This window comes from Bosea beijingensis (genome assembly GCF_030758975.1).
GTDB classification, from domain to species: domain Bacteria; phylum Pseudomonadota; class Alphaproteobacteria; order Rhizobiales; family Beijerinckiaceae; genus Allobosea; species Allobosea beijingensis.
The window spans coordinates 1,907,360-1,963,767 of sequence record NZ_CP132359.1 but is presented as its reverse complement, the minus strand read 5'-3'; the positions used below and the strand labels follow the sequence as shown (position 1 = coordinate 1,963,767).

Sequence of the window (56,408 nt, the reverse complement as noted above, 5' to 3'; positions counted from 1 at the left end):
AGCGAGACACGCACCGCGCCGCGATTGGCGACCGAGAACAGCACGATCACCAGCGCGATGGGCACAAGCACCAGTGCCTTGAAGAAGGCCTTCATCACAATCTCCGTGTGGCTGCGGCGCCTGCGGTCAATCCTTGCCGTTGAGGCGCAGCCGCAGCTCCTTGCCCGTCTTGAAGACGGGGACGAACTTCTCCTCGACCTCTACCGCATCGCCGGTGCGGGGGTTGCGGCCGATGCGGGCCGAGCGGCCCTTGCGCGAGAAGGCGCCGAAGCCGCGCAATTCCACCCGGTCGCCCCGCGCCAGAGCTTTCACGACCTCGTCCAGAATGGCCGAGACGATGTTCTCGATGTCGCGCTGGTAGAGGTGGGTATTGCGGTCGGCGATCCGCTGAACGAGTTCGGATTTAATCATCGCTGGAGTATAACCATTTGTATCAACATCACTTTTCAGCGGCAGGCTGCCAGAGCGCCAAGGGCGCGTCAAGCCGCAAGCCGACCGGCTGGTCCGCCGCCCGCGCGATCGTCGCGGCGAGCGCGTCGAGACCGGCGCCACGCGCCATCGCCTCGGCGAAGCTCCACAAGCCGTAGGACGAGGATTCGCTGCGACGGCGCCAGTCGCGGACCTTCAAGTCCTTGGCAACGCTCTTCTCGCGCTCCATCCAGGCGATCGCCTCCGGCTCGCCGCCGATCTGGTCGACGAGCTTCAGGCCCACCGCCTGGCGGCCGGAATGGACGCGGCCGTCCGAAACCGTCGCGACATCGCCCTCGGCGAGGTGACGGCGATCGCGGACCATGTCCTTGAACCAGGTATAGTTGTCGTTGACGACGCGCTGCAGCGCCTCGCGCGCCTCCGGCGAGGTCGGCTCGAAGCCGCTCGGCGCCGCCTTGAGCGGGCTCGACTTGATCGACTCGACCTTGACGCCGACCGTGTCGAGCAGGGTCGAGACGTTGGGGAACTGGAAGAGCACGCCGATCGAGCCGACCAGCGAGGTCTGGCGGGCGACGATGCGGTCGGCCCCCATCGCAGCGATATAACCGCCCGACGCCGCGACGCCGTCGACGACCGCGACCATCGGCTTCTTGGCGGCGAGCTGGCGCAGAGCCGTGTGCAGCGCCTCGGAGCCGGAGGTCGTGCCGCCGGGGCTGTCAACGCGCAGCACCACGGCGGAGACCGCCTTGCTGTCCTCGACCGACTTGATCAGGTCGAGCGTGCGGCGATCGCCGGAGATGAAGCCGGAAATGGTGATGCGGGCGATATGGGCGCTCGACAGGCTGGCCGTGCCATCGCCCTTCCAGGCGAAGCCCCCGATCACGGCCGCGACGATGACGCCGAGCATGGCGAGCACGCGCCAGAGCGTCAGCTTGCGGCGCAGGCTGCGGCGGTCTGCAAGCAGATCGGCATCGGACGACATCGGGAGGCTCCTGAGACTGGGTCCGTGATGTAGACCCGCCGGGCCGGCCCGGCAAGGCGCCAGGCGCCGCCTCAGGCCGCGACCGAGGCGCGCGCCCGGTCGAGCGCGAGCAGCGCGAGGCCGCTGGCGACCGAGCGGAAGGCGTCGCCGATATGCACCTTGCCGGCGCCGAAGCGGCGGTCGAACAGGCTGCGCACGGCCGGGACATAGGAGGTACCGCCGGTCATGAAGACCGCCTCGATGCGGTCGCCCCCGAGCCCGGCCTCGGCCAGGGCGCGGTCCAGCGCGCTCTCGATCGCGCCGACGTCATCGGTGATCCAGCGCTCGAAATCGGCACGGCGGATCGGCTTCTCGATGGTGACGCCCATCTGGCTGAAGCTCAGCGTCGTCGCCTCCTTGTCGGAGAGCGCGACCTTGGTCGCGGAGACCGCGCGGTAGAGCTCGTAGCCGAGATCGTATTCGATCACCGTCAGCAGGTCCTCGAGCTTGCCGGGCTCGACGGCCTCGCGGATCAGGGCGTTGAGCTCGGCCATGGTCTCGCGGCTCTTCATCAGCGAGAGCTTGTGCCATTGCGCGAAGGCGGCGTGGTAATGGGCGGGCACCGGCAAAAGCTTGCCGAAGGAGCGGTAATCCGTGCCCTTGCCGAGCGCCGGCGAGACCGCATGCTCGATGATGCGGTAGTCGAAGGTGTCGCCGGCGACGCCGACACCGGCATGGGAAAGCGGAATCGCCTCCAGCCCGCCATTGCGGCCGGGCTCGAAGCGCATCACCGAGAAGTCGCTGGTGCCGCCGCCGAAATCCGCGACCAGCATGGTCTGCGGCGTCTTGAGATCACGGGCGTACCAATAGGCAGCGCCGAGCGGCTCATAGGCGAAGTCGACCTGTTTCATCCCGACCTTGCCGTAGGAACCCTTCAGGCGACCGACCGCCAGCTCCTCGTCCGGACGTTCGCCGGCGAAGACCACCGGGCGGCCGGAGACCAGCGGCAGCGCGTCATGGCCGGGCAGATCCGCCGTGAGATCCGAGAGGAAGACGCCGATCAGATCCTCCAGCTTGAAGAGCTTGCCGAAGAGACGGGTCTCCTGGAAGGCACGGCTGGAGAGATGAGTCTTGAGCGATTGCAGGAAGCGATGCTCGGTCGTCATCCCCAAGGCCATGTCGAGCGCATCGGGGCCGCTGACATGCGTGATGCGGGTCTCAGGGGGACGCCCCTCGCGCCAGAACATCAGCGCCGAGCGATAGGCATCGACCGCGCCCTGCTTGGTGGCGAAGGAGCGCGTCATGACCGATCCGTCCGATCCCGCCAGCGCGACGACGCTGTTGGTGGTGCCGAAGTCGATGCCGATGGCGGCGGGGGTCATGGCGGGCTCCTTTTTTTGCAGTGAGCACGTTGTCATTCCGGGGCTTCGCGCCAGCGAAGAACCCGGAACCCACGACTGGGCGAGTGTTCCCGCCGCTGCGGTCAGGGCTCGCCCAGTCGTGGGTTCCGGGTTCGGTCCTGCGGACCTCCCCGGAATGACAACGTGGTTTCGAAACAAAAGCCCGCGCGGATCGCTCCGCGCGGGCCGAATTCAAAGGCCGGCCGCTTTCGCGGCCGAAACCTCACTTCTTGTCGGTGGCCTTCTTGAGCGCTGCGCCCAGGATGTCGCCGAGCGAGGCACCAGAATCGGCGGAGCCGTACTGGGCCATCGCTTCCTTCTCCTCAGCCATCTCCAGCGCCTTGATCGAGACCTGGATCTTGCGGGCCTTCTTGTCGAAGAGCACGACGCGGGCGTCGATGCGCTCGCCGGCCGCGAAGCGCTCGGGGCGCTGCTCGGAGCGATCGCGAGCCAGCTCGGCGCGCTTGATGAAGGTCATCATGTCGGTATCGGCGATCTTCACGTCGAGACCCGACTCCTTCACCTCGACCACCTCACAGGTGACGATCTGGCCCTTCTTGAACTCGCCGGCATCCACGAAGGGGTCGCCGCCGAGCTGCTTCAGGCCGAGCGAGATACGCTCCTTCTCGACGTCCACATCGAGAACGACGGCCTGCAGGACGTCGCCCTTCTTGTATTCCTCGATGACCTGCTCGCCCGGACGGTTCCAGTCGAGATCCGAGAGATGGATCATGCCGTCGATATCGCCTTCGAGACCCAGGAACAGGCCGAACTCGGTCTTGTTCTTGACCTCGCCCTCGACCGTCGAGCCCGACGGGTGCTGCTCCGCGAAGAGCTCCCACGGGTTGCGCAGGGTCTGCTTGAGGCCGAGCGAGATGCGGCGCTTGACCGGATCGACCTCGAGGATCGCGACGTCGACTTCCTGCGAGGTCGAGACGATCTTGCCGGGGTGGACGTTCTTCTTGGTCCAGGACATCTCGGAGACGTGGATCAGGCCTTCGATGCCCGGCTCCACTTCGACGAACGCGCCGTAGTCCGTGATGTTGGTCACGCGGCCCTTGAGACGGGTGCCGACCGGGTAACGCTCGGCGATGCCATCCCACGGATCGGCCAAGAGCTGCTTGATGCCGAGCGAGATGCGGTGCGTGTCCTGGTTGATCTTGATGATCTTGACCTTGACCGTCTGGCCGATGGTCACGACCTCCGACGGGTGGTTCACGCGGCGCCACGCCATGTCGGTGACGTGCAGCAGGCCGTCGATGCCGCCGAGGTCAACGAACGCACCGTATTCGGTGATGTTCTTGACGACGCCGTCGATGACCTGGCCCTCTTCGAGCGAAGCCACGAGCTCGGAACGAGCCTCGGCGCGGGTCTCTTCGAGGACGGTGCGGCGCGACACGACGATATTGCCGCGGCGGCGATCCATCTTGAGGATCTCGAAGGGCTGCGGCTGGCCCATCAGCGGGCCGACGTCGCGGATCGGGCGGATGTCGACCTGCGAGCGCGGCAGGAAGGCCACGGCGCCGTCGAGGTCGACGGTGTAGCCGCCCTTGACAGTGTTGAAGATCATGCCGGTGACCTTCTCGCGGGCCTCGAAGGCCTTCTCGAGCTTGACCCAGCTCTCTTCGCGGCGAGCCTTGTCGCGCGAGATGACGGCTTCGCCGAGCGCGTTCTCGATCCGGTCCAGATAGACCTCGACCTCGTCGCCGACGTTCAGTTCCTGCTCACGGCCGGGGCCGGTGAATTCCTTGAGCGCGACGCGACCTTCGGTCTTCAGACCGACGTCGATGATCGCCATATCCTTCTCGATGGCGACGACCTTGCCCTTGATGACGGAGCCTTCGAGGGCCTCGTTCCGGGTGAAGGACTCTTCGAGCAGGGCGGCGAAATCCTCGCGACCCGCGCTGTAGCTTTCAACTGCAGACATGTAATCTCCTGGGAGCCGGCCGCGTATCCCGCGGATGTCCGGCATGGGCGCCGTGGTTGGTGCTGCGATCCGGATCGTGGCCGTCGGCACCTCCTCTCGGAGGTTTCCGCCTCCCCGTCGGGCGGGGCAGCGGAGGCGCCAGGACCAGCGGCTCGATCCGCATCCGGACAACGCGCCTCAAACACGAAACGGGAGCAGGTCCTGAAGACCGCCCCCGGCGCATGATCGATCACGGCCATTCGGACAGGGGCGATGTAATGCAAGCGGGGCCTCGGGGCAAGGTAAAACCCGGCCCCGAAGCGCGATTTCGTTCAGGAACGCAGCAATTTGTAGCGCTTGTGCGTCAGGCAGCTATCGACGACCAGCGCGTAGTCGGCCGAGGCCCTCTCCACCGCGGCCGCGCCGCTTTCCGCCGTCGCCCCGCCGACCGACTGCACCGCGTTGGCGGCGCCCGCCAGCACCTGGGCCTGTCGGAACCCCGGCACCGGGATATAGCTCGCCAGCGTTCCGGCGACCGCGATGGCGGTGCCGGTCTGCTGCTGCTGCGTCGCGCGCTTGATCGCCGCGAGCTGCGGGGACGCCTGCTGGCGGCAGGCGATGAGATCGCGCTGGTAGCGATCGGGATTGACGCGATGCATGTCGACGAGCGGCTCGTAGACGGAGGCGCCGGGGTCGTCCGCGGGCAAGGCCGGCACGGTCGCGCTGGAAGCCAACCGAGGCCCAGCCCCTTGCGGCGGCAGTGCCGGCACCGCCGGCAAGGCGGCGGCCACCGGTTCTGGCCCCTCGGATTGTGCCGTCTGATTGCAGGCGCCCAGCGTCAGCGCCAACAGCGCCGTCACGACAAGTCTCATCGCATCCCCCCTCGCGCGGCCGCACGATCCTTATGTCGCGCCTGTACCGCTCCCCGCACCGAACCAAGCATGACGCAGCGTCATGCGCTATCCCCTATTCGAGGGAGCCGGAGCCGCCGGAGATCGCGTAGCTTTCCCGGACTCACGCTTCGTGCGAGGCTGCGGGCAGGTTTCGTCCGCATATTGGGAGGGGTGCCATGGGCTGGGCCATTCTGGGGCTGATCGTCGTCCTCGTCGTCTACCTGATCATGACCTATAACGGGCTCGTCGCGATGCGGCAGCGCGTCAACCAGGCCTTCGCCGATATCGACGTCCAGCTCAAGCAGCGCCACGACCTGATCCCGAACCTCGTCGAGACGGTGAAAGGTTATGCGACCCACGAGAAATCGACGCTCGACGCGGTGATCGCCGCCCGCAACGCCGCGCAGGGCGCGAGCACCGTCCATGACAAGGCCGCGGCCGAGCAGCAACTCTCCGGCGCGGTCGGCCGGCTGCTTGCGCTGGGCGAGGCCTATCCCGACCTCAAGGCATCAGCCAATTTCCAGCAGCTCCAGGTCGATCTCGGCAATGTCGAGGACAAGCTCGCGGCGGCGCGGCGCTTCTTCAACAATGCGGTCGGCGAGTTCAACGCCGCGATCCAGGCCTTCCCGGCCGTGCTGTTCGCACCGCAGATGGGCTTCACCCAGCGCGAATTCTTCGATGTCGGCGAGCAGACGCGCGCCCAGATCGAGGTCGCGCCCAGCGTGAAGTTCTGACGACAAGACGATCTCGGCAGCGGGAGCGGCTGCAATGGCCGAGGCCTTCGGACTCTATACCCATCAGCGCAACAACCGGATCAGGTCCAACCTCCTGATCGTCGGGCTGTTCGTGCTGGTTTATGCCACCGCCTGGGGCCTGCTGCTGGTCGCCTTCGGCTATGGCGGCGTGCCGCGCGGGCGCACCGCCTTCGGCGAGGCTGGCCGCGTCTTCCGCTCGTGGTTTCCGTTCATCACCGCGACGGCGATGCTCTGGGTCTTCATCGGCTTCCGCATGAATGTCGCGATGATCAATGCAGTGACCGGATCGAAGGGGCTCGCACGCGAGGACAATCCCAAGCTCTACCGGATGCTGGAAAATCTCTGCATCTCGCGCGGGCTGCCGATGCCGAAGCTCGCCATCGTCGAGAGCGATGCGCTCAACGCCTTTGCCAGCGGCGTCAATGACAGCCAGTTCACCGTCAGCGTCACGACCGGCCTGCTCGCCCAGCTCAACGACGCCGAGGTCGAGGCGGTGCTGGCGCATGAGCTCACCCATATCCGCAACGGCGATGTCCGCCTGATGGTGATCGCGGTGGTGATCGCAGGCGTAATCTCCTTCATCGGCGAGATCGTGTTCCGCGGCTTCGGCCGCAGCCGGATCAGGGTTTCGTCAGACGATGCCAAGAAGGGCAACGGGCTCGCGATCGTCGTCGGCATCGCCGTGATCGCGATCTCCTGGTTTCTGGCTGTGCTGATCCGGCTCTCGCTGTCGCGGTCGCGCGAATATCTCGCCGATGCGGGCGCGGTCGAACTGACCAAGAACCCGGATGCGATGATCTCCGCCCTGCTCAAGATCTCCGGCCGCGCCGATATCGAGGGCGTTCCCTCCGGCGTGATGGACATGTGTTTCGAGAACGACCCCGACGATTTCGCGGACCTGTTCTCGACCCACCCTTCCGTCACCAAGCGCGTGCAGGCGCTGATCGAAACGGCCGGCGGGCGGATGCCGGCCATGCCGCCTCACCCGCCGAAGGTCGGCGAGCGGCCGGACCTGCCGACCATGGTCGAGGCCTCGGCCCAGCACGAAATCGGCGCGGGCCGCGGCCCCTGGCAGAGGCCTCCGGCCGGGTAGCCCATCTGCATCGCGCCGATCATGGACGATCGCAGCGTCATCACTCTATGTTACCATAGGTCAACATGGAGGACAGCCATGAAAGTGGTGCTCGCGATCGCGCTCGGCCTTGCTGCCCTGGCAGGGGGATATCAGACTGTTGGCGCGCAGGAAGCCTGCCAGGCCGCGCGCAGTTCATGTTCGCAAATGAACGCCTCCTGCGAACAGAAATGCCAGGCGGGGAACAACCCGAGCGTCTGCGTCGCGCGCCTCTGCTCGGTTCCCTTCAGCGGATGCAAGGCCAACGGCATCTGGAAGTCAGCCTCCAGCCCGACCTGCCTGAAGACGAACAACAGGAGCTGATGCAGGTACGCGGCAAAGTTCAGGCCGCAAGCTTCGCAGGGTCGATCTCGAAGACCAGCGGATAGAAGGTGCTCCAGCGGTTCCAGCGCTGCGTGCCAGCTTCGCCGACGGCCCAGAGCTTACCATCCGGCGCGAGCCCAAGATCCTCGATCCCGCCGGGCGCCGGATAGCGTGCAAGGGTGGCGCCGTTCGCGGGATCGAGCTGCGAGAGGAATGCCGGCCGGTTGCCGGAACTCTGCGCGATCCAGATTTTCCCTGCCTTGTCGAAAGTGGCGCCCTGCGCGAAGAGCGGCAGCGACAGGACGGCCCGACTATCGCCCGAACCGATCGGAGCCTCACCGCCAGCGAGGATGCGATCGATGGCAACCGCGTGGAGATTCGGCGCCCCCTCGCGGCGATAGGGGCCGAACCAGAGCGCGTCACCAGAAGCGGCCAGGAAGGACGGCCCCATCGCCTTGTCGACACGCACCTCCTTGAGCGGCGCACATTCGCCGGTGCGGCAGGATTCCTTGAAATCGAGCGCCAGGAGCCGGCCGGAATTGGCGACGAACAGCGTGTCGCGCGCCGTCGCGAGGCCGCCGGGATGGCCATAGGTCGCCGGCAGCGCGAAGCTGCCGAGCAGGCGCCCGTCCAGACGCGCAAGCCGGAACACCCGCGCCGGACCATTGTCCTGGTCGCGCTCGGTGCTGCGATAGGCGGCGATCAGGATCTCGTCGCCGAAGACGGTGAGGCCCTGCGGAACATAACCCTCGTTGAGCCCGGGGGACCAGTAGCGCCGGCCGATGGCCGCAGCATTGGGTACCGTCGTCAGGTCGCGGGTGTCATAGGTCGGGGCCTCACCGGGCAAGGCGGGGCGCGCCCGCGCTGCCGAGGCCAGGCAAAAGCCCGCTCCCGCCAGCAGCATGCGACGACGGTCGATGATCACCGCCCGTCCTGCGCCCATTCCAGGGCTTCCTCCAGGCGGTCGTCGCCCCAGAAGAGTTCGCCGTCGCCGGCCACGAAGAACGGGGCGCCGAAAATGCCGATCGACTTGGCGTATTCGATCTCGGCCCGCAGCCGGCCCTTGACCTCCTCGCTGCGCGAGAGCGGCATGGCTACGTTAGGGTCGCTGCCGGCCTCCTTGAGCGCCGCGCTCAGCACGGCCTCCTCGGCGATGTTGCGCCCCTCGCAGAAATGCGCCCGGAACAGAGCCTTCGAGAAGGCCGGCGTCCAGCCGCCGTCACGACCGGCCAGAGCCAGCCGGGCCGCCGTCAGCGAATTCTGGGGAAAATTCTCGGGCTTCACGATGGCGACTCCCTGCCGCCGGCCGCGCCGCGCGGTATCCCGCCACATATAGCGGCCCTTGCTGGGATAGAGCGCGAAGGGCGAGGTGTTCCAGCCCTGCGCCGCGAAGATCGGCCCGAGCAGGAAGGGGCGCCAGCGCAAGGTGACGCCGGCCTCCTCGGCCAGATCTTCGATTCTGAGGGCACTCAGGCAGGAATAGGGCGACGCGAACTCATACCAGAAGTCCAGAACGGGACGATTCGGCATTCAGCCTCCGAACAGGTCGTCATGTCGTGTCGCGCCCGATCGAGCCTGCGCCCTTCGCAACGCGACCGCAAGCGCCGCGAATGGGGCGCCTGTGGAATGAAGGGACGACGCGCTCGCCCGCCTCGATCCATCAGCGGACGACGCGGGATCGATCAGAAGGTTCCGATTGCTTCGCCCCGAGTGCTGCGATAGTGCGCCATTGCGTCCGAAACGCGGCCCATGGGGGCTGTTGACGCATCTTCGCGTTCCCAGGACCGCGGAGATGCTCTAGGTCGTTGTTTTGTCGCATTTTCTTCATGCGAACCGGTATCCACTTCGCTTGAAAATGCTCTAGCAGGAAATTGAACAGATGGCTGACAGCAGCGTGAAAAAGGTCGTCCTCGCCTATTCCGGCGGTCTCGACACCTCGATCATCCTCAAATGGCTGCAGACCACCTATCGATGCGAGGTCGTGACCTTCACCGCCGATCTCGGCCAGGGCGAGGAACTCGGCCCGGCGCGCGACAAGGCGCTGCTGCTCGGCATCAAGCCGGAGAACATCTATATCGAGGATCTGCGCGAGGAATTCGTGCGCGACTACGTCTTCCCGATGTTCCGGGCGAATGCCGCCTATGAAGGCGTCTATCTGCTCGGCACCTCGATCGCGCGGCCGCTGATCGCCAAGAAGCTGATCGAGATCGCCGAGAAGACCGGCGCCGACGCCGTCTCCCACGGCGCGACCGGCAAAGGCAACGACCAGGTCCGCTTCGAGCTGACCGCTTATGCGCTCAAGCCCGATGTCGTCGTGATCGCGCCCTGGCGCGAATGGGACCTGCGCTCGCGCGAGCAGCTCATCGCCTTCGCCGAGCAGCATCAAATTCCGATCGCCAAGAACAAGCGCGGCGAAGCGCCGTTCTCGGTCGACGCCAACCTGCTGCACGCCTCGTCGGAAGGCCGCGTGCTGGAGGATCCGGCGGTCGAAGTGCCCGATTACGTCTACTCGCGCACGATCTCGCCGGAAGACGCGCCGGACAAGCCGACGATCGTCACCATCTCGTTCGAGAAGGGCGACGCGGTCGCGATCGACGGCGAGAAGCTCTCGCCGGCGACGCTGCTCGCCAAGCTCAACGATCTCGGCCGCGACAACGGCATCGGCCGGCTCGACCTGGTCGAGAACCGCTTCGTCGGGATGAAGTCGCGCGGCATGTACGAGACGCCCGGCGGCACGATCCTGCATGCGGCCCATCGCGCGATCGAATCGATCACGCTCGACCGCGGCGCGGCGCATCTCAAGGACCAGATCATGCCGCAATATGCCGAGCTGATCTATAACGGCTTCTGGTTCTCGCCGGAGCGCGAGATGCTGCAGGCGCTGATCGACAAGAGCCAGGAGTTCGTCACCGGCGACGTGCGCCTCAAGCTCTACAAGGGCGGCGTGCATGTCATCGGCCGTTCCAGCGACTATTCGCTCTACGACCAGGACCTCGTCACCTTCGAGGAAGGCGCGGTGGCCTATGACCACCGCGACGCGGCCGGCTTCATCAAGCTCAACGCGCTGCGCCTGCGCACGCTGGGGCAGCGGAAGAAGAAGCTGGGGCTCTGAGAGCGCCGTTATCGCAGGGCGCCTCCCAGGTGTCATCCCGTGCGCGCTGCGGCATGTGAATGCCGCTGTGCAGACACGGGACCGCATGACGATAAAAGCTCCGATCACCCGGCGAGGTCAGACCACGCCGGGTTTTCCTTTTCGATGAGCGCGATTTTCCAGGCGCGGCGCCATGTTTTGAGGAGTTTCTCGCGTTCGATCGCCTGATTGGGGTCCTCGAAGATTTCGACATAGACGAGGCGATCAATGTTGTACTTGGCCGCGTGCCCTTTGATCGCGTGGCACTTGTGTTCGGCGATCCGGCGTTCAAGGTCGTTCGTGATGCCGATATAGAGCGGCCCGTCCTTGCGCGTCGCGAGAATGTAGACGGCGTAGATGCGAGCGGTCATCCGAACCTTGCGTCGAGAACGAGACGATACCCTATCCTGCGCACGGTCCCGTGTCTGCGCAGCGGCACTGCGTGCCGCAGCGCGCACGCGATGACACCCTTCAGAAGCGCCGATGATGAACCGCCGGCCTGCTCGCGCGTTCAGCACTCACCGATCAACCCGAGTGCTCCCGGCATGCTCCGTTTCCTCGCCCCTGCCCTGATCTCCGCCGCCCTCTGCGCGCCCGTCGCGGCTCTCGCCCAGGAAGTCCCGCCGAAAAGCGAGAAGCCGGCGACGCCGGAGATCGCGACCTGCAAGACCGCCGCGCTGCAGGCGCTCCATGCCAAGGAACCGGAGATCAAGGACATCTATATCGACGAGGACGCTGCCACCGTCGCTGTCTCGGAATCGAAGATCGAGGATATCCCGGTCACGCGCATCGTCATGGCCGAAGCCTATCTGCGGACCGACCGCTCGGACAAACCGCGCCGCTTCCTCTGCCTGCTCGGCGAGAAGAACAAGGTGCTGTTGACCTTCTTCACCGCGCGCTGAAACCTGCCGGCAGGCCAAGCGAAAGGGCCGCCATGCGGCCCTGTTGCCAGTCGCGACCGCGAACCGCTGCTCAGCCTCCGTCGACCACGCGCGTCGCGGGCCGGTCATGGCCGTCCGCCAGCTCCTCGTGCCAGCGGCCGTTCTGGTCCTGGTAGACGATACCGTCGGTGGTCCCGGCCACCGTCTGGCGCGCGGCGGCGCGGGTCGCCGCCTTCAGCGCCGCGTCATGCGTCGGGAAGGTTTCCGACAAGGCTCCGCCAGCTCTGTAGGCCCAGCCGCCGTCGTGCTCCACTATCTCGTATTTCACCATGACCATCGCGCACCCTCCTTTCGATCAAAGGAAAACCGCGCCCCGGCCACAGGGTTCCGACTAGTCGCCGTTGCCGTTATCGGCCGCGCGCAGCGAATCTAGCGCCGGCATCGAGGTGATGTGATAGCCGGCATCGACATGATGGACGTCGCCGGTGACACCTCCGGAGAGATCCGAGAGGTAATAGAGCGCCGAGCCGCCGATCTCTTCAAGCGAAACCGACTTGCGCAGCGGCGAATTCGCGCGCTGCCAGGACAGCATGGCCCGCGCATCGGAGATGCCGGCGCCGGCCAGCGTCCGCACCGGTCCGGGCGAGAGCGCGTTCACGCGGATGCCGCGCGGGCCGTAATCGCCGGCGAGATAGCGCACGCTCGCCTCCAGCGCCGCCTTGGCGACACCCATGACGTTGTAGTTCGGCATGATCCGGGTCGAGCCGCCATAGGTCAGCGTGATCATGCTGCCGCCCTTGGGCATGCGCTCCGCCGCGCGCTTGGCGACCTCGGTGAAGGAGAAGCAGGAGATCACCATGGTCCGCGAGAAATTCTCACGGCTGGTGTCGGCATAGAGGCCCTTGAGCTCGTTCTTGTCGGAGAAACCGATGGCATGAACGATAAAATCGAGCGTGTTGCGCTCGGGGTCGCCGCCCCAGGCCTCGTCCAGCGTGGCGAAGGCGGCATTGACCGAGGCGGTGTCCTCGACATCGCAAGGCACGACCAGCTTCGAGCCGATGCTCTCCGCCAGCGGCCGGACGCGCTTGCCGAGCGCATCGCCCTGATAGGTGAAGGCGATCTCGGCGCCATGGGCGTGAAGGGTGCGGGCAATGCCCCAGGCAATCGAATTCTGATTGGCGACGCCCATGATGAGGCCGCGCTTGTTGTGCATCAGCGGGAGCATGGCAAACTCGGAAGGGTCTTCAGGAACAGGTCCGAAGGCGGGAGAACGGAGGGGAGTCGGCGGGTCGGGTCGGTCGAACTCTGAACGGCATATCAGCATTGCCCGGCCGTTGCCGGCGCGGAAACGGCTAGTCAGTCTTGGTGATCGCGGCGGCGGCAGCCTTCGAGGTCGAGACCGGCACGATCTCGAAACGCACGAGGTCGTTCCACTGCAGGACCCATTCCTGCAGCAGGGCGATATCGTCGCATTCCATGATCTGGAAGCAGCGGCCGAGATCGGCCGAGACCCAGCTTTCGACATAGCGCACGCCGGCCGGTGCCATCCGCCCGCTATGCTGGAAGCGGGCGTAGACATCCTTCACGCGGGCCTGATCGAAATGCTCGATCACCATGAAGAGCATGGCGCTCTCAGACCTCCAGCCGCTTCATCACGATGGTGGCATTGGTGCCGCCGAAACCGAAGGAGTTCGAGAGCACGGTGCCGAGGCCGGCATTGTCGATGCGCTTGCGCACGATCGGCATGTCGGCGAAGGCCGGGTCGAGCTCGTCGATATGGGCGCTCTCGCAGATGAAGTCGTTGTTGAGCATCAAGAGCGAGTAGATCGCCTCCTGCACGCCGGTGGCGCCGAGCGAATGGCCGGTCAGGGACTTCGTCGCCGAGATCGGCGGCGCCTTGTCGCCGGCGCCGAAGACCTCGCGGATCGCCTCGATCTCCTTGCCGTCGCCGACGGGGGTCGAGGTGCCGTGCGGATTGATGTAGTCGACCTTCGACTTCACGCCTTCGAGTGCCATGCGCATGCAGCGCACCGCGCCCTCGCCCGACGGGGCGACCATGTCGTAACCGTCGGAAGTCGCGCCATAGCCGACGATCTCGCCATAAATCTTGGCGCCGCGGGCCTTGGCATGCTCCAGCTCTTCCAGCACGACGACGCCGGCGCCGCCGGCGATGACGAAGCCGTCGCGGGCGACGTCATAGGCGCGCGAGGCGCGGGCCGGCGTGCCGTTGAAGTCCGAGGACATCGCGCCCATCGCGTCGAAGAGGACGGAGAGCGTCCAGTCCAGTTCCTCGCAGCCGCCGGCGAAGATGACGTCCTGCTTGCCCCACTGGATCAGTTCGTAGGCATTGCCGATGCAGTGGTTCGAGGTCGCGCAGGCCGAGGAGATCGAATAATTGACGCCCTTGATCTTGAACCAGGTCGCCAGCGTCGCCGAAGCGGTCGAGGACATGCCCTTGGGCACGGCGAAGGGGCCGACCTTCTTCGAGGAGCCGCTCTCGCGCGCCTTGTCATAGGCGTCGATCAGGGCGCGGGTCGAGGGACCGCCGGAGCCCATGATGATGCCGGTGCGCTCGCTGCTGATCTCGGCCTGCTCCAGGCCGGCATCAGCGATCGCCTGCTCCATCGCGACCTGGTTCCAGGCGGAGCCGCCGCCATGGAAACGCATGGCGCGCCGGTCGAGCACCGTCGCGGGGTCGAGCGAGGGCACGCCCGCAACCTGGCTGCGGAAGCCGTGCTCGGCGAAATCCGGGACGAAGGAGATGCCCGACTTCGCAGATTGCAGCGAGGCCAGGACCTCCTGCGTGTTGTTGCCGATGGACGAGACGATGCCCATCCCGGTGACCACGACGCGTCTCATGCTCGCTTACTCCAGCTATCCGCCTGCGGCGGGCTGGGCCCGTCGCTCTGGATTCATACCGCGCAAATGGACCGAGCGGCAGCGGCGCGCAAGGTCGCGGTGCGTTTTTCCTCAGGCCGCTTCCGGCTTGAACAGCCCGACGCGCATGTCGCTGACCGTGTAGATGCGCTTGCCGTCGGCCTCCAGCCAGCCATCGGCGATGCCGAGAACGAGCTTCGACTTGAAGACGCGCTTGAAGTCGACGCCGTAGACGACCTTCTTGACCGAAGGCAGGACCTGATCGGCAAACTTGACCTCGCCGACGCCGAGCGCGCGGCCGCGGCCGGGCAGGCCGAGCCAGCCGAGGAAGAAGCCGGTGAGCTGCCAGAGCGCATCCAGGCCGAGGCAGCCCGGCATCACCGGATCGCCCTTGAAATGACAGTCGAAAAACCAGAGGTCGGGCTTGATGTCGAACTCGGCGCGGACGAGGCCCTTGCCGTGCTCGCCGCCCTCTTCGGCAATCTCGACGATCCGGTCGAACATCAGCATCGGCGGCAGCGGCAACTGCGCATTGCCCGGCCCGAACAGTTCCCCACGACCGCAGGCGAGGATCTCCTCGTAGCTGAAAGACGACTGACGCTGCATTCCCGTACCGCTCCCTGGCACCGGCCGGATTCGGCCGATGTCTCATCCGCCGTGCCTAACACAGCGGAAGGCGAACACGAAAGGGCGCAGGCGCTCTTCAGTCCGGTCGACGCCTCATAATCCACGCCATCCCTGCGAGAGCGTCCAGGCTGCGACGACGATCAGGAGCGCGCCGACGCCGCGCCCGATCCGGCCGACAGCGGCATCCCTTCCCGTCCACACGCTGCGCGCCTGCGCGACCGCCAGCGCCAACCCGCCATAGACCAGGATCTGCGTGGCCGCGATGACCAGCCCGAGCGCGAGCGCCTGAACCCCGATCCAGCCGCGTTCGGGCCGCAGGAACTGGGGAAAGACCGCGAGCATGAACAGATAGGCCTTGGGGTTGAGCAGGTTGGTGAGGGCGCCGCTGCGAAAGGCCGCCCAGGCGCTGGCCGGCCGCCGCTCGCGGATCGCCTGCATCGCGGCGCCGCCGCGCAGCAGCCCGAAGCCGAGCCAGGCGACATAGAGCGCACCGGCCAGCAGCATGAGGCGGAAGGCCGCGGGCCAGATCTGCAGCACGATGCCGACGCCCAGCGCCCCGACGATCACATGGCAGACCCCGCCAGCAACGACGCCGAATGTCGCCAGCAGGCCGTCGCGCCGGCCGCCGCCGAGCGCATTGGCGAGCACGACGGTCATGTCCATTCCGGGGACTATGACGATCCCGAAGACGAACAGGAAGAACAGCCAGAGATGCGCCGCCTCGATCATGACCGCCCTCGCCTACGACAGGTTCCGGCTTATGCGGACGAGGCCGGACAAGGGCCGTCAGGAGCCCGGTCAAGGCTTGCGAACTTGCGACGCGTCAACCGAGACCTTACATTTGTCGAAGTAAGATCAACTCGACTGGCGGAGCGTCCGGACGTTCGTTGCGCATGAGGGATAAGAATAAGGCATGAGCGACCTGACCTCCCAGGACCAGGGCTACGGGACGCCGGTGCGGCAGGGCTGCCCCTTCAACGATATACGCCAGAAGCTGCGCCGCGTCGGGTTGCGCCCGACCCGCCAGCGCGTCTCGCTCGGCTGGGTGCTGTTCGCCAAGGGGCAGCGCCATGTCAGCGCCGAGATGCTGTTCGAAGAGGCGATGAAGGAACGCATCCCGGTCTCGCTCGCGACGATCTACAACACGCTGCGTCAGTTCACCGAGGCCGGCCTTCTGCGCGAGCTGACGCTCGACGGCGCCAAGGCCTATTTCGACACGGCCGACCACGACCATCACCATTTCGTCGTCGACGGCGAGAACCGGGTGATCGACATTCCCGCCGACGAGATCGATGTCGCGAGCCTGCCGGTGCCGCCCGCAGGCTACGAGATCGCGCGGGTCGACGTCGTGGTGCGGCTGCGCAAGATCGATAGCTGATCGCCGCTCCGCCGGGTGCGATCGTCGAGCTCAAGCTGCTCGACGTCTCGCTCGCCGATGCGCCGTCCCGCACCGTCGCCGAGACCCACGTCTCCGGCCGGCGTATCCCGGCGCGCCGGATGTGATGGCGCAGGAGCGCGGCTTCCTCGACGGGCTCGGCCGGGTGGTGATGACGCTGGCGCGGCCGTAACCGCCGCTCAGTCGACCTTCTCGTTGGGATAGACGCCCCAGAGGCGCTCCTGACGGATGAAGCCACGAATATCGGCGACGCTGATGCGACACCATGCGTCTACGCAGGACGAGACGCTGGCGACGACGCCGGGCTGCAGCTTCGCGACAACCACAGCCTCTTCCTTCGCGGCATTGCGCATCGGGATCGTCTCGTCCTTCTTCTTCGACCAAGGCGTGACGAGTGCCGTCCTGCGCCCGGACAGCAGGCTGTTCAGCACCCAGCCCTCGGTGCCGTCTGCATCGCGAACCCGGCGCCAGATCTCGAATTCCGCGGTGACCTCCATCGGCAGGCCGGCCCGCTGATAGACCCAGCGCGTGCGGTGTTCCTTCGAAGGGCCTTCGCGCAGGTTCACGCGGTCCGTCTTCAGGCTGACATAGCGCGGCACCGGCAACCCGGTGACCGACCCGGTCTGCATGTCCTGTGCGGACGCCATCGCGGGCAAGCCGATGAGGGCCAGCGCCGCCAGGGCCGGGCAGCACATAGACGAGACCTTCATGGCGTCACTCTCCTTCGTATCCGCTCACCCCCGGCAAACGGGCAAGTTGTCATCTGCCGCGCCGCCGCCTAGACACGCATATGGTGCCGCGCAACAATTCCCATTCTTGGACCGCCAGGGTTAATGGCGGGTTGAGGATATCAGGCCGATGCGGCCAATGACGGAGGGGTGACCACCATGTCGAAGAAGAAGCCCTTGGTGGTTGTGACGCGCAAACTGCCCGCCGTGGTCGAAACCCGGATGCGCGAATTGTTCGACGCCCAGCTCAATATCGACGACAAGCCGATGTCGCAGGCCGCGCTGGTCGAGGCGGTGAAGACCGCCGACGTGCTGGTCCCCACCGTGACCGACAAGATCGACGCCGCCGTGATCGCGCAGGCCGGCGACCAGTTGCGGCTGATCGCCAATTTCGGCAACGGCGTCGACAATATCGACGTCGCCAGCGCGGTGCAGCGCGGCATCACCGTGACCAACACGCCGGGCGTGCTCACCGACGATACCGCCGACATGACGATCGCACTGATCCTCGCCGTCGCCCGCCGCATTGCCGAGGGCGCCCGCGTCATCCCCGACGACGACTGGGCCGGCTGGTCGCCGACCTGGATGCTCGGCCGCCGCATCACCGGCAAGCGCCTCGGCATCGTCGGCATGGGCCGCATCGGCCAGGCGCTTGCGAAGCGCGCCGCCGCCTTCGGCCTGTCGATCCACTACCATAACCGGCGCCGGGTCGATCCACGCGTCGAGGAACAGCTCGACGCGACCTATTGGGATTCGCTCGACCAGATGCTGGCGCGGATGGACATCGTCTCGATCAACTGCCCGCATACCCCGGCGACCTATCACCTGCTCTCGGCGCGCCGGCTCAAGCTGATGAAGCCGGACGCGATCCTGGTGAACACCGCGCGTGGCGAGGTCGTTGACGAGACGGCGCTGGCCCGCATGCTGGAAGCCGGCGAGCTCGCCGGGGCCGGCCTCGACGTGTTCGAGAGCGAGCCGGCGGTCAATCCGCGCCTGCTCAAGCTCGCCCGCCAGCACAAGGTCGTGGTGCTCCCGCATATGGGCTCGGCCACGCATGAAGGCCGCGCCGACATGGGCGAGAAGGTAATCGTCAACATCAAGACCTTCATGGACGGCCACAAGCCGCCGGACCGCGTGCTGCCGAGCATGCTCTGAGAGCAGGTTTCAGGCGGCGCGCAGACCCGCAAGGCGCGCCGCTTCAGCCGGCCATTCCCTGAAATCGTCGATAACGCCCGCCGCGCCGGCCGCCAGCAGGCGCTCGCGCATGCGCGCCTTGTCATGGGCGACGCCGGTGAATCCGACGACCTGCATGCCTGCCGCTTTCGCTGCCAGCACGCCCGGCACCGAATCCTCCAGCACGAGGCAGCGCCCGGCCTCGGCCCCCATCTGCGCCGCCGCGAACAGGAAGACGTCCGGCGACGGCTTGCCCCGTGCGACCTGGGAGGCCGAGAAGACATGCGGATCGAACAGGTCGATCAGGCCGGCAAGGCCCAGATTCCGGCGCAAAGGCTCGAGCACGGTCGAGGAGGCGACGCAGCGACGCCCCGCCATCGCCAGCAAAGCCTCCCGGACACCCGGAAGCGCGCGTAATTCGGTCTCCAGCCGCAAGGCTACGGCATCCTCGATGCGCGTTTCGAAATCGACGGGGAGAGGCTTACCCAGTGCCGACTCGATGATCTTGATGCCATCGGCCCAGGGAATGCCGACGAGCTGCTCGACATAATGATCGAGCGTCCAGTGGCCGAGCCCGACCTCATGGCACATGGCGAGGCTGACCTCGCCATAGAGCGTCTCGGTATCGATCAGCGTGCCGTCGCAATCGTAGATGACGAGGTCGAACGACATGCCGGCGCTCCGTCGGCCGCTCAGCGGGCCTGGAGCGTGTCGAACTGGCCGGTCTTGCGGAAACGCCAGAGATAGGAGGAGATCACCGCCTCGGACGAGGTCGGCGCCAGCCCGAGCCCGGCGAAATCGCGGCCCTCGGCCTTGGCCTCCGGCGAGACGACGTTGTCGCTTTCGAGCAGCGTGACCTGATCGCGCGTCATGACCAGTTCGTCCGGGATCAGGCCCAGCGTCAGGGAATCGACGACCTGAAGCACGCTGCCCATGATCCGCGCCAGCGCGAACGGCAGCGGCGCGAGCAGGCGCTTGCGGCCGGTCACCTTGCAGACTTCCTCGACGATCTCGCGCAGGCTCTGTACTTCCGGCCCGCCAAGCTCGTAGACGCGACCGCCCTGAACCGTGCCCTCCACGGCGCGGGCGACGATCTCGGCGACATCGCCGACAAAGGCCGGCTGGAACTTGGTCGCGCCATCGCCAACCAGCGGCACCACCGGCAACATCCGGGCCAGCGAAGCGAAACGGTTGAAGAAGGTGTCCTCAGGCCCGAACATCACGGACGGCTGCAGCACGACCGCGCCCGGCACGGAAGCGAACATCGCGGCCTCGCCCTCGGCCTTGGACCGGGCATAGGTCGAAGCCGATTCGGCGGAGGCGCCGAGCGCTGAAACATGGACCAGCCGTGCGATGCCGGCCGCGGCGCATGCCTGGGCGATGGCGCGCGCGCCGTTCGCCTGCACGGCGGCGAAGCTCTGGCGGCCCTGCTCCTGCATGATGCCGACGAGATTGACCACGGCGTCAGCGCCCTTCACGGCAGCGGCGACCGAAGCGGGGTAACGCAGATTGGCCTGCACCGCATGGATCTGGCCGACGGTGCCGATCGGCTGCAGGAAATTGGCGAGATCCGGCCGGCGCACGGCGACGCGCACCCGATAGCCGCGCTTGACGAGCGCACGCACGACATGGCGGCCGACGAAACCGGAGCCGCCGAAGACCGTGACGAGTTGCTGGGCCGGGGCCTGGGAAGCCATCGCGAAAGCTCCGTTTAGAATGCTTCTGCCCTCCTAGATCATGTTCCGCCAAAGTGGAAATGCCTTTTGCGGCCGGCCGCTCCGATATCCCGACGCTGCGGCGTTCCGCCCTATCGGCGACACGGCATTCAGCCCCGTTCGACGCGATCAGCCGCTTTTGAGCCGAAACGACCCGAAATCCGCCAAGCCCGCAAAAGCGCTTTCCACAGGGCTGCGAAAACAAATTCATTTCGCCGCGACAGGGCCGTTGACAGGACGACTCGGCCCCCGTAAACGAACCGCCGTTGCCCAGGTGGCGGAATTGGTAGACGCACCAGCTTCAGGTGCTGGCGCCTGCAAGGGCGTGGAGGTTCGAGTCCTCTCCTGGGCACCACTCTTTTTCCTCAACAGGAGAAAGAGTTAAACGTTGATAAGGGTTTGGCTGATATCCGCTTTCACACTGCGGTTTCACACCATGGCTCTTTCAATGCCTCGTCCCTTCGCTACCAAGTCGGGATCGTTCTATCTCAACGTGAAGGTGCCAAAGGCGCTCCGCGCCACCGCGCGGGGCCGTTCGGTCACCCTCCCCGTCGCCGACCGGCATGCAACCGTGACGATCACGGACAAGGTGTTCCTGTCGCTACGGACGAAGGATCCCGAGACAGCCAAGGCGCGGTTTCGGAGTGCAGCTTTCGCGCTGAACCACTTCTTCGATGCTCTGGCGCGAGGCCCCGCGCCATTGACGCGCACCCAGCGGACGGCACTCGCCGCAGACATCTATCGCCAAGCTGCACGGGATCTCGATACCGACGACACCTTCCTCGACGCCATCGAGACCACGACAACTGAATTCGACGCTGGTGTCGCGCATTACCTCGCCCGGAAGCCGAACGACGCAGCTACTGACGACGAGACGAGCTACGACGAGAAACCCTTCGACGAGAAAACGGCAGAGCTTTTGGCGGCGATCGACATGTACGATCCGAAAGCGCTCGCTGCCTGGGCTGTGAAATACGAGACCGATCCGGCCAAGCGCGCGGCCGCTCTCGAGCAGCTCTACGGCGCGCTCGTCGACGACGAGATTGCCCGCAAGCAGGTTCTTGTCGACGATGCGTCCCGCAGCATGACCCTTGAGGTGATGGATCAGGTCGCGGACGCCTTCGGCGAGATGGCCGTTCGCCGGCTGACGAGCCTCGATTTCACCGATCCCTTCGGAGCCGGGCTGCCGACCTGGAACGGGCCGAAGCAGCCAGCGCAACTTTCGCCGACGAATTCGCGTGGCGTGCTGACCGTGCTGAGTCTGTTCGAAAAATGGAAGGAAGCCCACGCGAAGACGAGATCCGCATCGACGCTACGTCGGTACGGCTCCTCTATCGATGCGCTGTCCGCCTTCTGGGGTCAGAAAGATGTGCGGCTGCTAGCGCACGAAGATGTCTGGGCCTGGGCTATCGAGCGTCAAAAAACGATCCCCGCCGCGACGATCAACAAGAACGATCTGGTCGCGGTCTCGTCGTTGCTGGGTTGGGCGACGACCTACCCGGCGGGCCGTCTCCTAGCTTCCAATCCCGCCAAGGGCGTCAAGCTCGAAGAAGAAAAGCGGACTACCAAGCGGGAAAAAGCCTTCCGGGATAGCGAAATCGCGGCGATCCTGCTTGCGGCACGCCATGCGCGACCCAATCCAAAGATGCCCCGTGCCGCGGCATCCCGACGCTGGGGCGCCTGGCTCTGCGCCTACACCGGCTGCCGGATTCAGGAGGTCTGCTGGGTCAAAAAGGAGGATATCCAGCAGGAGGGAGGCATCTGGCTGATCAACTTCCCGCGGACCAAGGTCGACATCGCGCGGCGCGTGCCGCTGCACGCGGCCCTCATCGACGAGGGAATTCTCGACTTCCATGCCAAGGCCCCGTCGGGCTTCCTATTCTGCGGCGACGTTGAGCAAAAGGCCGGGGCAACGCGAACACAGCAGGAGCAACGCGCGAGCGAGCTGTCCGAATGGATTCGAGAACAGGTTCCCCTCGATCCGGACCTCAGCCCTAACCACGGCTGGCGGCATACCTTCGTCACGCGCGCCGACGAGGCCGGCATCGCGAAACGCTCCAGCACCGCGATCACAGGTCACAACACGAAGAAGGATGCCAGCGACGGCTATTATGCACCGAGCCCGAAGGCCCTGAAAAAGGTGATCGACCGCTATCCCCGTTACGATCTTACGGTGAAGCCGCACGCGGCAGCCGTGCCCGCGCCTGACAAGATCGATAACGGAGAAGCCTAGTGCCACCCAGGCCCCGCAGAGTGCAGGCGGACCTGCGATGATGCCTCGATGCTCGCGGGGACGCCGATGATCGGGTGCGCTTACACGGGCGGCTGCATCCGCCCCCCATACCCTTGCCCCCTGGACTTCCAGCTGGCTGTAATCCGGCTCTTCCGGTTCAGGACGTGGTTGTGGACGATGATCTCGGCGATCCGGACGAGCCGGTCGGCATCGAGGCTCTTCGGACGGAAGAAGTAGAACTCCTGCGCCTCGCTGGCACGCACCATCTCGCCGAATCCGTACGCGGTTGCGCGCATCATCTCCTGAGGCGCGATCCCGAGCAGGTCGCAGTGTGCTCGACCGGCCTCGCTCTTGAGCCAGGGATTGAGCGCGGCGTTGCGCATGCGATGGTGCAGGCGCTTGTCGAACTCACGAACCGCGAGATCGGCGGGCAACCGGACCGCCAGGCAGCGCTCGGCGAGCATGACGGGCGAGCCGGCGAGCGGCTTGCCCTTCGGCAGGATGTGCTGCGCCATCCAATTGTCATAGCCCAGATCGCAGCACGGATAGCCGTCGGCGCTGGCGGTGAGCGCGCCATAGCGGTCGGCGTTGAGCTCGCGGAAGCGATCGCGCAGGTTGACCTGTGCGGTGACAGAGACCTTGTGCACCGCCATCTTCAGTCGGCGAGCAAGGCCGAGCAGCCCGGTCGCGATGATCGGCATCCTGTGGTCTTCACCGCAGCCGGCGGCGTAGATGAACACGAGCTTGCCCGGCTGGTAGGCCGTGCGAAAGCGCTCATTGGTGAAGGCGGCGTCGGCCAGAGGCAGCAGAGCCTTGCCGCCGACCCGCGGCCAGCGCGTCGGATACCAGTGCGTCACGGCTCCGGCCGAGCCGTCAGGGAGGAGCGCGCTGCCGATCGGGCGGCCTGAGCGGGTGATGCATGTGGCGTTGGTCGTCATGGTCTTGCTCTCTTTCGTGTCGGGTTCCCCGGGGGCATTCCCGTTCCTAACCCTCACTCCAGATGCTCCTTCCGCTTCACCGTCCATTGGAGGAACCCGATCGACCTCCTCGCGCCTTCCATCCCGGCCAGTCGAAGCGGCGCGGACCTGCGGGCGTCGCCCGCGACGAGAAGCCGATGCCAAGCCTCCGCCAGCGAATCCCGTCGCAATAGACTGCGTTGAAGGGTAGCTTTGTACCGCGATTCAGGCGGCCTTTCGGTCCGAAAGGCGGACGAACGTCGATCGCGGATATAGTACGCAGGAGAACAGATGGCTGAAGGAAGCGAAAACCTGATCGGCTTGGTTGCCGATATCGTTTCGGCTTACGTTTCGAACAACAGTGTACCGGCGGCCGATCTAGCAAGCCTGATCGCCACCACGCATGCGGCGATTTCCAGCCTAGGTTCCGAGTCGGCGCCCGTGGTCGAGGAGAAGCTGGCGCCTGCGGTCTCGGTGAGGAAGTCGATTACCCCCGACTTTCTCATCTGCCTCGAGGACGGAAAGAAGTTCAAGTCGCTGAAACGCCACCTGCGCACCGCCTACGACATGACACCGGACGAATATCGCGCACGTTGGGGTCTGCCACCTGACTATCCCATGGTCGCTCCGGCCTACGCCGAAGCCCGTTCGACACTGGCCAAGAAGATGGGCCTGGGCCAGCAGCGGCGGAAGGCTCCGGCTCGCAGCAGGCCTGCCAAGGCGAGCTAGTCGCCGAAATTCTAGCTAAAACTGGAGAATCTGATGACCAAGAACGAACTGATCGCCGCGGTTGCCGGCGATGTAACCAAGTCCAAAGCCGACGTCTCGGCTGTTCTGGCCTCGCTTGCCGGCGTTGTTGCGAAAACGCTGAAATCGGGCGGGGATGTGACGCTCAGCGGCGTCGGCAAGCTGTCATCCGCCAAGCGCGATGCCCGTCAGGCGCGTAATCCTTCGACTGGCGCCATGATCGATGTTCCTGCCAAGACGGTGGTGAAATTCAAGGTCGCCAAGGACCTCGCTGACTCGGTCGCTTGAGGCAGAGGGACTCAAATGATCGTCGGCGCGGTATGGCCTGACAGCAAGTTGTCCCGCGCCGCGACGGTTCATCCGATAAGAGAGATTGCGCGAAACGGCCCGGAAAGCGGGTAAGCCTGCCCTCCGTGCAAGTCGGCTGGTAATCCGGCGAAGGCCGTTGCTACCGTTGGGTCTCGCGGGCATCTCTTTCTCACCTCACTTCCGGGCTTCTTGTCCCCTCGGCGCTGGCTGCATGAACCCGATCGGCCTCCTCGCGCCCTCCCTGCCGCCGAGCAGCACCTGCTCGGCGCCTCGGACATCGTCGGCAACGAGATGCCGCCGCCCGGCCTCACAGGCGAAACCCATGGCGATGTCCCAGAGCCGCGACAGAGCGCGCGGGTTATGGCCTCTGGTGGATCGGAAAAGCTCCGCGCCGGGCTCGACGAAGCTACCTCCGACGCGCAGATTCGCCTCGTGGAAGATGCTCTTCTGGATGGCGAGCATCTCGGCATCCCTGATCGCAACCGTGAACACGATCAGCCGGTCGACGATGCTTTCCGGCAGCGGATCGAGGCTATTGGCGGTAGCGAACCAGAAGATATGGTCGGCCCGGATCGGCAGATCCACGAACTCGTCGACGAAGTGGGCGGCGTTCTCCCGCTCGAGGAGGCTGTGCAGGACATTCTCCGGGGTTTCGCGCGGATTGATCGGGGAGGCCTTCTCAATCTCATCGATGACGATGAGGGGCGAGGCATGGCTGCCTTCGATCAGGAGTTTTGCGACCTTGCCAGGGCCAGATGCCTTCCAGACCGGCGTCAGCCCGGAGAAGGCCGAACCGCGATCCGTCATCAGATTCATCGCGATGACTTCGCTGGGCACACCCAATGCCTCGGCGAGCTTGCGAGCATAGAAGGTCTTGCCCGTTCCCGGCGGCCCGACCACCACGGCGGGATCGAGCCGCAGTGGCGTCCCGGTCGCGGCACTGAGCCCCGCGGCCCGGACGATCCAGGCGGTGACCTCGCTGAACTGCGGGCAGATCATATCCAGGCTGGCTAGACGCGCGATCAGGGCATCGTCGGCGATGACGAGCTTGCGCCAGGGCCCACGCTCGTCGGCAAGCATCCTGGTCCAGAGCCGGACCTGACGGGCCTGACTGGCATCCTCGTCATTGCTGGCCTCGGCGGGGTCTCCGACGAAGCCATCGCTATGGCGGAGCCGACGAGCCAGTCGCTCGGCATCGTAGATTTCGATCGCGGGACCGGCGGTCCGATCCGCGTCGTCAGCGCCGATTTCGGCGGCTTCTTCAGGATCCTCGACCGTGCGCGCGCCCTCGGGGCGCTGGTCCCGCAGGTGACCAAGCAGGACCTGAAGGTTGAGCATGCGCCGATGCTCGAAGAGTTCGGCGGCGGGAGACGGACTGCTTGTCATCACCGGCCTCAAAGTTCGACGCCGCCGAGAACGGTCACGAAGCGCCCGCTCTGCTTGGCGATGCGGCGTCCGACCCCAAGCGCGATCTCGACCGCGGCACGCATCGGATCGGGATCGTCCGCACGTTCGGAGATGAGCCGCTCGACCTCCATCTTCACGATGAGGTCATCGGAACTGCGGGCCGGCCAAATCCCGATCCGGGCGAGATGGGCATAGGAGAGCATGAGAGCGCCGCGCCGAGCACCATACCAGAATGGAGATGACGGCTCGGCCTGCGACCAGGTTTCGATCGCGGCGAAGAGCTGTCTGACCTCGTCGAGCAGGATGGCAAGGTCGGGTGGCTTGTTGAACCAGTCCTCCAGCGCCAGCCCGTGTTCGAGCTGATAAACATTCGGCGAGTTGCTATCGTCGTTGATCGCTTGTGGCAGGACGGCGCCGCTGAAGCGTCGGGAGGCCTCCTCCATCCCGGGCGGAATCCCCGCACCGATCACGAGGCGCGGATGGCTGTCGGCGAAAGGCCGCCGCAGCGCGCGCTCCATCAGCTTCGGTTCGTGAACGCCAGCACCGGAGCGATATTGCGCGCCGCGTTCCTTCGCGAGCATGGCCTTGGCGAAGTGATCTTCGAACGAGCCCGCTGGCACCAGCAGCATCGCGATCTCGCCGGCATGGGACAGGAGCGCGAGCGCATTGCCGATGTCGACCATGTACTCCAGCGCCGAGGGATCGGCGTCGGCGAGGGTCAGGAAGCGCTGATATTCCTGGGCGTGAACCAGAGCCCGCTCGCGCAGGTCGAGAAGCGGCGGTAGCCTTTCGAGAACAGCAGCATGGCGCTCGAGTTCGTCCGGCATCGCCGGCAGGAGCGCGTCGAGGGCGGCGAGATCGTCGATGACGGGTGCGGTCTCGGTCGTGAAGACGAGGTCGCGCAGGGAGGATGCGGCATGTTCGGTCATGGTCTTGAACCTGTTGTCCTGAGGGGTCGGCCTACCCGCCCTTTCGCCTCCCCGCCCTCGCCATGACGAAAGGCGCGCCACCCAGGCGCGCCTTCCCATTCTTTCCAGCTGAGCTGTCGGCGTGGGTGTCAGCCGTGCTCGTCCACGTTCAGGAACCGCGAGCTCTGCCCGGCGACCGTCTCGCCCTGGCCGAAGGCGATTTCCCAGAGCGCGCAGAGATGGTCCGGATCGGCATCGCGAGCGCGGACGAGATCGCGCGCGGCGATCTTCGCGGAGACGTCGTCGTCGTAGCGTCCCGGCCAGAGCGCGACGCGGGTCAGCCGGGCGTAGGCCAGGATCAGCCCGCCTTCGACCGCATCGGCAGTCACAGCGTCCGGCTCGGCGATGCCGCGCAGATTGTCGACCAGCGCCAGCACCTTCTGGGCGCCGCCGAACAGGCCGGCGAGATCAGGCGCGGCATCGAAGTAGGCCTTCAGGCTGTCGGCCTGCTCCAGCGAATGGGTGCTCGGAGCGCCGGACGCGGCCGCCTCCGGCTTCGGCCGCAGCGCGCCAACGCGCCGCGCCATCGTCTCGATCATCTCGCTGATCGCCTCAGCGCCTTCCGGCAGCGTCAGAGCCGCGGAACGCTTCGGGAGATATCCGACCGCGCGGCGCGTGAGCGCGATGTCTTCGCCATCGCCGTGCCGGCGCGCGTGGCGCAGCAGGTTGCGGCCGAACTGCTCGCGCGCCCACGCGTCGTCCTCCGAACGCGCCGGCAACAGAAGCAGCGCGAGGTTCGAGGCGTTGGTCATGATCGTCAGCGCGTTGGCGACATCGATCCAGCGCTCGACCTGGTCTTTCTCGCGAGCGAGCAGCCCGATCAGGCGGCGAACCTGCTCGGTATGGACTTGGCCCCGACCGCGGAGCTCCAGGAGACCTGGCAGCTGGCGGCGGAAGATGGCGAGGCTTTCAGCCTGGCTCGGCGCCACGGGGACAAGGCGTTCCAGGGCGGCGAGGTCGTCGACGACCTGATACACGGTCGGGTCGAGAGCGATGGTGCTGAGCAGCTCGTCGCGGCGGGTGGTGATCTTCATGGTGTTTCCTTCGAGTCCTGAGGGGTGACGGTCTCGTTCCGTCGAATTCCTCCTCCCTCCCGCTGATCCGCCGCTTGGCGGCCCCAAGACTCGAAAGGGCAGCGCCCGTGAAGGCGCTGCCCTGGCTCTACTGGATCGGAGCGACTGTCAGGCGCTCCGGCCTTACTCGGTCGCGAATAGCGTAGCGATGCGCACCCCGAGCCCGACTGCGAGGAGGCTCACCTCGTCGAGGTGAGCCTGAGCGGTCGCCCTCTCGACAGCGGTAAGCCGGGACGCGACGATACCAGTTCGGCCGGCGAGGTCGTCGATGGTCAGGCTGCGCTCCTCACGCAGCCGTCGCAGATTGCGCGCGAGCAGCTCTTTGGTCGAAAGTGGAGTCGGTGGATTCATGAGGGGTTCCCTTTCCGTTGGATCGGGACCTCCGCTCTTCTGATAATTCGCGGATGCAGGGTTGCCGCCCAGGCGTGCGGGCATGACAAAGGCAGCGCCATGAAGGCGCTGCCCTGTGGTGATCATCCCGATTGCCCGTCTCTCAGACGAGCTCGCTCCAGTCGAAGACGAGCCGGTCGCGGGAGTCCGGCGGCAGCGACTTCACCCAGGCGGCGTCGGCGGTGATGTGCCGGACGGCGGCCTGCATGTGGACGGGATCGCCGATCTCGCCGCGCAGGTTGATCAGCGTGACGACCTCCTTCTTGATCGCCAGCGCCGACCTGTTGTGGACCGGCCAGATCATGGCCTGCGCCGCCGCCAGGAAGCCGGCGATCCGCGCGCCCTCCGCCGCGACCATCAGATCGCTGGCATTCTCCGGTCCCCGTTGCGCTAGCGTGACCAGCCGGTCGCAGGTCTCGAACATCTTGCGTGCTCGCTGCAGCAGATGTTCGAGATCGGGCGCGGCCTTGGCAAAGCCGACCCAGTTGCCGCTCTGCGTGTGGGCGAAGGCTGGCGGTCCGCCCCGCAGCGGCAGGCCGGCGACGAGGTCGAAGCGCGCGAGCGGCCAAGCCGCGAGCCCACGGCTGTCGCCCTGCGGCGTGGTGGGGCCCAGTGGCAGCATCAGCTCGGGTACCGCGAAGGCGGCGCGCTTCCAGCGCAGCCGCCGGGCATGCATCGCACCCATTGACGAGACGTAATCCTTCTCGTGACGATGATGCCGGGCCCCGGTCTGCTCGGCGAGCGTGAGCTTCGCCTCGGCCTGGTCGAGATCGTCGGCCGGCCAGGTCGCGACCAGCGCGACGAGGCTGAGGGCCATGATCTGTAAGCCGGCGCAGGCGCGCTCGCCCTGGTCGTCACCCGGCTCCCGCGCGAGGCTGAGCCTAAACTCCTCGTTCTGGAGGGCCTTGGCGTTGCGCGCCGCCGCCTTCAGGTCGATCGGCTGGCGGCGGAAGGCCACGAGCTCATCGAGGCTGGGATCGTCGCTCGCGATCACACGCGTTACGAGCGCGATCGGATCGCGGAGCGCGGTGTCGTTCGGCTCATCCACCGGCCCACCGGTGTGCGGGGCGAGCGAGCGTCCGCCACCCTGATGTTTCTTGGTCATGTCGGGACCTTTCATTGGGGTTACGACCATCTGGTCGCGTTTCCCCTCCGGTCCTGGAATCGAAAGAGGCGTCCGATCAGGACGCCTCCGTCATCTCCTGTGCTGGTCGTGCCGTCGCTCAGACGATCGGGATCCAGTCCGGCTTGAGCTCGAGCGTCGCCCCGAACCGGAAGCTCTTGGCGATCCAGTTCGCCTGCGAGACGACATGACGGATCGCCGCGTCAGCCAATGTCGGGGGCGATTGCGAGATCATCTGGCAGGAACGCGGTGGTCCGCCGGTCACGCCGCCATCGCGCCAGGGTTTCGGCAGCATTCTGATCGATCGCAGCATTCCCTACGATCTAGGCGGCCGCAGCGACTTGTCCTTCGAGCCCGAGGGCATCACGGCGAAGCTCTGCATCCCCGCCAAATTCGTCCGCTGGACCGAGGATGCCGCGTCTCCCGAGGAGGCCCCCGTGCCAGTCAGGGGCAAGCCCGGCCGGCCACTGGAAGGCAGGCGCGTGCTGCTGGTCGAGGACCAGTTCATTATCGCGATGGATTGCGAGGACATGCTGATGACCCTCGGAGCGAGCCAGGTCGAAGTCTGCGCGACCGTTTCCGAGGCCTTGTCGTTTCTGAGCCGAACGGCCCCCGATCTTGCGATCCTCGATGTCAATCTCGGCTCCGAAACCTCCGAGCCGATCGGCAACCGGCTGCGCGAGATCGGCGTACCGTTCCTGTTCGCGACCGGTTATGACGACCTCGCGATCCTGGGCGTCTCCGGGGCGGCGACGTTGCGCAAGCCCTACAATCTCGTTTCGCTCGAGGCGGCACTCCGCAGGCTTCCGGGTGCCGCGTAGCTCATCAGCATCCGGCGCGGGTTCAGGCCGCTTCGGATGCCGGAGGTGCCAGACCGGCCAGGGAGAGCTCCATGACAGCGTGCGTGCCGCGCCCATTCGTGTCCGCGTAGCGCAATTCGGTAGCCAGGCTCTTGGCCATCGCTCGGACGATCTTGCTGCCGAGGCCGGTTCCCCTGATCGTGCCGGTTCCCGTCCAGCCGATGCCGTCATCGGCAACCTCGAGCGTGACCCTGTCGCTCTCGCAGGAGAGGCTGACCCGAACCTCGCCGATGCCGTCGGGATAAGCATATTTCAGCGCGTTGGTGACGAGTTCTGTCGCGATCAAACCGATCGAGATCGCCTTGTCGGTTTTCGCCGGCACGGGCGCCGGCACGGTCTCGAAGCGGATCGCCGGCATCTGGCCGGAGCCCGACAGCGATTGCGCGAATTCCTCCAGCAGGGAGCGAAGATAGCCGGCGAGATCGACGGCGCGGACATCATCCGAGGTGTAGAGGCTGCGATGCAGATTGCCGATCGCGGTGATGCGCGCCTGCGTTTCGGCCAGCGCCGCCTTGGCGCCGGGGTCCTCGACCGAATTGGCCTGCATCCGGACGAGCGAGCCGACCAGCGACAGACTGTTGGCCACCCGGTGATTGACCTCGGCCAGCAGCGTCACGGCCCGGTCACGCGCGGCCCGTACTTCCTGCTCGGCCTGCTCGCGGGCTCTGGTCAAGCGCGTCTTGACTACGGCGTGCTCCAGAGCTGCCCTCAGCAGGATCTCGAAATCCTCACCGACCGTCTTGACGACATAGTCCATGGCGCCGGCCTTGAGCGCGGTCACCGCGATCGACAGCTCCGAGGAAGCCGTAACGTAAATGACGGCGGGAGCGGCTGCATCGGCGGAAAGCGTCGACAGGACATCGAGACCGGACGACGTCCCGAGATCATGGTCGAGGATGATGACGTCGATCCCGCCGGCTTCTGCGCGCGCGAGCCCCGCATCGGCGGTTTCGACATGCTCCACGACATAGTTGTGGCGCGCGAGCATGCGCTGCACGAGGCGCCCGAGCGTGGCGTCGTCGTCGATATAGAGGACGTTGATCGGCCGGTTCGGCATCAGCGGCGGCCACGCAAGCCGGTCATGGCGTTTCCGGAACCTGGATGACGGAGAAGAATAGCCCGAGCTGGCGGATCGCGTTGGCGAAGCCGTCGTAATCCACGGGCTTGGTGATGTAGACATTGGCGCCGAGATCGTAGCAACGCTGGATCTCGCGGCTGTGCGTCATAAGAGTGCGCGCAGCGCGCGCACTTGATGCGTTGGACCCAGAAAGCATGCAGGAGCGTCTCGTTCCGTCCGTCGGCGTCGACAGCCCGGTAAAAGGGGCTCATCTCGGCGCCGACCGTTGCAAGGAGATTGTTGAGATGCGGACGCAGGTCCGGCAGGCTCATCAGCCTTCCCTGGAAATCGGATATAGCCGCGGCCACTGGCTCCACGTCTACGCCATTTACATTCGCGCCTAGGCGCGCGGATTCCAACAGCATTACGCCGCCGCCCATGAAGGGGTCCAAAACGGTAAGGCCTTCGCATGAAGCGTCGCCGTAATACGATTTCCAGAAGTTCCCGTCATGTGACGTCGTCGCACCGACCAGTAGGGATCTCGCGGTGACGGCAAGCCTGCGCGCGAACCACTTGTGGGCTTGGTAGGCGTCGCGCGGGCGCACGCTTTCGCGCTTCGCGATGCGTGCGATCTCGCCGACCGGAAGGATACCAGCGTCGAGCAGCGAAATCCGCGGAAGGGACGCATCCGTCATCGGAACTTCATCTCGCACGCGCCCAGACCCGGAATTGAAGCTGCCACCGACCTCAGCAAGTATCCATCCGCGTAGTGCTTCACGAGCCGCGACTTCCGGAGCACGTCCGGATCCCGCGGCAGGTGGTCGACGAGGCGTCTCGACATGATGACGATCAGCTTCGCTTTCGCGCGCGAGGCAATGACGTTGAAGCGGTTCAGGCTGTAGAGGAACTCCTCTTCCGCTGCGATCTGGTCCCGATCGCCTAGCCCGAAGCTCGCGATCATCACTGTCTTCTCTTGGCCCTGGAACCGCTCCACGGTATCCACCGTCGCCATCATGGCGGCGCGCTCCGCGGTGTCGGTCAGAAAGCCATTGATCTGTTCGACGACGGCGGCTTGCTGGGCCCGGTGCGGCGTCACGATACCGATCCCGTCGTTGAAGAATTCAACGCCGGACAGGGGTACGACGCCGGTCGACGGCAGAAGTCGCCCGTACAGGGCGCGAACGAGGCCCGCCACGAGATTGGCCTCGTGCTCGTTTCGCTGGCTCGAAAACTCGTCCGGGTGGATCAGCGCCGTTAGTGGCTCCTCGGGGTCGAGGAGGGTGGCAAGATGTCCGTGCCAGTCGAGATGGGCCGGCCAGTCCTGGGGCTTCGCGGCGGGTAAGGGCACTGCAAGGCGCATGCGAAGCCCGGCATTCACCGACATCAGTTCCTCGCCGTAGCCGGCTTGGCGCACGAATTCGACGATCTCCCTGTTCGACCTATAGCTCCTGTCGAGCATGACGGGCGCGATGCCTTGAGCGCCGGTCTCTCCCTTCCTATAATTTCGGAAGAAGTCGTATACCGAGCCGACGAGATGCTCCGCCCCATCGGGAGGCGCGACTGGCTGGATGGGTGGCATCTGGAGGTCGTCGCCGACGACGGTCAGGGCTGCTCCCTCTGCCAGGGTCGTGAAGGCCACCACGGCATGAGAGACAGACAGCTGGGAAGCCTCGTCGATGAGCATGAAGTCGAAGAGGGGCCGCAACGCGAGGTCGTCGTCGGGGATCAACTTGACGAGCTGCTGGGCGGTGCCGGCGACGATGATGTTCTGGTCTGCTGCGTCCAGAGAAGCAACCAGATCCCTCTGGTCTGCCTTGCGATCCGTCACAACGACGTGGCCCCGCAACTCGCTGTCGATGCTGTCCTGGTCTCCAAATCCGGATGAGAGCCGGGCGACGCGCACGTCGTCAACCCAACCTAGATCATGCAGCAGGGCTGGGATCTTCTTGGCAAACCGAAGGTCCGCACGAGACCTCGGATCGAAGGCGCTCCCATCCTGGAGATCGCCAAGCGCGTGCGCAGTTATGAACGGGGCCGTGACGCCATACTCAGCCTCGATCAGAAAATGGTCGGGTTCGCAGGCGTCCAGATGATCGGCGAGCAGAATTTTCCCGAACGCCAATTCCTCTCCCGGGTGATGCTGTGTCAGCTCGCCATGGATCACCCGGCCTACAAAAGCCTCGGACAATTCGGCGAACTTCTCTCGTTCGAATTTTCGCCCTTGTTTGGTGAGGAGCGCCAGCCCAGGGCGCATCACATCCTTAGTCGGGATACCGAGATTTTCCCGGATGCGATCATTCGCGTAAAGGTCGAGCCGCAGTCGCCGCCGGCACTCGCCGCGGAGGTATTTCGATATCGTCCGTTTGGTAAGAGCGTACACGGCAGGTCCCCCGATCCAGTCACCTTATGCACATCCGCACCAGGGGGTGATTGCTCGCTTCCCTGGTGCGGAACCTGAGTTGCCGAGTGCATAGGTTCAGGATTGGAAATGCCTTGGGCGGGAGGGCGTTTGCGGAAGTCGAAGCTCAAAAAAGGGGAACTTCGCCTCTCATTTCATCACAATAAGTGTCGATCGCCGCTCACGAGCAGCCGGTCGTGCTCCCGCAGGTGTTGCACTTCAGGCAGGTGCCGTTGCGGACCAGCGTGAAGTTGCCGCACTCGCCGCACGAGTCGCCGACATAGCCCTTCATGATCGCCTCGGCCCGGCGTTCCGACTGGGTCGGCTGGGTAGCAGGGGCCGCGAAGCCGAGCTTGGCCATTTCCGCTTCGCCATAGGCCTCGGGCTCTTCCTTCAGCGCGGTGGCACCGGCAGTGGCGAGGCCGATGGCGGAGGCCGTCGAACGGGCAACCGCATCGTTCGCCGCGCCGCCGCCCTGGATGGCGAGCAGGTTGATCGGCTTGCCGCGGCGGAAGCCGGTCGAGGCGAGGGGAGTCGTCACCACCGGCGCCGCATCCGGCGCCTTGTCCTGGCCGACGCCGCTGCCCATCACGTCATGGCCAATCTCGCTCGGGTCGACATGGGCGAGGTCGTTGCGGCCGAGATAGGAGATCGCGAGCTCCCGGAAGACGTAGTCGAGGATCGAGGTCGCGTTCTTGATCGACTGGTTGCCGGCGACGAAGCCCGAGGGCTCGAAGCGGGTGAAGGTGAAGGCCTCCACATATTCCTCCAGCGGCACGCCATATTGCAGGCCGAGCGAGACCGCGATGGCGAAGTTGTTCATCATCGCCCGGAAGGCAGCGCCTTCCTTGTGCATGTCGATGAAGATCTCGCCGAGGCGCCCATCCGAATATTCGCCGGTATGGACATAGACCTTGTGGCCGCCGACCGTGGCCTTCTGGATGTAGCCCGTGCGACGATCCGGCATCTTCTCGCGCTCGCGCTTGCGCTCGATGCGCTCGACGATGCGCTCGACGATCTTCTCCGAGATCTGGGTGGCGCGGGCCGCCATCGGCGCCGCGACCAGCGTCTCGACCGCGTCGTCTGCCTCGTCGTCATCATCCGAGATCAGGGCCGAGTTCAGCGGCTGCGAGAGCTTGGAGCCGTCGCGGTAGAGGGCGTTCGCCTTCAGCGCCAGCTTCCAGGAGAGCATATAGGCGCTCTTGCAGTCCTCGACCGTGGCCTCGTTCGGCATGTTGATGGTCTTGGAGATGGCGCCCGAGATGAAGGGCTGCGCCGCCGCCATCATGCGGATATGGCTCTCGACCGAGAGATAGCGCTTGCCGATGCGGCCGCAGGGGTTGGCGCAGTCGAAGACGTTGTAGTGCTCGGCCTTCAGGTGCGGGGCGCCTTCCAGGGTCATCGCGCCGCAGACATGCACGTTGGCGGCCTCGATCTCGGCCTTGCTGAAGCCGAGGAAGGGCAGGAGCTCGAACGACATGTCGTTGAGCTTCTCGGCCGGGACCTTGAGCGTGCCGGTGAGGAAATCCTCGCCCAGCGTCCACTTGTTGAAGACGAACTTGATGTCGAAGGCGCTCTTCAGCCCCTTCTCGACCGCCTCGATCTTCTCGTCGGTGAAGCCCTTGGCGCGCAGCGAGCCGGGATTAATGCCGGGCGCCTGCTTCATCGAGCCATGGCCGACGGCATAGGCCTCGATCTCGGCGATATCCGCCTCGCGGTAGCCGAGCGCGCGCAGCGCATCCGGCACGGCGCGGTTGATGATCTTGAAGTAGCCGCCGCCGGCGAGCTTCTTGAACTTCACCAGCGCGAAGTCGGGCTCGATGCCGGTGGTGTCGCAATCCATGACGAGGCCGATCGTGCCGGTCGGCGCGATCACGGTCGCCTGGGCGTTGCGGTAGCCGTAGCGCTTGCCCTGCTCGAGAGCCTCGTCCCAGACGATGCGCGAGCGCTCCGCCATGGTGACGGCCGAGCCGCCGAGGCGGGCCAGCGTCGCGTGGTCGAGCGGGACCGGGGTGACGCTCAGGCCCTCATAGCCGTCGGCGAGGCCGTGGGCCGCGGTGCGGTGGTTGCGGATGACGCGCAGCATGTGGCTGGCGTTCTTCTTGTATCCCGGGAAGGGGCCGAGCTCGCCGGCCATCTCGGCCGAGGTCGCATAGGCGACGCCGGTCATGATCGCGGTCAGCGCACCGGCGAGAGCGCGGCCCTCGTCGGAGTCGTAGCCGAGGCCCATGGTCATCAGCAGGCCGCCGATATTGGCGTAGCCGAGGCCGAGCGTGCGGTACTCGTAGGAGAGCTCGGCGATCTCGCGGCTCGGGAACTGCGCCATCGTCACCGAGATCTCGAGCACGACGGTCCAGAGCCGGCAGAGATGCTCATAGGCCGCGACGTCGAAGGACTTGGTTTCGGTATCGTAGAACTGCAGCAGGTTGGCCGAGGCCAGGTTGCAGGCGGTGTCGTCGAGGAACATGTACTCGGAGCACGGGTTGGACGCCCGGATCCGGCCGGAAGCCGGGCAGGTGTGCCAGTCGTTCATCGTCGAGTTGAAGTGCAGGCCGGGATCGGCGGAGGCCCAGGCGGCGTAGCCGATCTTCTCCCAGAGGTCGCGGGCCTTCAGCGTCTTGTGGACCTTGCCGGTGGTGCGGGCGGTCAGGTTCCAGTCATTGTCGTTCTCGACGGCGCGCAGGAAATCGTCGGTCAGCGAGACCGAGTTGTTCGAGTTCTGGCCGGAGACGGTGAGATAGGCGTCGGAATCCCAGTCGGTGTCATAGGTGTCGAAGGAGATGTCCTTGTAACCCTGCCTGGCGAACTGGATGACGCGCTTGATGTAGTTGTCCGGCACCAGCGCCTTGCGGGCGAGCTTGACCTCGCGCTTGAGCGCCGGGTTCTGCTCGGGGTCGAAGCAGCTATCGCCGTCGCCTTCGCAGTTCACGCAGGCCTTGAGCACGGCCTTCATGTGCTTCTTGACGGTCTTGGAGCCGGTGACGAGGGCAGCGACCTTCTGCTCCTCCTTCACCTTCCAGTCGATATAGGCCTCGATATCCGGATGGTCGGCATCGACCACGACCATCTTCGCGGCGCGGCGGGTGGTACCGCCCGACTTGATGGCGCCTGCGGCGCGATCGCCGATCTTGAGGAAGGACATCAGGCCCGAGGACTTGCCGCCGCCAGCGAGCTTCTCGCCTTCGCCGCGCAGCATCGAGAAGTTCGAGCCGGTGCCGGAGCCATACTTGAACAGGCGGGCCTCACGGACCCAGAGGTCCATGATGCCGCCCTCGTTGACGAGGTCGTCCTGCACGCCCTGGATGAAGCAGGCATGCGGCTGCGGGTGCTCGTAGCTCGACTTCGACTTGACCAGCTTGCCGGTCTTGAAGTCGACGTAGAAATGCCCCTGGCTGGGGCCGTCGATGCCATAGGCCCAGTGCAGGCCGGTGTTGAACCATTGCGGCGAGTTCGGCGCGACGCGCTGGGTCGCGAGCATGAAGCGCAATTCGTCATGGAAGGCCGCCGCATCCTCCTCGGAGGAGAAATAGCCGCCCTTCCAGCCCCAATAGGTCCAGCAGCCGGCGAGGCGGTCGAAGACCTGCTTGGACGAGATCTCGGAGCCGTAGCGCTCGCCCTCGGGCAATTCGGCGAGAGCGGCCTCGTCGGCGACGGAGCGCCAGAGGAAGGAGGGGACGTCGTTCTCCTCGAACTTCTTCAGCCGCGCCGGCACGCCGGCCTTGCGGAAATATTTCTGCGCGAGCACGTCGCTGGCGACCTGCGACCAGGTCTCGGGAACCTCGATGCCTTCGAGCCGGAAGACGACGGAGCCGTCCGGGTTCTTGATCTCGCTGACGGCCGATCGGAACGGGATCGCGGCATAGGGCGACTGTCCGGCGGTGGTGTAGCGGCGCTCGATGCGCATGATCTTCGTCCCTTGATCTGCCGCGGGTCCGCTTTGCGAAACCACGCGCGGCCGGTTGATCACCGGCTCCTGATGTCAGCCCAAACTCGGTTCGATGCCCTGTGGGATCTCCGCGGTGTAGCCCCGCCGATGGTCCCGGACGCGCCCAAAATGCCCGCGCAAATCCGCTCGCTTCCGCTGTTGACGGCGGATGCGGCGGCAGGCCCGGAACACACTGGGAAACTAGGGTTTCGCAGTCATCCAGAGGGGGTGCCGCCGGGCGTCATGCGATGGTCAAAATCTAGTGCAGATGCCCATCGGGCGTCAAGGAATAGTGGCCGATGATCCCTGTGGACACGACATCTGGTATGGATATGTGGGTTATGGGGATAAGTTGCAAGGCCCCGGCTAAGCCCCGGAAATCACCGGGGAATCGGATGCGCATCGGCAAGATTGCCACAGTGCCGGAGGAAGCGCAGTCCCTAAAATCCCCACTATTCATAGTTGACACGATGTTAATCGAGGCGTCGCCGCATCGGCTCGCAAGTGCTGTCTACAGGCCCTTGCGCAAGTGCTTGAAGCGCTGGCGCTTCGCCGCTCCATCGTGGCGGGAAGCCGGCCGAATCGGGGCGGTGCTGTGACTGGGGCCGCCGAGGGGAATCAGCGATCGTCAGTGCGCGCGGTCGGCCGGCCCATAGCGGAATGGCTGCGCGGACCGGTTCGATATGGGCGGACTGGACAGGGCGGGGCGGGGCCGCCATAAGTCGCCCCGAGACATGCACGCATTTGCGTGCGCGCGAGCGCATGGACTTGAGGACGATGAAGGACTGGCTGCTGCAGATCTTCACCTGGTGGAACGGCCAGACCATCGGCACACGTTTCCACACCTGGCGCCATGGCGAGCGGGTTGGCGAGGACGAGTTCGGCAATGTCTATTACCGCACCAAGGGTGGGGTGAAGGACAAGGCGCTCGGCTTCCAGCGGCGCTGGGTGATTTACAAGGGCGATGCCGAGGCCTCCAAGGTTCCGCCGGGCTGGAACGGCTGGCTGCATCACACGGTCGATGTCGCGCCCTCCGAGGAAAGCTACCAGCCGCGCGAGTGGCAGCAGCCGCATCAGCAGAACTGGACCGGCACGGCGCTGGCCTATCGCCCGCAGGGCTCGACGCTGGCCGAGGGCGAGCGCCCGGCCGCGACCGGCGACTACGAGGCCTGGACGCCAGGCCGCTGAGGCCAGCAGGACGCTTCGAGACGCATCGGGCCGCTCTTTCGAGAGCGGCCTTTTTGCTGGGTGGCGACGCCTCGGCCGGCATACCCCAAGGTTTTGGGCGTAACGCCCTTTTTCCGCTGCCTTTGCCGTGTTACTGCGCGCCATCGCGGTCCTTCCGCGCCGTCGAAGAGATTCGCGCACGCATGCCGTCGTTCTTTCGTTTCCCGATCCTGGCAGGCGTGGCCGCGAGCGCGCTGGCGACGCTGACGGCTACGGGGCCGGCCCAGGCTGATCGCATCCGCAATCCGACCGCGGTCTTCGCCGGGCTCGACAAGATCACCGGGCGGATCATCTCCTTCGAGGTGGCGATCGACGAGACCGTGCAGTTCGGCGCGCTCCAGTTGACGCCGCGCGTCTGCTGGACGCGCCCGCCGACAGAAGCGCCACAGACAGACGCCTTCGTCGAGGTCGACGAGGTCACGGTCAAGAACGAGTACCGGCGCATCTTCACCGGCTGGATGTATGCGGCGAGCCCCGGCCTGCACGGCGTCGAGCACGCGATCTACGATGCCTGGCTGACCGATTGCAAAGGCGGCACCGAGCTCGTCGTCGAGCCGAAGGAGCCGGAAGCGCCGCCGGTCGAGGATACGCGCCGTCCACGCACGCCGGCACGCGACCCGAATCTGCCGCCGCCCGGGCAGCAGCCCGCGCCGCCCTCCGGTGGGCGCATCGATGTCGAGCCGCCGCGCGGCGTGCCGGTGCAGCCGCAGCGGCCGAGCCAGCGCTTCTTCCCGACCAATCCCGTCCCGGGCCGCGACCCCTATATGGGCGGCAACTGATCCCAGCCGGCCTCCGGCGAGGGACTCAGAGCGAGGCGAGCGCCTCGCGGCCGCTGACCGGTTCGGACACCGGCCAAGCCTGCCAGTCGCCCGGGTGCCGCAATGCCTCGTCGAGCAGGCCGCGATAGCTGTCGCGCGGGATTTCGATCGTGCCGAACTGGGCGAGATGGCCGGTCTGGAACTGGGTGTCGAGGAGCCGGTAGCCGCCGCGCTTCAGGCGGGCGACGAGATGGACCAGCGCGACCTTCGAGGCGTCGGTCTCGCGATGGAACATGCTCTCGCCGAAGAAGGCGCCGCCGAGCGAAAGCCCGTAAAGCCCGCCGACGAGCCGGTCCTCGCGCCAGCACTCGACCGTGTGGACATGACCGAGCGCGAAGAGCTCGCCGAAGATCTCGCGGATGCGCTGGTTGATCCAGGTTTCGGTCCGGTCCGGCTTCGCTTCGGCGCAGGCCGCGATGACGGCGCCGAAGGCGGTGTCGACCCGGATCTCGAACCGATCCGCGCGCACGGTCTTGGCCAGCCGCGACGAGAGATGGAAGCCGTCGAGCGGGATGATGCCGCGCAATTCCGGCTCGACCCAGAACAGGCCGGGATCGTCGGCGCTCTCCGCCATCGGGAAGATGCCGGCGGCATAGGCGCGCAGCATGATCTCCGGCGTGATCGCGGGGGTGCGGACGGGCACGGAACGAGCCTTCATGGGGCGATGGGAGCGTGACGCGGGGTTTGAGTCAAACGGAGCTATCAGATGACGAGCCGGAGAGGCGCCTTCTCCTGAAGGAGTTTCTCAGACCTGCGCTTCGTTTGGCCCGAGAATGACGCGAACCCGACCCGATAGGCGTCGGCAGCGCCGGCCGTGACTTCAGGCACAACCTGAAGTCACGGCCGCAAGACGCTGCCGGATCAGCTTTCCGTGGCTTCGCCGCCCGGCGCTTCGTCGCCAGCTTCGCCGTTCTCGCCGCCTTCGCCGTCGTCGTTGATGCACTCGACCGAGACGACCTTCTCATCCTTGTCGGTGTTGAACACCGTCACGCCCTGCGTCGAGCGCCCGGCGATGCGGATGCGGTTGTTCGGACCGGCATCGACGGGCACGCGGATGAGCTGGCCACCATCGGTGACCAACATGAGCTGGTCGCTCTCCAGGGCCGGGAAGGAGGCGACGAGCTTGCCGTTGCGATCGTTGACGACCATGGCCACGATGCCCTTGCCGCCGCGCCCGGTGACCCGGTACTCGAAGGACGAGGTGCGCTTGCCATAGCCGCGTTCCGAGACGGTCAGGATGAACTGCTCGGCCGCGCCCATCGCAGCGTATTTCTCCTGGCCGAGCTCGATATCGCCGGCACTCTCCTCGGCATCGGCCTCGACCGCCGCCGTTGCCTCGGCGCCTTCCTCGGCCTCGCCGGTCAGCGCCCTGCGGGCGGCTGCAGCGCGCTTGAGATAGGCAGCGCGCTCGTCGGGGGTGGCATCGAGATGGTGCAGGATCGCCAGCGAGATCACCTCGTCGCCCTTGGCGAGATTGATGCCGCGCACGCCGGTCGAATCGCGGCCCTTGAAGACGCGCACCTCCGGCACCGCGAAGCGGATGCACTGGCCGTCAGCCGTGGTCAGCAGCACGTCGTCGTTCTCGGTGCAGATCTGCACGTCGACGATATGGTCGCCCTCGTCGAGCTTCATCGCGATCTTGCCGGCGCGGTTGACGTTGACGAAGTCGGAGAGCTTGTTGCGGCGCACCCCGCCCGAGGCGGTGGCGAACATCACGTCCAGCGTCTCCCAGCTCGCCTCGTCCTCAGGCAGCGGCATGATCGTGGTGATGCGCTCGCCGGCCTCGATCGGCAGCATGTTGACCAACGCCTTGCCCCGCGCGTTCGGCGCCGAGAGCGGCAGCCGCCAGACCTTCTCCTTGTAGACCTGGCCTTCCGAGGAGAAGAACAGCACCGGGGTATGGGTCGAGGCGACGAAGAGGCGGGCGACGAAATCCTCGTCCTTGGTCGCCATGCCGGAGCGGCCCTTGCCGCCGCGGCGCTGCGCCCGGTAGGTCGAGAGCGGCACGCGCTTGATGTAGCCGCCATGGCTGACGGTGACGACCATGTCCTCGCGGGCGATCAGGTCCTCGTCGTCGAGGTCGGAGCCCCAGTCCTGGATCTCGGTGCGGCGCGGCGTGGCGAAGGCGTTCCTGACCTCGGCGAGCTCGGCCTTGACGATCGACTGGATGCGGGCGCGCGAGCGCAGGATGTCGAGATAATCCGCGATCTCCTTGGCGAGCTTCTCCAGCTCCTCGCCGATCTCGTCGCGGCCGAGGGCGGTGAGGCGCGACAGGCGCAGTTCGAGGATCGCCTTGGCCTGCGCATCCGAGAGCCGGTAGGTGCCGTCCGGGTTCATCGGATGGCGCGGATCGTCGACCAGCGCGATCAGCGGGGCGATGTCGTCGGCCGGCCAGTCGCGCGCCATCAGCGATTCATGCGCGGCGGCCGGGGTCGGCGCCGTGCGGATCAGGCGGATGACCTCGTCGATATTGGCAACTGCCGTGGCGAGGCCGCAGAGCACATGGGCGCGCTCGCGGGCCTTGTTGAGCAGGTAGCGGGTGCGCCGCGACACGACGAGCTCGCGGAACTCGACGAAGGCGGTGATGAAGTCCTTGAGGTTGAGCACCTCCGGGCGGCCGCCGTTCAGCGCCACCATGTTGGCGCCGAAGGACGTCTGCAGCGGCGTGAAACGGTAGAGCTGGTTCAGCACGACATCGGCGACGGCGTCGCGCTTGATCTCGATGACGACGCGCACGCCCTCGCGGCTGGATTCGTCGCGCAGGTCGGAGATGCCCTCGATGCGCTTCTCGCGCACGAGATCGGCGATCTTCTCGACCATCGTCGCCTTGTTCACCTGATAGGGAATCTCGGTGACGACGATCGCCTCGCGTTCCTTGCGCATCTCCTCGATATGCGTCTTCGAGCGCATCACGATCGAGCCGCGGCCGGTGTGATAGGCCGAATGGATGCCGCTGCGGCCCATGATCGAGGCGCCGGTCGGGAAGTCCGGGCCCGGGACGATCTCGATCAGGTCGTCGATCGAGATCTCGGGATCGTCGATATAGGCGACGCAGGCGTCGATGACCTCGCCGAGATTATGCGGCGGGATGTTGGTGGCCATGCCGACCGCGATGCCGCCGGCGCCGTTGACGAGCAGGTTCGGATAGCGCGCCGGCAGGACCGTCGGCTCGTGTTCCTTGCCGTCGTAGTTCGGCTGGAAATCGACCGTGTCGAGATCGAGATCCTCGAGCAGCGGGATCGCCGCCTTGTCGAGGCGCGCCTCGGTGTAACGGTCGGCAGCGGGGCTGTCGCCGTCCATCGAGCCGAAATTGCCCTGGCCGTCGATCAGCGGCAGGCGCAACGAGAAGTCCTGCGCCATGCGCACCAGCGCGTCATAGACCGCGAGGTTGCCGTGCGGATGGTACTTACCCATCGTGTCGCCGACGATGCGGGCGCATTTGGTATAGGGCCGCTCGGGCAAGTTCTTGTTCTCGTGCATCGAGAACAGGATGCGGCGGTGGACCGGCTTCAGGCCGTCGCGGACATCGGGCAGAGCGCGGCTCACGATCACGCTCATGGCGTAATCGAGATAGCTCTTCTTCATCTCGTCGGTAATCGCGATCGGCTTGATGTCGCCGCCGAAGTCCGGGGCTCCGTCGCGCTTGTCGTCGGTATCGTCGCTCAAGGGAAAATGTCCCGATTCCTGCTGGTTTTTCAGCCTTCTGGCTATCCGATTCCGGCGGGAGAAGCCAGCGAAAGCGGGCGCTGTCCAAGTAAAAATTATGTCAGCGAATTCAGTATCTTACGGGCTATCTTCGAATGCCTTCCGGTGCGACGCCATATTCCGGCCTTTCTTGGCGCGTGACGGCGGCTCTCGGGCATGCTGATGTGGCGCCATGTTCGTCGAATTCGCCACCGCAGCCCTCGTCACGATGCTGGTGACGCTCGACCCGCCGGGCCTCGCACCGATCTTCCTGTCGCTGACGCGGGGGATGTCGGAGGGCGAGCGCAAGCAGGTCGCGATCCGCGCCTCGATCATCGCCTTCTGCATCATGGCCTTCTTCGCCGTGGCGGGCGACATCGTGCTGAAGGCGCTCGGCGTCTCGCTGCCGGCCTTCCGCATCGCGGGCGGGCTGCTGCTGTTCTGGATCGCCTTCGAGATGGTGTTCGAGCGCCGGACCGAGCGCAAGCAGCAGACGGCCGAGACTGCGATCACCCAGGATCACATCCGCAACGTCGCGGCCTTCCCGTTGGCGATCCCGCTGATGGCGGGGCCGGGCGCACTGACAGCGATGATCCTGCTCGCCGGCCGTGCCCATGGTGATCCGCTGCTGCTGGCGACGCTGGCCGTGATCTGCGGGTTGGTGGTGCTGTCCTGCCTGCTGGTTTTCCTCATGGCGACGCCGATCGCGAAGCTGCTGGGCGTCACCGGCAATATCGTGCTGACGCGCCTGCTGGGCGTGATCCTGGCGGCGCTCGCGGTGCAGTTCGTGATCGACGGGATCAAGGCTGCCGCGCAGGCGGGGTAGGGCGGGTTGGAGGGGCCGCTTTCGACCGTTAGCTGTCGTCCGGAACGTCCGCTTTCCGGCATGCCAGTTCGCCGTCTCGCCTTAAGGCAGAACTTGGCCCGTGCCCATGTCCGCGACGTCCGGCTCCGGGCGGTTGGCTCAGAGACCGGTGCGCCGAAAAAATCTTATTAGCTGACAATCTGGGCAGCCTTTCTTCCCAAACTGTGCTCATGCCCGGGAGACGCCGTCAGGACAGCGTATGCAGAATCGTTGACGCGCTTTCTCGATTGGAGTGATCAAATTCTCATAACTTTTCCCAGCAAGAAGCAGCCCGTCTTTTGCCGGTGTGCGGCCCTTCCCAATGTTTTGCTTCAGAAAATGGCAGAAGACGGGCCTTGGGCTACTTGCGAACATCCGCTGATCATAACTGAACGGAAGTTGTTTTATCGATGGAGAGGATGGGGAAGGTGTCGTCGTTTTTTTAAAATACGTGTCAGTTTGCGAGTAGAAATTGTGAGTTAACCGTGCCTTAATCGGCGTCTTTACTGCGCTTCTAAACTGATTGATGATGTGAGAATGCAGGATAGCTCGGGGTCTCGGATTTCGATTGCGATCGTCGACGATCACCCGCTTCTGGTTGAGGGGATCGCTGCCGTCCTGTCGCGCCGCAAAAACTATGTCGTGGTCGAGACCGGCACGAGCGTGGCCGATATTGACGGCATTCTCAGCCGTTGGGCCTGCAACGTCCTGATTGTTGATTTGAACATGCCGGGCGATGTCTTCAACGCGATCGCCGGCTTGCGAAACGATGCGCCGAGTTGTCAGGTCGTGGTCTTCACGGCTTCGACCGAAACAGAGCATGCCGTAAAGGCGCTCGGCGCCGGAGCTGCCGGCTATGTCCTGAAGGGAAGCAGCGCCGGCGAGTTGATCGATGCTGTCGAAGCCGCACTGCGCGGCGAGGTTTACATCACGCCATCCTTTTCTGCGAAGGTGATTGGAGCCTTGAACCACAAGGCGGCGGAGAGGCAGGCCGTTGTCAGCACCAAACTCAGTGTCCGCGAAGAGCAGATTGTCCGCCTGCTGCTCTGTGGCAAGCAGAACCGCGAGATCGCACACAGCCTCGATCTCAGCGAGAAGACCGTCAAAAGCTACATGACCAACCTGATGACCAAGCTCCGCGCGCGTAACCGGCTCGAAGTCGTCATCGCCGCTCAGAAGCTGAAGCCGGCCGATTTTTCCTCGCCTCGCCGCTGAAGCGGACACGTACCCCCTCTCAATCCACCTTGGTCCTCAGAGAGCGCCGACGCACGGGTAGGAGCACCCTCAGCACCAGCCCGCCCTGCGGCTGCGGCGCAATGGTCAGGCTGCCGCGTAAGGCCTTCACCCGGGCCTCCAGGCCCTTCAGGCCCAGTCTCGGGCCTAGCTGCCTTACGTTCGGTGGCGCGGCTTCGCCCCCCGGGCCGTCGTCCGAGACGGCGATCTCCAACGTCTCGGCGGCGAAGCGGGTCGCGACACGTTGTCCCCGCCCATGCGCATGCTTGTAGGCGTTCATCAACGCCTCCTGGACGACGCGGAACGCACAGAATCGGATCGCCTCAGGCATCTGGTCCGGCAGGTCGACAAGACTGCGCGCCACATCGGTCCCGGTCTGCTGTTCATGGCGTTTGATCGCCGCCTCGATCGTGTCGGCAGGGGAGAGATCGCGGATCTCGGGCAGCACCAGGCCCGCGGAGAGATTGCGCAGTTCGGCCAATGTCTGCTGGGTCAGCCGCCCGAGTTGCGCGCGAAGCTCTGGTGGCTCGTCGGGCAGTCGCAACATCAATAGACTCAACATCTGGATGGGGCCGTCATGCAGGTCTGCGCCGATACGGGCGAGGTAGATCTCGTTCGAGACGGCTGCATCGAGCCGGGCTCGATCCGCAGCGCGTCGCAGCGTGTTGTTGCGTTTGGCCAACGCCGATGCGCGCTCGAGATTGGCGGCCAGCTGCGACTGCTGCGAACTGATGACGTGGCTGGTGCGGCGGATCGTCAGGTAGAGCAGGAAGCCGATGATGATCGCGACATTCAGGATCAGGAACCAGGTCGCGTAGCGCAACTGCTGAATCTCGCGATCGAGCGAGTGAGTGACTTCGTAGAACTCGCCGAAGCCGAGGATCGTGCTCGTGCCTGGCTTGTATATCGGCGCATAGGTTTCCAAAGAGCGCTGACCGGGTTCTCCTTCGCCGTGGCGGTTGCCATGCGGGTAGACAACGACCTTCCCTCTCAGCAGCGGGGCGAGCTGTGATGGCGGAAGCTGCGCGTCCTTCGTACCCTTGCCGGTGCTGTAGACCAGCTTTCCCGTTCGACTCCAGATTTTGATCATCGTGACGCGTTTGCCGAGATGGCTCTCCGTGATCTGAGCCTTGATCATGTCCTGGCTGTCTTCCGACAACGTGTCGGCGTGCTCGAGATCAAGGACGTGCGGAGCCAGGAAGGCCTGGAGATAATGGGCGCCGATCTCGGCCATGCCCTGCTCCCAGCCGGTGCGGATGCGGCGCTCGACCCAGTATCCCAGCGTGACCATCGACAGCCCGACGACGAGGGAGGCCGCGATCGTGAAGCGCCGCTCAAGACTCTGGGCGGCCCAGCGCCGCCGCAGGGCGTCGAGAAAGAACACAGACCTTGGTCTGTGTTCGGACACACCCAAGGTCGTCGGACTTACCCCGCCCTTGGCCGCTGATTCTTCCTCGACCTTTCCATCTACCGCTTGTGGCATGTGTCAGGCACTCTGATGCTTAACGAATGGTTAAATCAGGGATCATCCACCGTCTTGGTGACGTAGTTACGCAAGGAAATATACCGCCAAAGCGGAATAAAAGCAGCCTTAATTAGCGTTTGTCTCCAGGACATCGCTGCGGGAAATGAATTCCGCGGCCGGATTTTTGCGCGTCGATTTAGAGGGTCACGGCTATGGTCAATATCGTCAGGCATGATCTCGAGTTCATCCTTCGCCAGATCAAGATCGCCGAAGCGCATTCCAGCGGGACGCCGCTCGACCAGATCTACGTTGATGCCAACGGCAACGTCGTTGCCGCCAACGCCCCCGGCGCCGTGCTCGCCATCAGCCACCCCCTGGCGCCCGCCGGCCTTCGCACGGTCGACGGCAGCTACAACAATATGATCGACGGCCGCAGCGAATGGGGCGCCGCGGATAACCCGTTTGCCCATCTGGCCGACCCGTCCTACCGCAACGAGACGGACGACAGCATCGGCTTGGGCCCGGGCCAGGTCCTGACGAACGGCAATTACGGGAGCCCGGGGTCCGTCGTCGACGCCGATCCGCGCTTGATCTCGAACCTGATCGTCGACCAGACGCTCGATAATCCGGCTGCGATCTACGCCGCGCTCGCCTACGCCGGCGCGCCCGCCACGAACCTCCTGACCACGACCCAGGCCATCCACGCCGCCTTCGAGACGGCCAAGGCCGCCTTCATCGCCGCCAATCCGGGCGCAACGCCGCTCCAAGCCGTCGAGGCCGCGACCGCGTCCACCGCCGTGGGGGCGCTGCTCGCGACGCACGGGATCGAGATGGAGGGCAGCAGCGTCGTCCTGCCGAACGTGGCTCCCGACGAGGGCCTCTCGGCCCCGTTCAACTCCTGGTTCACGCTGTTCGGCCAGTTCTTCGACCACGGCCTCGACCTTGTCGCCAAGCAGGGCAGCACGATCTACATCCCGCTGAGCCAGGACGACCCGCTCTACAACCCGGCATCCCCGCAGACCAACTTCATGGTGCTGACGCGCACGACGCCCGGCGCCGTCAACCTGACGACGCCCTTTGTCGACCAGAACCAGACCTACAGCTCGACCGCGTCGAAGCAGCTCTTCATGCGCGAGTACGACTTTTCCACCGGCGAGCCGCTCTCCACCGGAAGGCTGCTCTCCGGCGCCAACGGGCTGGCGACGTGGGCGGACGTGAAGGCCCAGGCGCTGAAGCTCGGCTTCCAGTTGACCGACGCCGACGTCGGCAACATCCCGCTGTTCGCCATGGACGAGTACGGCGAGTACATCCGCGGAACCGGCGGACTGCCGCAGGTGATCGCGGGCCTGCGCCCCGACGGAAGCCCGATCCTGGTCTCCGGCAACCTTCTGACTCCTGTCAATGTCTCTGCGATCCAGCTCGCGGTCGGCACGGTGGTCGCGACGTCCAATCCGAACGCCCCCAACACCATCACGGCCGGCGAGACGGTCTCCGCCGTCCGCACCGGACACGCGTTCATCGATGACATCGCCCACAACGCGGTGTTCAAGGGCCTCGTCGATCCCGACCGGAACCCCGGAACTATCAACTCGGTGATGCAGACCCCCGACAGCGATACTGTCGCCGGGAACCAGATCATCCCGAACGCCGCAGGCGTCGCGCTGACCTACGACGACGAACTGCTCAACGCCCACTACGTTACCGGCGACGGCCGCGGCAACGAGAACATCGGCCTCTCGGCGGTCCACCACGTGTTCCACTCGGAGCACAATCGCACGGTCGAGCAGATCAAGCAGCGCGCCATCGAATCCGGCGACGCCGCCTTCCTGAACGAGTGGCTCCGGGTGGACGTCGCCGCCAACCTGACCGCCGCGCAGGTCGCCGCCCTCAATCCCGCCAGCTTGGCATGGGACGGCGAGCGCCTGTTCCAGGCCGCGCGCTTCACGACTGAGATGCAGTACCAGCACCTCGTCTTCGAGGAGTTCGCGCGCAAGGTGCAGCCCGACGTGGACGCCTTCGTCTTCAACCCGTCGACCGACATCAATCCGGCGATCTTCGCCGAGTTCGCGCACGTCATCTACCGCTTCGGCCACTCGATGCTGCGCGAGGACGTCGCCCAGACCTACGCCGACGGCACGAGTGGCGACCTGACCCTGTTCGACGCCTTCCTCAACCCGCTGGCGTTCGGCGGGCCCAAGCTCGATGCGAACGGGAACCCGATCGCGGGGACCAATCTCACCCACGACGAGGCCGCCGGCGCGATCGTGCGCGGCATGACCAGCCAGCACGGCAACGAGATCGACGAGTTCGTCACCAACGTCCTGCGCAACCAGTTGCTCGGGATCCCGCTCGACCTCGCCGCGATCAACATCGCCCGCGGCCGCGACACCGGGATGCCGTCCCTGAACGAGGCGCGCGAGCAGTTCCGTGCGATGGCTAACGGCGACAGCCAGCTCGACCCCTATACGAGCTGGACCGACTTCGCGCTCAACATGAAGAATCCGGCCTCGATCGTGAACTTCGTCGCCGCCTACGGCACGCACGAGACGATCACGGGCGCGACGACCTCAGACGCCAAGCGCGACGCGGCGATGAAGATCGTGTTCGGCGGGACCGGCGCGCCGGTAGACCGCCTCGACTTCCTCAACGCCAAGGGCGCCTACGCCGGGGGGAGCCTCGGCGGCCTCAACGACGTCGACCTCTGGGTCGGCGGCCTGGCCGAGAAGAAGATGCCATTCGGCGGCATGCTCGGCTCGACCTTCGCCTTCGTGTTCGAGCTTCAGCTCGAGAACCTGCAGAACGGCGACCGGTTCTACTATCTTTCGCGCGTCCAGGGCCTGAATTTCCTCAACGAGCTCGAGAACAACTCCTTCGCCAAGATGGTGCTGAACAACACCGACCTCGGCGCGGAGGGCTACGCCCTGCCGGGCGACATCTTCTCGGTCCCCGACCACGTCATCTACATGGACGCCCGCGACCAGGCCAAGTTCAGAGTCCCGGAGGCGGTTCACGAGGATCCGTTCCTCCAGGCGCTATCGGCCTTCGTCGAGCGCCGCGACGCGGCCGGCAACCTGATCGAATACCAGCGCAATCCCGACGGCACTCTCGCCCGTGATCCGGTGACCGGAAACGCGATCCTGCTCGGGACCAGCATCGGCATCGGACAAGTTGCTGCCTCGGTCCGCGTCAACACCGCCGACCACGTCCTGATCCAGGGCACCGACGGCGACGACGTCATCGTCTCCGGCGGCGGCGACGACAGCGTCTGGGGCCGCGGCGGCAACGACCGCATCGAGGCCGGCTACGGCGTCGACAAGATCCACGGCGGCGACGGCGACGACATCATCACCAACTCGGGCACCGACATCGGCGCCACCGACATGCTGCACGGCGAGGGCGGCAACGACGTCATCCACGCCGGCAGCGGGCTGGCGCTGGTCTTCGGCAACGAGGGCAAGGACGTCCTCATCACCGGTCCCGACGGCAAGGAGGCCTTCGGCGGCCTCGGGGACGACTTCATCCTCGGCGGCGAGGGCGGCGACTTCCTGCTCGGCAACGAGGGCGACGACTGGATCGAGGGCGGCGGCGGATTCGACACCACCGCCGGCGACAACTCCGAGCTGTTCTTCAACTCGACCATCATCGGCCACGACGTGATGTTCGCGGGCACCGACGAGCACGATTTCGACGCCGAGTCCGGCGACGACATCATGGTCCAGGGCGAGAGCGTGATGCGCAACGAGGGCATGCTCGGCTTCGACTGGGCCATCCACAAGGGCAATCCCCAGGACGCCGACGACGACCTCCTCACGCCGATCTTCACGACCGACGCGCAGGATATCCTGCGGGATCGCTTCGACGCTGTCGAGGCGCTCTCCGGCTGGACCGGCAACGACTCGCTGAAGGGCGACAACCGGGGCAACGTCCCGGCCGCCGGAGAGGTCCCCGCCGGACCGCCGCTGGCGGGCGCAGAGGGCACGATGGTCGGGCACGAGCTCTCCCAGGCCGGCGTCAACCGGATCGACGGCCTGCGCGCCGTGCTCGGCGACTGGGCCTCGGCCCAGCCCGCTGGCGCGACCCTGGCACAGCTCGAGGCGCTCACCGCCTTCGACCGCGGCAACATCCTGCTCGGCGGCGCCGGTAACGACGTGATCGAAGGGCGCGGCGGCGACGACGTGATCGATGGCGACGCCTGGCTCAACGTCAAGATCGTCATCAAGGATACGAGCGGCCTCGAGATCGCGACCACGGACGGCCTGACCAAGACCCTCGTCATGAGCGGGGCGGCGGCTACCAACCCCCTCTATGCCTCGTGGGCCGGGCGCGCGCTCAGCGAGTTGATGGTCAGCGGCGCCATCAACCCGACCCAGCTCAACATCGGCCGGGAGATCAGGGACCACGGCACCGGCGCGCCCGGGACGGGGACGGACACCGCGGTCTTCTGGGACGCCTCCGAGAACTACACCTTCAGCCGCGGGGCGGACGGGTCCTACATCGTCAGCCACACCGGCTTCGACGCGGCCAACCGGCCGGCTGGAACCAACTTCGTCTCGGACGGCATCGACAAGCTGTGGAACATCGAGAGGCTCAGGTTCTCCGACGGCGAGTTCTCGATCAGCCAGCTCTTCAACGAACTCCCCACCGGCGCGCCGGTAATCAATGATGCCAACGGTGGCACGCCGACCGAGGGCCAGGGCCTGACGGTCTCGACCGCCGGCATTGCCGACGGCAACGGCATCGTCCCGCCGTTCTCCTACCAGTGGCAGCTGTCCACCAATGGCGGCACCACCTGGACGAACATCGCCAACGCCACCGGCGCCACCTTTACCCCGACGCAGGCCCAAGTCGCGGGCCTCCTTCGCATCGGCGTTAGCTTCACCGACGGGGCCGGAAACCTTGAAACCGTGTTCTCGGCGCAAACCGGCGTCGTCGGCGACGACTGGGATGCGGTCCCTGTCCTGTTCAACACCTTCAACGGCACGGCCGGCGACGACATTGCCGACGGCACCAGCGGCTTCATCGGGCTCGGCGCCAACGACACGTTGAACGGCAACGCGGGCAACGACATCCTGAACGGCGCCGGCGGAACCGACACGCTGAACGGCGGCGCGGGCGACGACCGCCTCGACGGCGGCGCTGGGAACAGCGACGTAGCTGTCTACGCCGGACTGGCGAACACCTTCGGCTTCAGCCTCAACGGCACCGGGCAGCTTGTCGTCACCCATCTCGCGCCCGGCGCCATCAACGAGGGCACCGACACGCTGACGACGATCGAGCAGCTCCGCTTCGCCGGGACGACCTACGCCCTGGTCAATGGCAGCAACGCGGCCGGCACCTCTGCCGGCGGCGCCGGCGCCGACATCATCCTGGGTCATGGCGGGGCCGACACACTCACTGGAGCCGGTGGCAACGACATCCTGGTCGGTGGCGCCGGTAACGACACCGTCAACGGGGGGGCCGGGAACGACCTCGCCCTCATCAGAGTCAATGACGGGCGCGACTTCATCGACGGCGGCGCCAACACCGACACCGTCCACATCATGGGCAATGACACCGCCGAGATCTTCCGGATCTACTCACGGGCGGCGGCGGATGCCGCAGGTTTCACCGGCCTCAATGCGAATACCGAGATCGTCATCACCCGGAACGGGACGGGCAACGCCTCGATCATCGCAGAACTCGACAATATCGAGGAGATCGTGATCAACGGTCTCGGCGGGGGCGACACCTTCACTCCCATCGGCAGCTTCGTCGGCACCAGCCTGGCGACCAGCACGATCACGATCGAGGGCGGCACCGGCAACGATCAGGTCGATGTGTCCTCGCTGCTCTCGGCCCATCGCATCGTTTTCAAGTCGAACGGCGGCAACGACACGATCCTGGGCACGCTGCGCACACAGGACGAGATCCAGGTCCCCGCCGGCACGAACCTCACCGACTATGTCGCGACGGCGAATGCCAACGGCACGACCACGTTGTCGAACGGCACGCATTCGATCACCTACGCAACTGCCGGAACTCCCACGATCGGCGAGGAGCCGGATGCAACCCCCCGCGGCGCCTTCGAGATGACGGCACGCGACCTGGAGGGCCTGAAGAAGCTGGTCAATGGCCAGATGCCCTTCGACGATGACGACGACGCCGAGGGTGCGCTTGGGCCGCGCGAGGTCTCCGGGCACGGCAACAATGAGGGCAACCCGTCCTCCGGCCAGGCCGACACGCCGTTCATCCGGCTGACGGACGCGCGCTATGGCGCGGCCGACGCCTCGATCGGCAACCGTGGCCTCAACCCGATCTATGACGGCCTCGATCCCCGGGCGATCTCGAACATCCTGGGAGCGCAGGAGGCGGGCCTGCCGCATGCCGGCAACAACGCCAACATATTCTTCATGGCGTTCGGCCAGTATGTCGATCACGGCCTCGACTTCCTGCCGAAGAATGCTGCCAACGGCACGATCCAGATCGGCGCGCCCGGCACCGGACATCCCGGCCAGGGCAATCCGGCCGACCTGACCCGCGGCGAGGTCTACGCCACCGAGGGCGGCGTGCCGCAGCACCTCAACAAGACCTCGGCCTATGTCGACCAGAACCAGGCCTATGGCTCGCATAACCTGGTCACCCAGTTCCTGCGCGAAGGCGACGGCAATGGCGGCCTGACCTCCCACCTGCTGAAGGGAGCGGTCGATCCGTCGAACCCGAGCTTCAACCTGCTGCCGACGCTGCGCGAGGCGATCCAGCACCACTGGGCGAACAATACGGTCTTCCACGACCCGTCCCTGCCCGGAGGCCAGATCGCCTTCCGCGACTACTACTCCAACTATCCGATCTCGGAGGGCGTCACCGGCGATCTGGTCGATCAGTTCGGCGGGTTCGATCCGCAGGTCTATTCGAAGCTGGCCAACAACTTCATGGGGTCCAGCCAGGCCCTGCTGCTCGACAGCAATCCCTTCATCAGCCTGCTGGACCACTACGTCGCCGGCGACGGCCGCACCAACGAGAACTTCGCGCTGACCTCGATGCACACCATCTGGGCGCGGAACCACAACTTCCATGCCGACCAGCTCGAGGCCGCCGGCTTCGAGGGCACGGAGCAGGAGCTCTTCGACGCGGCCAAGATCATCAACGAAGCCGAATACCAGCGCGTCGTGTTCAACGAATACGCGGACACCCTGCTCGGTGGATTGCGGTCTCGCGACGGCAGCGGCGGCGACCATGGCCATGATGGCTACAATGCCGAGGCCGATGCCGGCGTCAGCCACGAGTTCGCCGCGGCGGCCTTCCGCTTCGGCCACTCGCTGATCGGCCAGACCCTGACGGTGATGGACGCCAACGGGCAGCCCAAGCAGGTCAACCTCGTCGACGCCTTCCTGAACCCGACCAACGACGCCTCCGCTTTCCCGAACCCGCTGCCTCCCGGCTACGTCCCGCAGCCCGGCTACGCCCAATATGGCGTCGGGGCGATCCTGCAGGGGGTCGCAACGCAGCCGGCCGAGGAAGTCGATTTCAACATCGTCGACGCGGTCCGCAACGACCTCGTCCGCATCCAGGCGGACCTGTTCTCCTTCAATCTGGCCCGCGGCCGCGATGTCGGCCTGGGAACGCTGAACCAGATCCGCAACGACCTCGCGACCTCGACGAATTCCTATGTCCGGGAAGCGGTCGGGTTCGCCGGCAACATGTCGGCCTACCAGTCCTGGGAAGACTTCCAGCAGCGCAACGGCCTGAGTGACGTGGTCATCGCGCAGTTCAAGCAGGCCTATCCCGACCTCGTGCTCGACACGCCGGCGAAGCTCGCGGCCTTCGTCGCCGCGAACCCGGACATCCAGCTCGTCAACGGCAACACCGTGAAGGGCATCGACCGGGTCGACTTCTGGCTGGGCGGCCTTGCCGAACAGCACGTCAATGGCGGCATCGTCGGCCAGACCTTCTGGGTCGTCCTGCACGAGCAGTTCGACCGCCTGCAGGAAGCCGATCGCTTCTACTACAAGGATCGTCTCGAGGCCTTCGACTTCTACGACGCCTTCATCGACGGCCAGGAGTTCTCCGACATCGTCGCCCGCAATACCGGCCTGACCGATCTGGCCGAGCACATCTTCGAGGTGGATGACGAGGATGACGCCGGCAACGGCGGCGAGGATGACGACGAGGACGATGAGGACGACGACGGCACGCCGACCAATCCCGGCGATGACGACGAAGACGAGGATGATGAGGAGGACGAAGACGACGATGAGGATGACGATGACGATGACGATCCGTCCTGCGGTTGCGGCGACGATGACGAGGACGATGACGGCCCCGGCACGCCGGCGCCCAATCCGAACCCGTCGACCGGCGGCGCCCTGCGCACCGGCACGGCCGCAGCGGACGTCCTGATCGGCACGGCCAATGCCGACAACCTCATCGGCCTGGCCGGCGACGACACGCTGATCGGCGATGCCGGCGCCGATGCGATCTCGGCTGGCGAGGGGGAGGACTTCATCGATGCCGGTGACGGGCGCGACGTCGTCTTCGCCGGAGCTGGCGACGACCAGGTCTTCGGTGGCGGCGGTGTCGACATGCTCTATGGCGAAGCCGGCAACGACCGAATCTTCGGCGGCGCGGGCAACGACCTGATCGAGGGCGGCACGGGCAACGACACGGTCGTGGCGGGTGCCGGCGACGACCGGATCATCGGTGCGCCCGGCGATGGCGACGACACGTATTTCGGAGACGAGATAGACGGCGGCACCGGCATCGACACGCTCGATTTCTCGACGATCACGGCAAATCTCACCGTCGATCTCGGCAATGGCCTGAATGGACGCGGCAGTGCGGCGAGCAGCCAGAGCGGCACCGATACGCTGTGGAGCATCGAGAATGTCGCGACCGGCTCAGGCAGCGATGTGATCACGGCCAGCGACGCGGTGAACGTGATGGAGGGCGGTACCGGCAACGACACTTTCCGCTTCCTCAGCACGGTCGGCGCGGATGGCGACACCATCCTCGACTTCCAGCCGGGCGACCGTCTCGACCTAAGCGCTATCGATGCGGATGCCGGCCAGGCCGGCAACCAGAGCTTCACTCTGGTCAATGGCGGAAGCTTCACCACCGCGGCCCAGCTCACGGTCACCTACGAGACCCGGGTGGATGGCGAGTACACCATCGTCAAGGGCAACGTCGATGGGGCGACGGATGCCGAGTTCCAGATCAACCTGAAGGGCAGTCACAACCTGACGGCCAACAGCTTCACCGTCTGATCGAACCGGCAGCGGGTGGGCGGACCGAGGGGCCGCCCACCCGATCCATCTCCATCACCAGCATTTTACGGGGGCCAGAATGGCACCGTCCAAGACGCTTCTTTCCGCCCGCAAGCGCGACGCCGCCCGGTTGACGCGCGGTCTGC

At 65.7% G+C, this 56,408-nt stretch carries 50 protein-coding genes, 1 tRNA gene and 1 pseudogene (2 of these 52 running past the window's edge); 20 read left to right on the top strand and 32 right to left on the bottom strand.

Features of this window, described 5'->3' with window-relative positions; translation table 11 throughout:
• The 6 genes from Q9235_RS09465 to Q9235_RS09440 form a co-directional block, all read right to left on the bottom strand.
• Positions 1–95, bottom strand: partial view of a LapA family protein gene (locus tag Q9235_RS09465; protein WP_306226616.1) — the beginning only. It extends 244 nt beyond the left edge of the window; the window shows 95 of its 339 coding nt (coding positions 1–95); its start codon is at positions 93–95; the stop codon falls past the left edge of the window.
• A 31-nt stretch (positions 96–126) separates the two neighbouring features.
• The gene (ihfB, locus tag Q9235_RS09460) at positions 127–411 is read right to left on the bottom strand and encodes an integration host factor subunit beta (RefSeq protein ID WP_047576935.1); all 285 of its coding nucleotides are present in this window, start codon (positions 409–411) and stop codon (positions 127–129) included.
• A 28-nt stretch (positions 412–439) separates the two neighbouring features.
• Positions 440–1,411, bottom strand: coding sequence for a signal peptide peptidase SppA (sppA, locus tag Q9235_RS09455; protein ID WP_306226613.1), 972 nt, complete (start codon positions 1,409–1,411; stop codon positions 440–442).
• Positions 1,412–1,482: 71 nt separating this feature from the next.
• Positions 1,483–2,772, bottom strand: a complete 1,290-nt coding sequence (locus Q9235_RS09450; RefSeq protein ID WP_306226612.1) for an Hsp70 family protein — start codon at positions 2,770–2,772, stop codon at positions 1,483–1,485.
• A gap of 241 nt (positions 2,773–3,013) precedes the next feature.
• On the bottom strand, positions 3,014–4,717 hold the full coding sequence (gene rpsA, locus Q9235_RS09445) for a 30S ribosomal protein S1 (RefSeq protein ID WP_265058019.1): 1,704 nt from the start codon (positions 4,715–4,717) through the stop codon (positions 3,014–3,016).
• A gap of 311 nt (positions 4,718–5,028) precedes the next feature.
• Positions 5,029–5,568 carry a hypothetical protein gene (locus Q9235_RS09440; RefSeq protein WP_306226610.1) on the bottom strand — a complete coding sequence of 180 codons (540 nt, stop codon included), beginning with the start codon at positions 5,566–5,568 and terminating at the stop codon, positions 5,029–5,031.
• A 197-nt stretch (positions 5,569–5,765) separates the two neighbouring features.
• Between Q9235_RS09440 and Q9235_RS09435 the strand changes: the two genes are divergently transcribed.
• From Q9235_RS09435 to Q9235_RS09425, 3 genes are all read left to right on the top strand, one after another.
• The gene (locus Q9235_RS09435; RefSeq protein ID WP_306226609.1) at positions 5,766–6,323 is read left to right on the top strand and encodes a LemA family protein; all 558 of its coding nucleotides are present in this window, start codon (positions 5,766–5,768) and stop codon (positions 6,321–6,323) included.
• A gap of 34 nt (positions 6,324–6,357) precedes the next feature.
• Entirely contained in the window at positions 6,358–7,437 is a 1,080-nt protein-coding gene (locus Q9235_RS09430; protein ID WP_306226607.1) for a M48 family metallopeptidase, read from the top strand.
• A gap of 78 nt (positions 7,438–7,515) precedes the next feature.
• Positions 7,516–7,779 (top strand): hypothetical protein, encoded by a 264-nt coding sequence (locus tag Q9235_RS09425; protein ID WP_306226605.1) that lies wholly within the window; start codon positions 7,516–7,518, stop codon positions 7,777–7,779.
• Positions 7,780–7,798: 19 nt separating this feature from the next.
• On the opposite strand, the gene Q9235_RS09420 is transcribed toward Q9235_RS09425, so the two are convergent.
• Together Q9235_RS09420 and Q9235_RS09415 are read right to left on the bottom strand one after the other, a co-directional pair.
• A complete protein-coding gene (locus Q9235_RS09420; protein WP_306226604.1) occupies positions 7,799–8,722 on the bottom strand; it encodes an NHL repeat-containing protein in 924 nt (307 codons plus the stop codon).
• Positions 8,701–9,309, bottom strand: coding sequence for a 2-hydroxychromene-2-carboxylate isomerase (locus tag Q9235_RS09415; RefSeq protein ID WP_306226602.1), 609 nt, complete (start codon positions 9,307–9,309; stop codon positions 8,701–8,703). Before Q9235_RS09415 ends, Q9235_RS09420 begins: the two co-directional genes overlap by 22 nt.
• 349 nt (positions 9,310–9,658) lie before the next feature.
• Between Q9235_RS09415 and Q9235_RS09410 the strand changes: the two genes are divergently transcribed.
• A complete protein-coding gene (locus tag Q9235_RS09410; RefSeq protein ID WP_265058015.1) occupies positions 9,659–10,891 on the top strand; it encodes an argininosuccinate synthase in 1,233 nt (410 codons plus the stop codon).
• A 104-nt stretch (positions 10,892–10,995) separates the two neighbouring features.
• Here Q9235_RS09410 and Q9235_RS09405 read toward each other — a convergent pair whose 3' ends face one another.
• Positions 10,996–11,280, bottom strand: a complete 285-nt coding sequence (locus Q9235_RS09405) for a GIY-YIG nuclease family protein (RefSeq protein ID WP_306226601.1) — start codon at positions 11,278–11,280, stop codon at positions 10,996–10,998.
• Positions 11,281–11,454: 174 nt separating this feature from the next.
• On the opposite strand from Q9235_RS09405, the gene Q9235_RS09400 reads away from it, so the two are divergent.
• Positions 11,455–11,811 carry a hypothetical protein gene (locus Q9235_RS09400; RefSeq protein ID WP_306226600.1) on the top strand — a complete coding sequence of 119 codons (357 nt, stop codon included), beginning with the start codon at positions 11,455–11,457 and terminating at the stop codon, positions 11,809–11,811.
• A 70-nt stretch (positions 11,812–11,881) separates the two neighbouring features.
• Here the strand turns inward: Q9235_RS09400 and Q9235_RS09395 are convergent, their stop codons facing one another.
• The 6 genes from Q9235_RS09395 to Q9235_RS09370 form a co-directional block, all read right to left on the bottom strand.
• A complete protein-coding gene (locus Q9235_RS09395) occupies positions 11,882–12,127 on the bottom strand; it encodes a DUF2188 domain-containing protein (RefSeq protein WP_306226598.1) in 246 nt (81 codons plus the stop codon).
• Between the two features lie 54 nt (positions 12,128–12,181).
• Positions 12,182–13,015 carry an enoyl-ACP reductase FabI gene (gene fabI / locus Q9235_RS09390; RefSeq protein WP_306226597.1) on the bottom strand — a complete coding sequence of 278 codons (834 nt, stop codon included), beginning with the start codon at positions 13,013–13,015 and terminating at the stop codon, positions 12,182–12,184.
• A 127-nt stretch (positions 13,016–13,142) separates the two neighbouring features.
• Positions 13,143–13,415: a DUF3303 domain-containing protein gene (locus tag Q9235_RS09385; protein WP_257735364.1), complete on the bottom strand. Its 273-nt coding sequence runs from the start codon at positions 13,413–13,415 to the stop codon at positions 13,143–13,145.
• Positions 13,416–13,422: 7 nt separating this feature from the next.
• The gene (fabB, locus tag Q9235_RS09380) at positions 13,423–14,649 is read right to left on the bottom strand and encodes a beta-ketoacyl-ACP synthase I (RefSeq protein ID WP_306226594.1); all 1,227 of its coding nucleotides are present in this window, start codon (positions 14,647–14,649) and stop codon (positions 13,423–13,425) included.
• Positions 14,650–14,760: 111 nt separating this feature from the next.
• Positions 14,761–15,273 carry a 3-hydroxyacyl-[acyl-carrier-protein] dehydratase FabA gene (gene fabA, locus Q9235_RS09375; RefSeq protein ID WP_047578039.1) on the bottom strand — a complete coding sequence of 171 codons (513 nt, stop codon included), beginning with the start codon at positions 15,271–15,273 and terminating at the stop codon, positions 14,761–14,763.
• A gap of 114 nt (positions 15,274–15,387) precedes the next feature.
• Positions 15,388–16,023, bottom strand: coding sequence for a LysE family translocator (locus Q9235_RS09370; RefSeq protein ID WP_306226591.1), 636 nt, complete (start codon positions 16,021–16,023; stop codon positions 15,388–15,390).
• 184 nt (positions 16,024–16,207) lie between these two features.
• On the opposite strand from Q9235_RS09370, the gene irrA reads away from it, so the two are divergent.
• Both irrA and Q9235_RS26830 read left to right on the top strand, forming a co-directional pair.
• Positions 16,208–16,672, top strand: a complete 465-nt coding sequence (irrA, locus tag Q9235_RS09365) for an iron response transcriptional regulator IrrA (RefSeq protein WP_306226588.1) — start codon at positions 16,208–16,210, stop codon at positions 16,670–16,672.
• Positions 16,669–16,797, top strand: coding sequence for a YbaY family lipoprotein (locus tag Q9235_RS26830; protein WP_422678356.1), 129 nt, complete (start codon positions 16,669–16,671; stop codon positions 16,795–16,797). The genes irrA and Q9235_RS26830 overlap by 4 nt, the downstream gene beginning before the upstream one ends.
• Positions 16,798–16,869: 72 nt before the next feature.
• Here the strand turns inward: Q9235_RS26830 and Q9235_RS09360 are convergent, their stop codons facing one another.
• The gene (locus Q9235_RS09360) at positions 16,870–17,400 is read right to left on the bottom strand and encodes an SH3 domain-containing protein (RefSeq protein WP_306226586.1); all 531 of its coding nucleotides are present in this window, start codon (positions 17,398–17,400) and stop codon (positions 16,870–16,872) included.
• 177 nt (positions 17,401–17,577) lie between these two features.
• Between Q9235_RS09360 and Q9235_RS09355 the strand changes: the two genes are divergently transcribed.
• Positions 17,578–18,573, top strand: coding sequence for a 2-hydroxyacid dehydrogenase (locus Q9235_RS09355; RefSeq protein WP_306226584.1), 996 nt, complete (start codon positions 17,578–17,580; stop codon positions 18,571–18,573).
• Between the two features lie 9 nt (positions 18,574–18,582).
• Here Q9235_RS09355 and Q9235_RS09350 read toward each other — a convergent pair whose 3' ends face one another.
• Both Q9235_RS09350 and Q9235_RS09345 read right to left on the bottom strand, forming a co-directional pair.
• Positions 18,583–19,263, bottom strand: a complete 681-nt coding sequence (locus Q9235_RS09350) for an HAD family hydrolase (protein WP_306226583.1) — start codon at positions 19,261–19,263, stop codon at positions 18,583–18,585.
• Between the two features lie 20 nt (positions 19,264–19,283).
• On the bottom strand, positions 19,284–20,288 hold the full coding sequence (locus Q9235_RS09345; protein ID WP_306226581.1) for a complex I NDUFA9 subunit family protein: 1,005 nt from the start codon (positions 20,286–20,288) through the stop codon (positions 19,284–19,286).
• 286 nt (positions 20,289–20,574) lie between these two features.
• Between Q9235_RS09345 and Q9235_RS09340 the strand changes: the two genes are divergently transcribed.
• Together Q9235_RS09340 and Q9235_RS09335 are read left to right on the top strand one after the other, a co-directional pair.
• Positions 20,575–20,661, top strand: a tRNA-Leu gene (locus tag Q9235_RS09340).
• Positions 20,662–20,742: 81 nt separating this feature from the next.
• A complete protein-coding gene (locus Q9235_RS09335; protein WP_306226579.1) occupies positions 20,743–22,539 on the top strand; it encodes a tyrosine-type recombinase/integrase in 1,797 nt (598 codons plus the stop codon).
• Between the two features lie 80 nt (positions 22,540–22,619).
• Here the strand turns inward: Q9235_RS09335 and Q9235_RS09330 are convergent, their stop codons facing one another.
• On the bottom strand, positions 22,620–23,477 hold the full coding sequence (locus tag Q9235_RS09330; protein ID WP_306226578.1) for a hypothetical protein: 858 nt from the start codon (positions 23,475–23,477) through the stop codon (positions 22,620–22,622).
• Between the two features lie 309 nt (positions 23,478–23,786).
• Between Q9235_RS09330 and Q9235_RS09325 the strand changes: the two genes are divergently transcribed.
• The gene (locus tag Q9235_RS09325; RefSeq protein ID WP_306226577.1) at positions 23,787–24,224 is read left to right on the top strand and encodes a Ros/MucR family transcriptional regulator; all 438 of its coding nucleotides are present in this window, start codon (positions 23,787–23,789) and stop codon (positions 24,222–24,224) included.
• Between the two features lie 33 nt (positions 24,225–24,257).
• A complete protein-coding gene (locus tag Q9235_RS09320) occupies positions 24,258–24,530 on the top strand; it encodes an HU family DNA-binding protein (RefSeq protein ID WP_306226576.1) in 273 nt (90 codons plus the stop codon).
• Between the two features lie 195 nt (positions 24,531–24,725).
• Here Q9235_RS09320 and Q9235_RS09315 read toward each other — a convergent pair whose 3' ends face one another.
• The 6 genes from Q9235_RS09315 to Q9235_RS09290 all read right to left on the bottom strand — a co-directional run bounded on the left by Q9235_RS09315 (position 24,726) and on the right by Q9235_RS09290 (position 29,807).
• The gene (locus tag Q9235_RS09315; RefSeq protein WP_306226575.1) at positions 24,726–25,937 is read right to left on the bottom strand and encodes an AAA family ATPase; all 1,212 of its coding nucleotides are present in this window, start codon (positions 25,935–25,937) and stop codon (positions 24,726–24,728) included.
• An 8-nt stretch (positions 25,938–25,945) separates the two neighbouring features.
• Positions 25,946–26,887, bottom strand: coding sequence for a hypothetical protein (locus Q9235_RS09310; RefSeq protein ID WP_306226574.1), 942 nt, complete (start codon positions 26,885–26,887; stop codon positions 25,946–25,948).
• A gap of 128 nt (positions 26,888–27,015) precedes the next feature.
• Positions 27,016–27,960, bottom strand: a complete 945-nt coding sequence (locus Q9235_RS09305) for a hypothetical protein (RefSeq protein ID WP_306226573.1) — start codon at positions 27,958–27,960, stop codon at positions 27,016–27,018.
• 162 nt (positions 27,961–28,122) lie between these two features.
• Positions 28,123–28,350: a helix-turn-helix domain-containing protein gene (locus Q9235_RS09300; RefSeq protein ID WP_306226572.1), complete on the bottom strand. Its 228-nt coding sequence runs from the start codon at positions 28,348–28,350 to the stop codon at positions 28,123–28,125.
• Positions 28,351–28,492: 142 nt separating this feature from the next.
• Positions 28,493–29,494 (bottom strand): hypothetical protein, encoded by a 1,002-nt coding sequence (locus Q9235_RS09295; protein ID WP_306226571.1) that lies wholly within the window; start codon positions 29,492–29,494, stop codon positions 28,493–28,495.
• 118 nt (positions 29,495–29,612) lie between these two features.
• Positions 29,613–29,807: a hypothetical protein gene (locus Q9235_RS09290; RefSeq protein ID WP_306226570.1), complete on the bottom strand. Its 195-nt coding sequence runs from the start codon at positions 29,805–29,807 to the stop codon at positions 29,613–29,615.
• Between the two features lie 46 nt (positions 29,808–29,853).
• On the opposite strand from Q9235_RS09290, the gene Q9235_RS09285 reads away from it, so the two are divergent.
• A complete protein-coding gene (locus tag Q9235_RS09285; protein WP_306226569.1) occupies positions 29,854–30,333 on the top strand; it encodes a response regulator in 480 nt (159 codons plus the stop codon).
• Between the two features lie 22 nt (positions 30,334–30,355).
• On the opposite strand, the gene Q9235_RS09280 is transcribed toward Q9235_RS09285, so the two are convergent.
• Both Q9235_RS09280 and Q9235_RS09275 read right to left on the bottom strand, forming a co-directional pair.
• Positions 30,356–31,429: a sensor histidine kinase gene (locus Q9235_RS09280; protein ID WP_306226568.1), complete on the bottom strand. Its 1,074-nt coding sequence runs from the start codon at positions 31,427–31,429 to the stop codon at positions 30,356–30,358.
• Between the two features lie 22 nt (positions 31,430–31,451).
• Positions 31,452–31,604, bottom strand: a pseudogene (locus Q9235_RS09275) (response regulator); the annotation flags it as partial.
• Positions 31,605–31,644: 40 nt separating this feature from the next.
• Here Q9235_RS09275 and Q9235_RS09270 point away from each other — a divergent pair.
• Positions 31,645–31,833 (top strand): hypothetical protein, encoded by a 189-nt coding sequence (locus Q9235_RS09270; RefSeq protein WP_306226566.1) that lies wholly within the window; start codon positions 31,645–31,647, stop codon positions 31,831–31,833.
• Positions 31,834–32,120: 287 nt separating this feature from the next.
• Here the strand turns inward: Q9235_RS09270 and Q9235_RS09265 are convergent, their stop codons facing one another.
• Both Q9235_RS09265 and Q9235_RS09260 read right to left on the bottom strand, forming a co-directional pair.
• Positions 32,121–33,809, bottom strand: coding sequence for a DEAD/DEAH box helicase (locus tag Q9235_RS09265; RefSeq protein WP_306226565.1), 1,689 nt, complete (start codon positions 33,807–33,809; stop codon positions 32,121–32,123).
• A gap of 199 nt (positions 33,810–34,008) precedes the next feature.
• The gene (locus Q9235_RS09260; protein ID WP_306226564.1) at positions 34,009–37,731 is read right to left on the bottom strand and encodes a vitamin B12-dependent ribonucleotide reductase; all 3,723 of its coding nucleotides are present in this window, start codon (positions 37,729–37,731) and stop codon (positions 34,009–34,011) included.
• Between the two features lie 798 nt (positions 37,732–38,529).
• Here Q9235_RS09260 and Q9235_RS09255 point away from each other — a divergent pair.
• Both Q9235_RS09255 and Q9235_RS09250 read left to right on the top strand, forming a co-directional pair.
• Positions 38,530–38,940 carry an NADH:ubiquinone oxidoreductase subunit NDUFA12 gene (locus Q9235_RS09255; RefSeq protein WP_257735652.1) on the top strand — a complete coding sequence of 137 codons (411 nt, stop codon included), beginning with the start codon at positions 38,530–38,532 and terminating at the stop codon, positions 38,938–38,940.
• A gap of 182 nt (positions 38,941–39,122) precedes the next feature.
• Positions 39,123–39,758: a DUF2155 domain-containing protein gene (locus tag Q9235_RS09250; protein WP_306226563.1), complete on the top strand. Its 636-nt coding sequence runs from the start codon at positions 39,123–39,125 to the stop codon at positions 39,756–39,758.
• A 25-nt stretch (positions 39,759–39,783) separates the two neighbouring features.
• Here Q9235_RS09250 and aat read toward each other — a convergent pair whose 3' ends face one another.
• Together aat and gyrA are read right to left on the bottom strand one after the other, a co-directional pair.
• A complete protein-coding gene (gene aat, locus Q9235_RS09245; RefSeq protein ID WP_306226561.1) occupies positions 39,784–40,455 on the bottom strand; it encodes a leucyl/phenylalanyl-tRNA--protein transferase in 672 nt (223 codons plus the stop codon).
• A gap of 203 nt (positions 40,456–40,658) precedes the next feature.
• Positions 40,659–43,382 carry a DNA gyrase subunit A gene (gene gyrA, locus Q9235_RS09240; RefSeq protein ID WP_422678355.1) on the bottom strand — a complete coding sequence of 908 codons (2,724 nt, stop codon included), beginning with the start codon at positions 43,380–43,382 and terminating at the stop codon, positions 40,659–40,661.
• Positions 43,383–43,674: 292 nt separating this feature from the next.
• Here gyrA and Q9235_RS09235 point away from each other — a divergent pair, with 292 nt between their 5' ends.
• Together Q9235_RS09235 and Q9235_RS09230 are read left to right on the top strand one after the other, a co-directional pair.
• Entirely contained in the window at positions 43,675–44,307 is a 633-nt protein-coding gene (locus tag Q9235_RS09235; protein WP_306226558.1) for a MarC family protein, read from the top strand.
• 555 nt (positions 44,308–44,862) lie between these two features.
• Entirely contained in the window at positions 44,863–45,540 is a 678-nt protein-coding gene (locus tag Q9235_RS09230; RefSeq protein WP_306226557.1) for a response regulator, read from the top strand.
• A gap of 19 nt (positions 45,541–45,559) precedes the next feature.
• On the opposite strand, the gene Q9235_RS09225 is transcribed toward Q9235_RS09230, so the two are convergent.
• The gene (locus Q9235_RS09225) at positions 45,560–46,942 is read right to left on the bottom strand and encodes a sensor histidine kinase (protein WP_306226556.1); all 1,383 of its coding nucleotides are present in this window, start codon (positions 46,940–46,942) and stop codon (positions 45,560–45,562) included.
• A 293-nt stretch (positions 46,943–47,235) separates the two neighbouring features.
• Here Q9235_RS09225 and Q9235_RS09220 point away from each other — a divergent pair, with 293 nt between their 5' ends.
• Together Q9235_RS09220 and Q9235_RS09215 are read left to right on the top strand one after the other, a co-directional pair.
• Complete coding sequence (locus Q9235_RS09220) at positions 47,236–56,262, top strand: peroxidase family protein (RefSeq protein ID WP_306226554.1); 9,027 nt, start codon at positions 47,236–47,238, stop codon at positions 56,260–56,262.
• A 79-nt stretch (positions 56,263–56,341) separates the two neighbouring features.
• Positions 56,342–56,408 carry the beginning of a type I secretion system permease/ATPase gene (locus tag Q9235_RS09215; RefSeq protein WP_306226552.1) on the top strand. It continues 1,772 nt past the right edge of the window, so the window shows 67 of its 1,839 coding nt (coding positions 1–67); its start codon is at positions 56,342–56,344; the stop codon falls past the right edge of the window.

Bases quoted from the DNA above. Each gene is read 5' to 3' on its own strand.
- ihfB (WP_047576935.1), bottom strand. From the start codon at position 411: ATGATTAAATCCGAACTCGTTCAGCGGATCGCCGACCGCAATACCCAC.
- sppA (WP_306226613.1), bottom strand. From the start codon at position 1,411: ATGTCGTCCGATGCCGATCTGCTTGCAGACCGCCGCAGCCTGCGCCGC.
- Q9235_RS09450 (WP_306226612.1), bottom strand. From the start codon at position 2,772: ATGACCCCCGCCGCCATCGGCATCGACTTCGGCACCACCAACAGCGTC.
- rpsA (WP_265058019.1), bottom strand. From the start codon at position 4,717: ATGTCTGCAGTTGAAAGCTACAGCGCGGGTCGCGAGGATTTCGCCGCC.
- Q9235_RS09440 (WP_306226610.1), bottom strand. From the start codon at position 5,568: ATGAGACTTGTCGTGACGGCGCTGTTGGCGCTGACGCTGGGCGCCTGC.
- Q9235_RS09435 (WP_306226609.1), top strand. From the start codon at position 5,766: ATGGGCTGGGCCATTCTGGGGCTGATCGTCGTCCTCGTCGTCTACCTG.
- Q9235_RS09430 (WP_306226607.1), top strand. From the start codon at position 6,358: ATGGCCGAGGCCTTCGGACTCTATACCCATCAGCGCAACAACCGGATC.
- Q9235_RS09425 (WP_306226605.1), top strand. From the start codon at position 7,516: ATGAAAGTGGTGCTCGCGATCGCGCTCGGCCTTGCTGCCCTGGCAGGG.
- Q9235_RS09420 (WP_306226604.1), bottom strand. From the start codon at position 8,722: ATGGGCGCAGGACGGGCGGTGATCATCGACCGTCGTCGCATGCTGCTG.
- Q9235_RS09415 (WP_306226602.1), bottom strand. From the start codon at position 9,309: ATGCCGAATCGTCCCGTTCTGGACTTCTGGTATGAGTTCGCGTCGCCC.
- Q9235_RS09410 (WP_265058015.1), top strand. From the start codon at position 9,659: ATGGCTGACAGCAGCGTGAAAAAGGTCGTCCTCGCCTATTCCGGCGGT.
- Q9235_RS09405 (WP_306226601.1), bottom strand. From the start codon at position 11,280: ATGACCGCTCGCATCTACGCCGTCTACATTCTCGCGACGCGCAAGGAC.
- Q9235_RS09400 (WP_306226600.1), top strand. From the start codon at position 11,455: ATGCTCCGTTTCCTCGCCCCTGCCCTGATCTCCGCCGCCCTCTGCGCG.
- Q9235_RS09395 (WP_306226598.1), bottom strand. From the start codon at position 12,127: ATGGTCATGGTGAAATACGAGATAGTGGAGCACGACGGCGGCTGGGCC.
- fabI (WP_306226597.1), bottom strand. From the start codon at position 13,015: ATGCTCCCGCTGATGCACAACAAGCGCGGCCTCATCATGGGCGTCGCC.
- Q9235_RS09385 (WP_257735364.1), bottom strand. From the start codon at position 13,415: ATGCTCTTCATGGTGATCGAGCATTTCGATCAGGCCCGCGTGAAGGAT.
- fabB (WP_306226594.1), bottom strand. From the start codon at position 14,649: ATGAGACGCGTCGTGGTCACCGGGATGGGCATCGTCTCGTCCATCGGC.
- fabA (WP_047578039.1), bottom strand. From the start codon at position 15,273: ATGCAGCGTCAGTCGTCTTTCAGCTACGAGGAGATCCTCGCCTGCGGT.
- Q9235_RS09370 (WP_306226591.1), bottom strand. From the start codon at position 16,023: ATGATCGAGGCGGCGCATCTCTGGCTGTTCTTCCTGTTCGTCTTCGGG.
- irrA (WP_306226588.1), top strand. From the start codon at position 16,208: ATGAGCGACCTGACCTCCCAGGACCAGGGCTACGGGACGCCGGTGCGG.
- Q9235_RS09360 (WP_306226586.1), bottom strand. From the start codon at position 17,400: ATGAAGGTCTCGTCTATGTGCTGCCCGGCCCTGGCGGCGCTGGCCCTC.
- Q9235_RS09355 (WP_306226584.1), top strand. From the start codon at position 17,578: ATGTCGAAGAAGAAGCCCTTGGTGGTTGTGACGCGCAAACTGCCCGCC.
- Q9235_RS09350 (WP_306226583.1), bottom strand. From the start codon at position 19,263: ATGTCGTTCGACCTCGTCATCTACGATTGCGACGGCACGCTGATCGAT.
- Q9235_RS09345 (WP_306226581.1), bottom strand. From the start codon at position 20,288: ATGGCTTCCCAGGCCCCGGCCCAGCAACTCGTCACGGTCTTCGGCGGC.
- Q9235_RS09335 (WP_306226579.1), top strand. From the start codon at position 20,743: ATGGCTCTTTCAATGCCTCGTCCCTTCGCTACCAAGTCGGGATCGTTC.
- Q9235_RS09330 (WP_306226578.1), bottom strand. From the start codon at position 23,477: ATGACGACCAACGCCACATGCATCACCCGCTCAGGCCGCCCGATCGGC.
- Q9235_RS09325 (WP_306226577.1), top strand. From the start codon at position 23,787: ATGGCTGAAGGAAGCGAAAACCTGATCGGCTTGGTTGCCGATATCGTT.
- Q9235_RS09320 (WP_306226576.1), top strand. From the start codon at position 24,258: ATGACCAAGAACGAACTGATCGCCGCGGTTGCCGGCGATGTAACCAAG.
- Q9235_RS09315 (WP_306226575.1), bottom strand. From the start codon at position 25,937: ATGACAAGCAGTCCGTCTCCCGCCGCCGAACTCTTCGAGCATCGGCGC.
- Q9235_RS09310 (WP_306226574.1), bottom strand. From the start codon at position 26,887: ATGACCGAACATGCCGCATCCTCCCTGCGCGACCTCGTCTTCACGACC.
- Q9235_RS09305 (WP_306226573.1), bottom strand. From the start codon at position 27,960: ATGAAGATCACCACCCGCCGCGACGAGCTGCTCAGCACCATCGCTCTC.
- Q9235_RS09300 (WP_306226572.1), bottom strand. From the start codon at position 28,350: ATGAATCCACCGACTCCACTTTCGACCAAAGAGCTGCTCGCGCGCAAT.
- Q9235_RS09295 (WP_306226571.1), bottom strand. From the start codon at position 29,494: ATGACCAAGAAACATCAGGGTGGCGGACGCTCGCTCGCCCCGCACACC.
- Q9235_RS09290 (WP_306226570.1), bottom strand. From the start codon at position 29,807: ATGCTGCCGAAACCCTGGCGCGATGGCGGCGTGACCGGCGGACCACCG.
- Q9235_RS09280 (WP_306226568.1), bottom strand. From the start codon at position 31,429: ATGCCGAACCGGCCGATCAACGTCCTCTATATCGACGACGACGCCACG.
- Q9235_RS09270 (WP_306226566.1), top strand. From the start codon at position 31,645: ATGCAGGAGCGTCTCGTTCCGTCCGTCGGCGTCGACAGCCCGGTAAAA.
- Q9235_RS09260 (WP_306226564.1), bottom strand. From the start codon at position 37,731: ATGCGCATCGAGCGCCGCTACACCACCGCCGGACAGTCGCCCTATGCC.
- Q9235_RS09255 (WP_257735652.1), top strand. From the start codon at position 38,530: ATGAAGGACTGGCTGCTGCAGATCTTCACCTGGTGGAACGGCCAGACC.
- Q9235_RS09250 (WP_306226563.1), top strand. From the start codon at position 39,123: ATGCCGTCGTTCTTTCGTTTCCCGATCCTGGCAGGCGTGGCCGCGAGC.
- aat (WP_306226561.1), bottom strand. From the start codon at position 40,455: ATGAAGGCTCGTTCCGTGCCCGTCCGCACCCCCGCGATCACGCCGGAG.
- gyrA (WP_422678355.1), bottom strand. From the start codon at position 43,382: ATGAAGAAGAGCTATCTCGATTACGCCATGAGCGTGATCGTGAGCCGC.
- Q9235_RS09235 (WP_306226558.1), top strand. From the start codon at position 43,675: ATGTTCGTCGAATTCGCCACCGCAGCCCTCGTCACGATGCTGGTGACG.
- Q9235_RS09230 (WP_306226557.1), top strand. From the start codon at position 44,863: ATGCAGGATAGCTCGGGGTCTCGGATTTCGATTGCGATCGTCGACGAT.
- Q9235_RS09220 (WP_306226554.1), top strand. From the start codon at position 47,236: ATGGTCAATATCGTCAGGCATGATCTCGAGTTCATCCTTCGCCAGATC.